55 protein-coding genes and 1 tRNA gene (2 of these 56 only partly in view) are annotated in these 56,570 nt (G+C 55.3%); 21 read left to right on the top strand and 35 right to left on the bottom strand.

All coding sequences use genetic code 11. From position 1 onward, the window contains the following. Positions 1-812, bottom strand: partial view of a DUF515 domain-containing protein gene (locus FPV09_RS09070; protein WP_246112258.1) — the 5' portion only. It extends 634 nt beyond the left edge of the window; the window shows 812 of its 1,446 coding nt (coding positions 1-812); the start codon lies at positions 810-812; the stop codon falls past the left edge of the window. 76 nt (positions 813-888) lie between these two features. Between FPV09_RS09070 and FPV09_RS09065 the strand changes: the two genes are divergently transcribed. Beyond that, positions 889-1,221 carry a TIGR04076 family protein gene (locus tag FPV09_RS09065; RefSeq protein WP_058939285.1) on the top strand — a complete coding sequence of 111 codons (333 nt, stop codon included), beginning with the start codon at positions 889-891 and terminating at the stop codon, positions 1,219-1,221. After that, positions 1,178-2,251, top strand: a complete 1,074-nt coding sequence (locus tag FPV09_RS09060; protein WP_148883156.1) for a GTPase — start codon at positions 1,178-1,180, stop codon at positions 2,249-2,251. The genes FPV09_RS09065 and FPV09_RS09060 overlap by 44 nt, the downstream gene beginning before the upstream one ends. Here the strand turns inward: FPV09_RS09060 and FPV09_RS09055 are convergent, their stop codons facing one another. The 4 genes from FPV09_RS09055 to FPV09_RS09045 are packed head-to-tail and all read right to left on the bottom strand — an operon-like array spanning position 2,252 to position 6,188. Then, positions 2,252-3,502, bottom strand: coding sequence for an ABC transporter permease (locus tag FPV09_RS09055; RefSeq protein ID WP_148883155.1), 1,251 nt, complete (start codon positions 3,500-3,502; stop codon positions 2,252-2,254). Position 3,503: 1 nt separating this feature from the next. After that, on the bottom strand, positions 3,504-4,535 hold the full coding sequence (locus FPV09_RS09050; protein WP_148883154.1) for an ABC transporter permease subunit: 1,032 nt from the start codon (positions 4,533-4,535) through the stop codon (positions 3,504-3,506). A 58-nt stretch (positions 4,536-4,593) separates the two neighbouring features. Continuing rightward, positions 4,594-4,725 carry a hypothetical protein gene (locus tag FPV09_RS12245; protein ID WP_281288759.1) on the bottom strand — a complete coding sequence of 44 codons (132 nt, stop codon included), beginning with the start codon at positions 4,723-4,725 and terminating at the stop codon, positions 4,594-4,596. After that, on the bottom strand, positions 4,722-6,188 hold the full coding sequence (locus FPV09_RS09045; protein WP_168194751.1) for a radical SAM/SPASM domain-containing protein: 1,467 nt from the start codon (positions 6,186-6,188) through the stop codon (positions 4,722-4,724). The genes FPV09_RS12245 and FPV09_RS09045 overlap by 4 nt, the downstream gene beginning before the upstream one ends. 217 nt (positions 6,189-6,405) lie before the next feature. Between FPV09_RS09045 and trm14 the strand changes: the two genes are divergently transcribed. Further along, the gene (trm14, locus tag FPV09_RS09040; protein WP_148883152.1) at positions 6,406-7,503 is read left to right on the top strand and encodes a tRNA (guanine(6)-N2)-methyltransferase; all 1,098 of its coding nucleotides are present in this window, start codon (positions 6,406-6,408) and stop codon (positions 7,501-7,503) included. Between the two features lie 26 nt (positions 7,504-7,529). Here the strand turns inward: trm14 and FPV09_RS09035 are convergent, their stop codons facing one another. From FPV09_RS09035 to FPV09_RS09020, 4 genes are all read right to left on the bottom strand, one after another. Next, positions 7,530-8,048, bottom strand: a complete 519-nt coding sequence (locus FPV09_RS09035; RefSeq protein ID WP_245610449.1) for a cell division protein — start codon at positions 8,046-8,048, stop codon at positions 7,530-7,532. Positions 8,049-8,052: 4 nt separating this feature from the next. Continuing rightward, positions 8,053-9,804, bottom strand: a complete 1,752-nt coding sequence (locus FPV09_RS09030) for an OPT family oligopeptide transporter (RefSeq protein ID WP_148883151.1) — start codon at positions 9,802-9,804, stop codon at positions 8,053-8,055. Positions 9,805-10,145: 341 nt separating this feature from the next. Next, the gene (locus tag FPV09_RS09025; protein WP_148883150.1) at positions 10,146-10,484 is read right to left on the bottom strand and encodes a hypothetical protein; all 339 of its coding nucleotides are present in this window, start codon (positions 10,482-10,484) and stop codon (positions 10,146-10,148) included. Between the two features lie 45 nt (positions 10,485-10,529). Next, on the bottom strand, positions 10,530-11,207 hold the full coding sequence (locus FPV09_RS09020) for a fumarylacetoacetate hydrolase family protein (protein WP_148883149.1): 678 nt from the start codon (positions 11,205-11,207) through the stop codon (positions 10,530-10,532). A 95-nt stretch (positions 11,208-11,302) separates the two neighbouring features. On the opposite strand from FPV09_RS09020, the gene FPV09_RS09015 reads away from it, so the two are divergent. Beyond that, on the top strand, positions 11,303-12,265 hold the full coding sequence (locus FPV09_RS09015) for a hypothetical protein (protein WP_148883802.1): 963 nt from the start codon (positions 11,303-11,305) through the stop codon (positions 12,263-12,265). Here FPV09_RS09015 and FPV09_RS09010 read toward each other — a convergent pair. The 3 genes from FPV09_RS09010 to FPV09_RS09000 all read right to left on the bottom strand — a co-directional run bounded on the left by FPV09_RS09010 (position 12,258) and on the right by FPV09_RS09000 (position 16,359). Beyond that, entirely contained in the window at positions 12,258-13,619 is a 1,362-nt protein-coding gene (locus FPV09_RS09010; RefSeq protein WP_148883148.1) for a hypothetical protein, read from the bottom strand. The two genes, FPV09_RS09015 and FPV09_RS09010, sit on opposite strands and share 8 nt — an antisense overlap. Before the next feature lie 55 nt (positions 13,620-13,674). Beyond that, on the bottom strand, positions 13,675-14,829 hold the full coding sequence (locus FPV09_RS09005) for a tryptophan--tRNA ligase (protein ID WP_148883147.1): 1,155 nt from the start codon (positions 14,827-14,829) through the stop codon (positions 13,675-13,677). 120 nt (positions 14,830-14,949) lie between these two features. Beyond that, positions 14,950-16,359, bottom strand: coding sequence for an acetate--CoA ligase family protein (locus FPV09_RS09000; RefSeq protein ID WP_148883801.1), 1,410 nt, complete (start codon positions 16,357-16,359; stop codon positions 14,950-14,952). Positions 16,360-16,562: 203 nt separating this feature from the next. Between FPV09_RS09000 and FPV09_RS08995 the strand changes: the two genes are divergently transcribed. The 4 genes from FPV09_RS08995 (at position 16,563) to FPV09_RS08980 (ending at position 19,606) form a co-directional block, all read left to right on the top strand. Then, on the top strand, positions 16,563-17,138 hold the full coding sequence (locus FPV09_RS08995; RefSeq protein ID WP_148883146.1) for a helix-turn-helix domain-containing protein: 576 nt from the start codon (positions 16,563-16,565) through the stop codon (positions 17,136-17,138). A gap of 26 nt (positions 17,139-17,164) precedes the next feature. Then, positions 17,165-17,470, top strand: a complete 306-nt coding sequence (locus tag FPV09_RS08990; protein ID WP_058939297.1) for a DUF211 domain-containing protein — start codon at positions 17,165-17,167, stop codon at positions 17,468-17,470. After that, entirely contained in the window at positions 17,471-18,031 is a 561-nt protein-coding gene (locus FPV09_RS08985) for a winged helix-turn-helix domain-containing protein (RefSeq protein WP_148883145.1), read from the top strand. 201 nt (positions 18,032-18,232) lie between these two features. Continuing rightward, entirely contained in the window at positions 18,233-19,606 is a 1,374-nt protein-coding gene (locus tag FPV09_RS08980) for an alpha-amylase (RefSeq protein ID WP_148883144.1), read from the top strand. Positions 19,607-19,646: 40 nt separating this feature from the next. Here the strand turns inward: FPV09_RS08980 and FPV09_RS08975 are convergent, their stop codons facing one another. The 6 genes from FPV09_RS08975 to FPV09_RS08950 form a co-directional block, all read right to left on the bottom strand. Next, complete coding sequence (locus FPV09_RS08975) at positions 19,647-20,021, bottom strand: hypothetical protein (protein WP_148883143.1); 375 nt, start codon at positions 20,019-20,021, stop codon at positions 19,647-19,649. 169 nt (positions 20,022-20,190) lie between these two features. Further along, a complete protein-coding gene (locus FPV09_RS08970) occupies positions 20,191-21,222 on the bottom strand; it encodes a hypothetical protein (protein ID WP_148883142.1) in 1,032 nt (343 codons plus the stop codon). A gap of 183 nt (positions 21,223-21,405) precedes the next feature. Continuing rightward, positions 21,406-22,050 (bottom strand): hypothetical protein, encoded by a 645-nt coding sequence (locus FPV09_RS08965; RefSeq protein ID WP_148883141.1) that lies wholly within the window; start codon positions 22,048-22,050, stop codon positions 21,406-21,408. 9 nt (positions 22,051-22,059) lie between these two features. Beyond that, the gene (locus FPV09_RS08960) at positions 22,060-23,502 is read right to left on the bottom strand and encodes an NAD(P)H-hydrate dehydratase (RefSeq protein WP_148883800.1); all 1,443 of its coding nucleotides are present in this window, start codon (positions 23,500-23,502) and stop codon (positions 22,060-22,062) included. Positions 23,503-23,544: 42 nt separating this feature from the next. Continuing rightward, positions 23,545-24,096, bottom strand: a complete 552-nt coding sequence (locus tag FPV09_RS08955) for a [protein ADP-ribosylglutamate] hydrolase (protein ID WP_148883799.1) — start codon at positions 24,094-24,096, stop codon at positions 23,545-23,547. Between the two features lie 55 nt (positions 24,097-24,151). Further along, entirely contained in the window at positions 24,152-25,108 is a 957-nt protein-coding gene (locus FPV09_RS08950; protein ID WP_148883140.1) for a DUF835 domain-containing protein, read from the bottom strand. Positions 25,109-25,578: 470 nt separating this feature from the next. Between FPV09_RS08950 and FPV09_RS08945 the strand changes: the two genes are divergently transcribed. Further along, positions 25,579-26,391, top strand: coding sequence for a hypothetical protein (locus tag FPV09_RS08945; RefSeq protein WP_148883139.1), 813 nt, complete (start codon positions 25,579-25,581; stop codon positions 26,389-26,391). A 1-nt stretch (position 26,392) separates the two neighbouring features. Here FPV09_RS08945 and FPV09_RS08940 read toward each other — a convergent pair whose 3' ends face one another. Next, complete coding sequence (locus tag FPV09_RS08940) at positions 26,393-27,667, bottom strand: amidohydrolase family protein (RefSeq protein ID WP_148883798.1); 1,275 nt, start codon at positions 27,665-27,667, stop codon at positions 26,393-26,395. Positions 27,668-27,734: 67 nt separating this feature from the next. Beyond that, the gene (locus tag FPV09_RS08935) at positions 27,735-28,508 is read right to left on the bottom strand and encodes an S-methyl-5'-thioadenosine phosphorylase (RefSeq protein ID WP_148883797.1); all 774 of its coding nucleotides are present in this window, start codon (positions 28,506-28,508) and stop codon (positions 27,735-27,737) included. 144 nt (positions 28,509-28,652) lie between these two features. On the opposite strand from FPV09_RS08935, the gene FPV09_RS08930 reads away from it, so the two are divergent. Together FPV09_RS08930 and FPV09_RS08925 are read left to right on the top strand one after the other, a co-directional pair. After that, a complete protein-coding gene (locus FPV09_RS08930) occupies positions 28,653-29,381 on the top strand; it encodes a proteasome assembly chaperone family protein (protein ID WP_148883138.1) in 729 nt (242 codons plus the stop codon). A gap of 9 nt (positions 29,382-29,390) precedes the next feature. Next, positions 29,391-29,771 (top strand): DUF473 domain-containing protein, encoded by a 381-nt coding sequence (locus FPV09_RS08925; protein ID WP_148883137.1) that lies wholly within the window; start codon positions 29,391-29,393, stop codon positions 29,769-29,771. Here the strand turns inward: FPV09_RS08925 and nucS are convergent. The 3 genes from nucS to FPV09_RS08910 all read right to left on the bottom strand — a co-directional run bounded on the left by nucS (position 29,768) and on the right by FPV09_RS08910 (position 32,824). After that, positions 29,768-30,520 (bottom strand): endonuclease NucS, encoded by a 753-nt coding sequence (nucS, locus tag FPV09_RS08920; RefSeq protein WP_083500634.1) that lies wholly within the window; start codon positions 30,518-30,520, stop codon positions 29,768-29,770. The genes FPV09_RS08925 and nucS overlap by 4 nt on opposite strands. Before the next feature lie 35 nt (positions 30,521-30,555). Further along, positions 30,556-31,620: a DNA repair and recombination protein RadA gene (gene radA / locus FPV09_RS08915; RefSeq protein WP_148883136.1), complete on the bottom strand. Its 1,065-nt coding sequence runs from the start codon at positions 31,618-31,620 to the stop codon at positions 30,556-30,558. A gap of 187 nt (positions 31,621-31,807) precedes the next feature. Then, positions 31,808-32,824 carry a potassium channel family protein gene (locus FPV09_RS08910; RefSeq protein WP_148883135.1) on the bottom strand — a complete coding sequence of 339 codons (1,017 nt, stop codon included), beginning with the start codon at positions 32,822-32,824 and terminating at the stop codon, positions 31,808-31,810. A 707-nt stretch (positions 32,825-33,531) separates the two neighbouring features. Here FPV09_RS08910 and FPV09_RS08905 point away from each other — a divergent pair. After that, complete coding sequence (locus tag FPV09_RS08905; protein ID WP_148883134.1) at positions 33,532-34,155, top strand: DNA-binding protein; 624 nt, start codon at positions 33,532-33,534, stop codon at positions 34,153-34,155. 241 nt (positions 34,156-34,396) lie between these two features. Then, complete coding sequence (locus FPV09_RS08900; RefSeq protein WP_148883133.1) at positions 34,397-35,008, top strand: DNA-binding protein; 612 nt, start codon at positions 34,397-34,399, stop codon at positions 35,006-35,008. 37 nt (positions 35,009-35,045) lie between these two features. On the opposite strand, the gene FPV09_RS12240 is transcribed toward FPV09_RS08900, so the two are convergent. After that, a complete protein-coding gene (locus FPV09_RS12240) occupies positions 35,046-35,168 on the bottom strand; it encodes a hypothetical protein (protein WP_255453645.1) in 123 nt (40 codons plus the stop codon). Positions 35,169-35,288: 120 nt separating this feature from the next. On the opposite strand from FPV09_RS12240, the gene FPV09_RS08895 reads away from it, so the two are divergent. From FPV09_RS08895 to FPV09_RS08880, 4 genes are read left to right on the top strand one after another with little or no spacing between them, the layout of a single operon-like run. Next, positions 35,289-36,536, top strand: a complete 1,248-nt coding sequence (locus tag FPV09_RS08895) for an ORC1-type DNA replication protein (RefSeq protein ID WP_058938970.1) — start codon at positions 35,289-35,291, stop codon at positions 36,534-36,536. Beyond that, on the top strand, positions 36,536-38,683 hold the full coding sequence (locus FPV09_RS08890) for a DNA-directed DNA polymerase II small subunit (RefSeq protein ID WP_148883132.1): 2,148 nt from the start codon (positions 36,536-36,538) through the stop codon (positions 38,681-38,683). Before FPV09_RS08895 ends, FPV09_RS08890 begins: the two co-directional genes overlap by 1 nt. Further along, positions 38,684-42,580 (top strand): DNA-directed DNA polymerase II large subunit, encoded by a 3,897-nt coding sequence (locus tag FPV09_RS08885; RefSeq protein ID WP_148883131.1) that lies wholly within the window; start codon positions 38,684-38,686, stop codon positions 42,578-42,580. Positions 42,581-42,629: 49 nt separating this feature from the next. Beyond that, positions 42,630-43,316 (top strand): eL43 family ribosomal protein, encoded by a 687-nt coding sequence (locus FPV09_RS08880; protein WP_148883796.1) that lies wholly within the window; start codon positions 42,630-42,632, stop codon positions 43,314-43,316. 304 nt (positions 43,317-43,620) lie between these two features. Here the strand turns inward: FPV09_RS08880 and FPV09_RS08875 are convergent. The 3 genes from FPV09_RS08875 to coaD form a co-directional block, all read right to left on the bottom strand. Next, positions 43,621-43,696: transfer RNA gene (locus FPV09_RS08875), tRNA-Gln, on the bottom strand. A gap of 73 nt (positions 43,697-43,769) precedes the next feature. Next, positions 43,770-44,450, bottom strand: a complete 681-nt coding sequence (tpiA, locus tag FPV09_RS08870) for a triose-phosphate isomerase (RefSeq protein ID WP_148883130.1) — start codon at positions 44,448-44,450, stop codon at positions 43,770-43,772. Positions 44,451-44,482: 32 nt separating this feature from the next. Beyond that, on the bottom strand, positions 44,483-44,986 hold the full coding sequence (coaD, locus tag FPV09_RS08865) for a phosphopantetheine adenylyltransferase (protein WP_148883129.1): 504 nt from the start codon (positions 44,984-44,986) through the stop codon (positions 44,483-44,485). A gap of 69 nt (positions 44,987-45,055) precedes the next feature. On the opposite strand from coaD, the gene FPV09_RS08860 reads away from it, so the two are divergent. The 4 genes from FPV09_RS08860 (at position 45,056) to FPV09_RS08845 (ending at position 48,252) form a co-directional block, all read left to right on the top strand. After that, complete coding sequence (locus FPV09_RS08860; protein ID WP_148883128.1) at positions 45,056-46,372, top strand: acetate--CoA ligase family protein; 1,317 nt, start codon at positions 45,056-45,058, stop codon at positions 46,370-46,372. A gap of 115 nt (positions 46,373-46,487) precedes the next feature. Beyond that, on the top strand, positions 46,488-47,465 hold the full coding sequence (locus tag FPV09_RS08855; protein WP_148883127.1) for a bifunctional N(6)-L-threonylcarbamoyladenine synthase/serine/threonine protein kinase: 978 nt from the start codon (positions 46,488-46,490) through the stop codon (positions 47,463-47,465). Beyond that, the gene (locus FPV09_RS08850; RefSeq protein WP_148883126.1) at positions 47,456-47,980 is read left to right on the top strand and encodes a hypothetical protein; all 525 of its coding nucleotides are present in this window, start codon (positions 47,456-47,458) and stop codon (positions 47,978-47,980) included. The genes FPV09_RS08855 and FPV09_RS08850 overlap by 10 nt, the downstream gene beginning before the upstream one ends. Beyond that, positions 47,908-48,252, top strand: coding sequence for a DUF835 domain-containing protein (locus FPV09_RS08845; RefSeq protein ID WP_148883125.1), 345 nt, complete (start codon positions 47,908-47,910; stop codon positions 48,250-48,252). Before FPV09_RS08850 ends, FPV09_RS08845 begins: the two co-directional genes overlap by 73 nt. Positions 48,253-48,306: 54 nt before the next feature. Here the strand turns inward: FPV09_RS08845 and FPV09_RS08840 are convergent, their stop codons facing one another. The 8 genes in view from FPV09_RS08840 to FPV09_RS08805 are tightly spaced (at most 51 nt apart) and all read right to left on the bottom strand, a layout consistent with a single transcriptional unit that may run on beyond the window. After that, positions 48,307-49,143 carry an NAD(+) kinase gene (locus FPV09_RS08840; RefSeq protein ID WP_148883124.1) on the bottom strand — a complete coding sequence of 279 codons (837 nt, stop codon included), beginning with the start codon at positions 49,141-49,143 and terminating at the stop codon, positions 48,307-48,309. Further along, positions 49,140-50,228 (bottom strand): lysylphosphatidylglycerol synthase transmembrane domain-containing protein, encoded by a 1,089-nt coding sequence (locus tag FPV09_RS08835; protein ID WP_148883123.1) that lies wholly within the window; start codon positions 50,226-50,228, stop codon positions 49,140-49,142. The genes FPV09_RS08840 and FPV09_RS08835 overlap by 4 nt, the downstream gene beginning before the upstream one ends. 11 nt (positions 50,229-50,239) lie before the next feature. Continuing rightward, positions 50,240-51,307: a lysylphosphatidylglycerol synthase transmembrane domain-containing protein gene (locus FPV09_RS08830; protein WP_148883122.1), complete on the bottom strand. Its 1,068-nt coding sequence runs from the start codon at positions 51,305-51,307 to the stop codon at positions 50,240-50,242. Positions 51,308-51,309: 2 nt separating this feature from the next. Further along, the gene (locus FPV09_RS08825; protein WP_148883121.1) at positions 51,310-52,461 is read right to left on the bottom strand and encodes an RsmB/NOP family class I SAM-dependent RNA methyltransferase; all 1,152 of its coding nucleotides are present in this window, start codon (positions 52,459-52,461) and stop codon (positions 51,310-51,312) included. A 9-nt stretch (positions 52,462-52,470) separates the two neighbouring features. Continuing rightward, positions 52,471-52,989, bottom strand: coding sequence for a DUF3201 domain-containing protein (locus FPV09_RS08820; protein WP_058939054.1), 519 nt, complete (start codon positions 52,987-52,989; stop codon positions 52,471-52,473). A 43-nt stretch (positions 52,990-53,032) separates the two neighbouring features. Next, complete coding sequence (locus tag FPV09_RS08815; RefSeq protein WP_148883120.1) at positions 53,033-53,938, bottom strand: LEA type 2 family protein; 906 nt, start codon at positions 53,936-53,938, stop codon at positions 53,033-53,035. A gap of 51 nt (positions 53,939-53,989) precedes the next feature. Then, a complete protein-coding gene (locus tag FPV09_RS08810) occupies positions 53,990-56,362 on the bottom strand; it encodes a COG1361 S-layer family protein (RefSeq protein ID WP_148883119.1) in 2,373 nt (790 codons plus the stop codon). Continuing rightward, positions 56,359-56,570, bottom strand: partial view of a hydrophobe/amphiphile efflux-3 (HAE3) family transporter gene (locus FPV09_RS08805; RefSeq protein WP_210411123.1) — the 3' portion only. The gene runs 2,056 nt beyond the window's last position; the window shows 212 of its 2,268 coding nt (coding positions 2,057-2,268); its start codon lies off the right edge, out of view; the stop codon is at positions 56,359-56,361. The genes FPV09_RS08810 and FPV09_RS08805 overlap by 4 nt, the downstream gene beginning before the upstream one ends.

Here is a 56,570-nt window from a genome sequence, read left to right as displayed (position 1 = left end):
AACACAGCTTTGGCATCAGCCTTAGTGACCATCTTCTTGGAGTCGCCGTACTCAAGTATCACATCCTGTCCGGGGAGGGCGTCAATACGCCAATAGTAGTAGTCCCTCCACACCTCCAAGAGGTACGGGTCGGCCTTTATGGAGTTGACCTCATCAACGCTGGTGGCGGACATGACGCGCTCCTTGAGGTCGTTCATGTACGTTACAGTTTTGGTGCGGATGTCATCCGGGAGGGGCATCGAGAGAAGCGGCTGGAACTCAAGCTCAAGGAGTTTTAATTTCTGCTCCTTTGTCCGGTTCAGCTGCTTCTCCAGCTCCACCCGATGGAGTTCATCGATACACGAATTGTACTCACGCAACGCAATGTCATAGCTCCCCTTAACATCAACGGCATTGAGTTCATCAACGGATTTGGCGTGAAGGATTTGGTCGAGCAGCTGGGATTTGATAGCGTTGGCTTTGGGGGAGCAGTTGGTATTGTTGAATATATCGGGCTTGAAGTAGAGGTTAACCTCGGCCAGTTTTTTGTTTCTGGCGTTGGTAAGTTCCTCGGCGGCACGGTTTTGGAGATAAATGTAGGCGCCAACTGATGTCAGAATTAGCACAATTATCACGATAGAAACTCCTATTAGGATCCTCTTCCTCCGCTCTTTCTCGCGGATACTACCAACCGAACGCGGTCTCCGGGAGGGTTTTTTAGCAGGGGCGGGTTTGGGGGCCACGGGGGGCTCTGGTTCGGCGCTGGCTTTACCCAGCTCCCTCAAACGGCGAATCTTCGCCTCGATATCCTCGGACACGTTGAGCACCACCATCAATCGTTATCATAACTGGCTTCTTATATCGAATAGTTTTTTGAACTTCAATCTTTATTTAGGTTTCGGTGAGTGTATGGAGCGGTTAGAGATTCGCGTAGTAGAAATCCGGGGAAAATGTCCCGTTTTTCATGTTGGAGACAGGATAGTGGTTGAGGGGCCCAGGGTGAACCTGGATGAAACGGACGCAATATGCACCCATGCATTCGCATCGCTGCTGCCGTACATAGTTGCGCTGCGAAAGGGTATTAAGCCGAGTGAACTAGGCCTAGGCAGGGGAGAGAAGGCATACGTTCAGTGCCTCGACCCGGGGCCGCCGTACACGGACGGCGGCACCGTAATCTTCGAGATAACGGTGGTGAGAGATGAAGGCGAGAAAGGCGTGGAGAGTGGTGAGGGAGGTAGTTGACGAGGCCGACGTTATCGTCGAGGTCGTCGATGCCCGTGACCCCATAGGAACAAGGAACCGAAAGCTTGAGAGGCTCATCCTGGAGGAGGAAAAACCGCTCCTCATAGTCATGAACAAGGCGGACCTGGTACCAAAAGAATGGGCCGAGGAGTACAAGAGAAAGAGCGAGATACCGGTGGTTTTCATCTCCGCCCGTGAGAGGAAGGGAACCGGAATACTGAGGAGGGAGATAAAGAGGCTCGCCAGGCCGCTTTTGGATGAGAGGGAAAAGGTCAAGGTGGCCCTCATCGGCTATCCCAACGTCGGCAAGAGCACCATAATCAACACCCTGAAGGGAAAGAAAGCAGTTGGAACCGCCCCGATTCCCGGCTACACAAAGGGTAAACAACTGATAAAGCTGAGCAAAAAGCTATGGCTCCTCGACAGCCCCGGCGTCATCCCGATAGACGACTTCGACGAGCTGGTCATCAAGGGGGGCTTCCCCGCGGACAAGATAGACGAGCCCGTCAAACCGGCGCTCAAACTCATCAGGCGTATTCTGGATACGAGGAAGGAGGCCCTCACCGAGAAATTCGGCATCGAGGAGTTTGAGGGCGAGGAGGAAATCCTCCGGAGGATAGGAGAAAGGAGGGGCCTCATAAAGGCCGGCGGTGAGGTCGATCTGGAGGAGACGGCGAGGTGGTTCCTCAGGGAGTGGCAGACTGGCAGATTCACCCTCTTCGGGAAGGAGAAACAGGAAAAAGAAGAGTTCACCCGGGACTTCGAGGATGTCCTTGAGGGAGTTGAAAGGGACCTCCTCCTGGACCCGAGGAGGATACTCTGGAAGTACGGCGACGAACTGAGGGAAAAGCTGGACGGCACAAAGCGCGTGGGGATACGGGAGATAGAGGGCTTTACAGTCGGGATAGCCACTGGCTTCAAGAAGTGCGACGGCGGAACAAAGCTCCTGGAGCGGCTGACAGGCAAGCACGTCCTGGCGAGCGAGTGCTTCGGAAAGAAGTGGAAGGGTGTGGTGGCGATACTGGAGTAGCTAACCGGAGCCAGAGGATACAAAGGCCAGACCGGCGCTCAGAACCGCCATGGCGAGGCCGGGAGCCACTATCCACCACCAGTAGCCCCCGTAGAGCGCCCCCTGGTTCATGGCCTCTATCATGAACGACCCCCAGTTTGTGCCCGGAATCAGGCCGAAGAACCCAAAAACCGAAACCAGCGCCACTATCCTGGCCAGGAGTATGGTGGAGTACCTGAGGGAGAACTCCCCGACCGGCGGGAGTATGTGCCTCCTCAGGACCCAGAGCGTGCCGGCGCCCATGCTCACCGCGGCTTTGACGTACTCGTTCACCTTCTCCCTTATCGTCATCATTCTGACCGTCTTGGCAAACTTCCCGAGGGTTAGGAGGGCGACGAAGAACATGAAGAGGACGGGGTTTATCCTGACCTGCTGGCCGTAGCCCTGGGTGGAGAAGAGCCAGACGAGGACAACGAGTATCGGGAGCATCGGCAAAGCGACGAGAACCTCCAGGAGGAACGTTATGAACTCACCCAGGGCACCGCCAACGTAGCCCGAAATGAGACCTATTAGAACCCCCAGGGCCACTATTATGACGGTGGTGAAGAAGGCCAGGTAGAGGGTGTTGTTCATTCCCTTGACGAAGCCCACCCACATGTCCCTGCCGTAGGAGTCCGTGCCGAGGAGACCGTAGCAGGTTCCGAGGATTTCAACGGAGGGTGTGGCGTTTCCCACTAAGCGAACCTCAAAGACGTACTCTCCGTTGAGAGTCGCCATACTTCCGTCGCGGGAGAACAGGAGTTCAGTGGCGGAGAAGAGAACGTATCCAGCTTCGCTGAGATTGAGAACGTCGGAAAGTGAGGAAACAACTCCCGTGCGCATGTTGGTGTTGAGGCTGAGGTTGCTCGAGGTCGCTATACCGCCGTAGAGGGGCACTCTAATCCCGTCCGGCCTCAGAACGCTTATCTCAACCTCCTCACCGTAGGGGAGGCCGTAGAACCTAACGTCGCTCGGTTTGTCGTGGTAGGCATGTTCGTAGGAAAACCTGTAAACTGAGGAACCGTTCTCCTCAACGAGCGACGGCTCCAGGAAGACCGTGGGAGTTCTGTCGCCGAATAGGGCGAACCACGAGGGATATGCCATTCGCGGGTTGTCCTTCCAGTAGTTGAGATTCTCCCAGTTGGCAATGTCCTCATCGCTCACGCCTGCGTTCGAGAAGGCCACGAAGAGCGCGAAGATTACCAGTATCGCCACTCCAGCTTTCCGTCCCATTTCAGCTCACCCTCGGATCGAGCAGTCCCTTGGTCAGTTCGAGCAGGAGGGAGAAGAGGAACGTTATGGTGGCTATCGACAGCGTTACGACGAAGAAGAGGCGGTAGTCGAAGCGCACCACCACGCCTATGGCCGGGACTATGGTCCTGACGAAGCTGGCCCTTAGGAGGGTTCCAAGACCGCCGAGGCCGAAGAGGACGTCGATGACTATGTAATCCGTGAACATCTCCACGAACTTCTGGACCGTGAAAGAACTCAGGACGATGGAAACGTTTCTGAGGACGTGCTTCCTGTATATCAGCCCCTCGGGAAGGCCCTTGGCCCTCTCGGTGAGGACGTAGGGCTTTCCAAGTTCGTTCCTCACCTCGTGGGCCACCGTGACCACGAACTCCCAGACGTAGACGAAGACCAGCGTGGAAACCGGGAGGACGAGGTGCCAGAGGACGTCCAGGAAACCCTCAAAGCCCTCCTTTGGTGGAGTGCTCCTCAGGCCGGCGATGGGAAGAACGCCCAGCTCAACGGCGAAGACCGCTATCAGAACCGCACCTATCCACCAGGAGGGCAGGCCGTTGAAGAAGCGCGCCAGGCCCTCAACCGTCCCAAGGAACCTACCGTTCGCCAGCCTAAAGCCAAGGAAGAGACCCAGGAGAAGGGTCAAGACCATGGCCAGCCCCATGACGGCGAGGGTCACCTTTATGACGTGGGCGAAGTCGTACTTGGGGTTCTCGCGGTAGTAGTCAAAGCTCTTCCTGAGGAGGTCTATCCCCATGAGGAGAAGGTTGTCGGTTTCGACTCCCTTTGCCTTAGTGAGTATTCGGTAGTAGTACTCATCGACTGTCAGGCCCTCCCTGGTGGCGTTCCTCTCAAGCTCGGCGTAAAAAGCCGGGTTGGATTCGCGGATATTAAGAACAGCCTCGTGGGCGTACTCCCAGGTCAGTTTGTTCGAGCTGGCGCCGGCTACCAGAACGATCACTAGGAGGACGCCAAGGTAAACCGCCACCAGCCGGGCGAGGGTCCTGATCGGGAGTCTCATTGCTTACCTCTCCTATGCCAAAAGTTCAAAGATAAAAAATTATTAAAGGAATAGCCCATCAGATTGGCTCGGGCCTGTAGCATATGTCCTCCGGCCACCAGCACTCCCAGTCCTCCGGGAACGGGCAGCCGCCCTGGTCGAGAGCTCCACAGGGCCCGATCCAGATCTTGGTCTTGTCTCCGGGGTTCACGACCTCGAACTCCATACTTCACCTACCTCCTTTTTAATTTTTGACTCATCGGCCGAAGCCTCGCTCACCCCGTAAGGGGGTGAGTAGTAATCAAGTGATTTCAACATCTTCTCGAAAATCACAGGGTGGTTTCGCTTAACCTTGACGTAAAGCCACATGGAAAGCCGTATCAGCTCTCTAATGAACTCGCAGTAATAGGGGTCAGGTTTGTGAATGTCCCTCGAATACATGTAGTTTATGTAGTAACAGCCCCCCCTGCACAAGGGATAGGCCCAGCAGTGGTTGCACGGTTCCCTCGGGGGATTGCGAAGTATCTTTTGTATCACCTCTGAATCAACATTGACACCCGATCTAACGTCCCCCACGACGAACTCGTCCATTCCCACGAACCTCTGACAAGGGTAAAGCTTTCCGTCCGAGGATACACCAAAAAGTTTCCTGCCAGCGCCGCAAGGATAGACAAGGGCACGCCTTGAGGCGAGGATCGTGAAGTACTTCCTGAAGTGGGAGTACCTAAACATCTCCGTCTCCTCGATGTGCTCGAGTTCGTACTCGGCAATGAGCTTCAGTTGTTCCTTCAGTGGTGAGACTATCTCGCGGAAACTATCTGAGCCGATAGATGCGGGCTCAATGTGAACACTCCTAACGCCGTTTTCCACAAAAAATCTAAAAATTTCAAAATACCTGTCAATCTGCTCCGGAAGTATCGTTGCCCTCACAGTCACAGGAACACCACTGGTAAGCAGGAGCCGGAGGTTTTTCATTACAACGTCAAACGTTGGATCCCCAGTTTTCGTGGGCCTGTTGTGATTCTGTATCTCCCTGGGTCCGTCCATGCTGAGAACGACGTTAAAGCGGAATCTTTTGAAGAAATCCACAACAGAAGGCGTTATCAAGTAACCGTTTGTGGTGATGCTGAAATTAACGGTCTTCCCCAGGGAGGCTGCCCTCCGCGAAAGAGTCTCGGCAATATATCTGAGCATGTGAAAGTTCAGGAGAGGCTCACCCCCGAAGAAACCAACTGACAGTTTGGAAGACCCCTTGGAAAGCAAAAACTCAATTATGTCATCTGCATCATTTTCATCACGTATCATAAACGGCAGAATCCCGTGCTGCTGCTCATAACAATACACGCATTTAAAGTTACACGCACTCGTCAGGTAGAGGGCAACGGAAGTTGGAACAACCTCGGACGATTTAGAGTCCACGCTCAAGTAAGGAGGAACCGCGCTTAAGGCCTTCAGGCCTTCTATCACCCGGTTCACATCTTGAGGGCTGATTTCAGGGTATTTTTTCAAGAACTCACTAACGCCCTCTTCGACTCCGCGCTTTCTGATGGAATCAAGCAGTTCATAGCTCTCAGCATCTAGCCGAATAAGGTGGAGCGTCTTTGGCGAGAACAGAATGTACTCATCGAGTACCTTGTCAAGATATAATGAACTAACAAATCCATCGCCACACATATACATTCACCGCGTATGGTTTTGTAACATCACAAACTTATAAGAATTACGTTGGTTGAAATTAACAGTTCGACAAATGAACTTTTGACGATAGATAAAATGTCATAACATACAATGGAATAAAATCATTTTGATATCCAATAACCAAGTTATACAAAAGTGCACGGAGGCATTAACCAAATAAAGCTTAAAAGAGGGGACCCAGACATTCGTTATCATGAGACTCCTGCTCACCACTTCACAGGGAATCGAGGACCTTGCAAAGGCCGAGGTCGAGAGCCTGCTCTCAGGCCTTGGAGTTCCGTTTCGTGTGGAAGAGAGGCCTCTCGGCGTTGAAGGGCGGGTTCTTGCCGAGGTCGGCGAGGCTTACTACACCGACGAAAAGGGAAGGAAGCGGGAACTGAGCGTCCCAACGTACCTGAACGAACGCTCCAGGCTCCTCCACAGGGTTATATTGGAGATAGCAATCGAGCGCTTTGAAGGGATAGGCGATGACGAGCCGGAAAAAGCACTCAAACGGATTGAGGACTTCGTTTCATCGCTCCCGATAGAGCACTTTGTAAAAGTCAGCGAGAGCTTCGCCGTGAGGAGCTTCCGGAAGGGTGAGCATAAGATAACGAGCCTTGACGTATCAAAGACCGTCGGCAAGGCGATATTCGAGCGTTTAGAACGCTTCGGAACTCCGAGGGTCAACCTCGACCACCCGGCTGTCATATTCCGGGCAGAGCTGGTTGGGGATGTTTTCTTCCTCGGAATAGACACAACCGGGGACAGCTCCCTCCACAAGAGGCCGTGGCGCGTTTACGACCACCCGGCGCACCTAAAGGCCAGCATAGCCAACGCACTGATTGAGCTGGCAAAACCGGACGGCGGCCCATTCATCGACCCATTCTGTGGTAGCGGTACGATTCCTATAGAGCTGGCCCTGAGGGGCTACGATGGACGGATAATCAGCCTGGAGAAGTATAGAAAACACCTGCGCGGGGCCGAGATTAATGCCCTCTCCGCAGGAGTCCTGGAGCGGATAGAGTTCCTCCTCGGAGATGCCACCAAGCTGAGCGAATACGTCGAGAGTGTGGACTTCGCGGTGAGCAACCTTCCCTACGGCCTTAAAATAGGCAGGAAGAGCATGATCCCCAAGCTTTACTCGGCTTTCTTCCAGGAACTCTCAAAGGTTCTTGAGAAGCGCGGCGTCTTCATAACCACCGAAAAGAGGGCGATAGAGAAGGCGATGACCGAGAACGGCTTCGAGATCAAGCACCACCGCCTCATCGGCCACGGCGGGCTCATGGTACACACCTACGTAATAGAATAGCCAGAGGAGAAGAAAAGAAAGAGAGCTCAGACCTTCAGCGCCTTGACCGCGCTGAGGGTCTCCTTGAGGTCGTCGTAGCCGTAGCGGAGGTATCTCCTTCCCTCGTTCTCATAGCCGTCCGCGAAGGCGCTCCAGGCCCTGTTGAGGGCCCTCTCGCCCCTGCTGAAGACGCTCATGATGGTTCCGTAGGTCATGAGGCCCTCTATCCTGAGGGGCTGCGCCTTCTCGGCGAACTCATCGAGCTCCTCGAGGATTCCGGTGAGTTCTTCAACGGCCTTCTCGCGCGGGGCGTCCATTATCCTCTCGATCCTGCCAAGGGCATCGGTGAGGAGCCTCTCAAGCTCCCTGACGCCTCCGGTTCCGCTCTGGGCCGCCCTGTGGAGCTCCTCCTTCGCACCCTGGCGCCTGAGGAAGATGCCCGCCCCCATGACGACCAGGGAAGCGGCTAAGCCGCCCCACATGGGCGGTATCCTGGCGGCGGTGATGGCTCCCGCAACGAGGCCTACCGTGAGCAGGACGTTTCCAACGAGCTTCTTCATTTCCATCACCTCACGGGTGGAGCACTCCCATAACGGTCAGGACCGCGAAGAGGAGCGTCATTGCCGCCTCTCCGACCATCAGTCCGGCCGCGACCGGGAGCACCTTCTCGGTTATGAACTCGTTGCCCTTCTTCCTCTTCGCCACCTCGTGAACGATACAGCCGAGTCCGTAGGGCAGGATGTAGAGCATCGGCAGGTACATCGACAGGCCGACGAGGACGCCAAGTCCCGGTATTCCGCTCATGGAGAGGGCGAAGCCGAGGATTCCTCCCGCGATGAACTTGTCCACCGGGACGTTGCCGCCGAGGATCGCATCGACCATGGACTTGAGGGCCATGGCCTGCGGCGCCGGGACCATCTCGTTTCCGATGCCGTAGGCCTTCCATATGAGGCCAACGACGGTGAGGGCTATTATCGGGCCTATCCAGGCGGTGAGGAGCTCAACCTTCTGCTGCCTGGAGGGAATACCGCCAACGAGGTGGCCGGTCTTGAGGTCCTGCATCATGTCAGCGGCGCCGGAGATGGCGACACCGACGGTGGCTCCGAGGAGTATGGTCAGCGGCACCTGCTTGCCGGTGAGGTAGAGGAGTATCATGACCGACACGAGGGAGAGGCCGGAGACAGGGCTCCAGTCGGTCATTCCGGTGGACATGGCAACGAGCAGCGCCGCCACGAATATCCAGGCGACACCGACGAGTGCCGTGAGCAGGCTCCTGCCGATGCCGAGGCCGCCGAGCTGGTAGGTGGTTATCAGCAGGAGGAGGAAGGCCAAGGCTATTCCGGCGTAGAGGTACTTTATCGGGAGCTCCTCGTTCCTGCCGGTTCCGAGCTTGCTCGCGTTGGCTATGCTCCTGAGGGCGACTATGATGACGGGCATCGAGAGTATGAGACCCGCTATCGAGCCGCCGAGGAGCATTCCGATACCGAGCGGCCTGGTCATGTTGGCGTAGACGAAGCCACTAATCGCTCCACCGGTGACGTCGCTCGGGAGCCAGCCGAGGGTCTTAACTATGGGCGTGATGATGTAGTATGAGAGTATTCCACCGGCGAGGACTATGAGACCGTTCCTTCCGGTGATGAGGCCCATTCCAAAGACCATCAGCGAGAGGGCCATGGCCAGGCTGACCCACTCGGGGAGGTGGAGTATGGCTCCAAGGTCAATGTACTCGGGGATTATCTCCGGAAGGCCGAGCACCGGGAACTGCTGGACTAGATAGACGGCCGCGCTGACGGCCATGCCGAGGAAGAGCAGTCTGGCCTTCTCGATTCCGCTTCCCGGGGTCTTGAGGACGGTAGCGACGGCCGTTCCGGTCGGGAAGCGAAGCCTGTCTATCTCGATCATCTGCTTCCTCAGCGGGATTATGAAGGTGATTCCCAGTATAGCTCCGGCCGCGGTGGCGAGGAAGAAGTACGTGGTGTTTATCTCCTCGTGGAGTCCCATGATGTAGAGCGCCGGGATGGTGAAGATGACTCCCGAAACGGAGATGTTGACGGCAGAGGCTATGGTCTGGACGATGTTGTTCTCAACGACGGTTCCCTTCTTGAGGATTCCCCTGAGGACTCCCCAGCCGACGATGGCAGCTATCGCCGAACCGCCGGAGGTGAAGCCCATTATCATTCCCGCGTAGGTGAAGCTGGCGGCCATGAAGGCGCCCCAGATGACACCCAGTATTATAGCAGCGGGCGTCACTTCGCGGTAGGTCTCGTCCGAATCCTTACGCTTCCAGCTCGCGTCTCCAACCTTCCAGTTGGCATCCGCCATCTCCCAACCTCCTGTACAGTTATGAGCATTCATGTCCACGTTCTTTAGGAATGTGCATTCCTTGGAGATTGGCCCGTTTGGTAATATAAAGTTTTTCAGACCTGTAAATGCCAAGAACGCGGATTTAAAACCAAAAACGAGTTAAAACAGACTTTTATGCCGTTTTTAGTCTCAGCATGAATAAAAATTCATCAGGAAGATGGACAATTGGACACCAACGCACATTACGACATTGAAGGCTCGAAGGGTGTTTAATGTGCCGTTTAATCCGCCGAACGATGGTTAGTTGAAACTTGAAAATGCTGAAGCGATTTAGGAAAAGTTCTGGGAAAAACGAAGGCTCAGGTCTTCAGGGTCACGTCAATGACCGCGGTCTCGTTGCCGGGGTTCCTCACCACAACCTTCCACCTGCCCTCCGGAAGCTCAACGACCGCATTTACTTCCCTGACGGTTCCAAAGTCCCTCAGCACGGTCCCGTCGGAGGAGACAACCTTCACCTCAATGGGAACGCTGGAGCTTATCTCAACCGTCAGATTCGCCGGACCCCTGAAGGGCCACTCTCTGCTCTCCCCGGCTGGAACGCTCTTTCCCCTGGCGTAGACGAAGTTGTTGTCGAGACAGCCCGCGATCAGGATTGAGAGGACAAGGACGACAACCACCAGCCAACGGACGGGCTTCATGACACCACCGAAGACAGTTAAAGATTAAAAACTTAAAAAAGTTTTTCAGCAGAGTATCGAACCCTCGGCCAGAACATCGAACTCGACCCTACCTATGCCCTCTATCCACGCCTCAACCCTGTCCCCGTGCCTGAGCGGGCCTACTCCAGCGGGAGTTCCGGTCGCTATTATGTCCCCGGGTTCGAGGGTCATCACCGAGCTTATGTACTCTATCAGCTCCGGGACCTTGAAGACCATCTCGCTCGTCCGTCCGAGCTGTCTGAGCTGGCCGTTCACCTTGAGACCTATCTCTAGGTCCTCGATGTTAAGCTCTCGCTTATCAACCACCCTCGGACCGACCGGGGCGAAGGTGTCGAATCCCTTAGCCATGCTCCAGGGGAGGCCCCTCTCCCTCGCCTCGGCCTGAAGGTCGCGAGCGGTTATGTCAAGGAGTATCGTGTAGCCGAGCACGTAGTCCATGGCCTTTTCCGTCGGCACGCGCTTCGCGCGCTTCCCGATTATCACCGCCAGCTCTACCTCGTGGTCAACCCGCTTGCTAATTCTCGGCAGTATTATCGGCTCGCCAGGACCGATGAGGGCGCTCGGAGGTTTGAGGAAGAACACCGGCCTCTCAGGAACGTCGCTCTCCATCTCCTTGGCATGCTCGGCGTAGTTCTTAGCCAGGGCCACTATCTTGCTCGGCCTGATTTCGTAGTATGTGTCACGGAAGGGAAGGCGCACCATGATGCAGCACCGGCATAAATTTCGGGAAGGGGGTTATAAACCGCTCGCGGGAAGGATAATAAACCACTTCACCCAAATCCTCACTGGTGAAACCCATGAAGCTCGTCGTCCTCAAGGAGAGGGGAAGCACGCTCGTCTTCATTTTCCTGGTGATTTTCATAGTGCTCTTCACGCTGCCGCTGATATACATGCTCATCAACGTTCCCGAAGGGAGGGTGTTCATCCTGGGCTTCTTCATCTTCTTCCTCCTGATAACGTCCCTTGGCGCTTACTCCCTGCTCAGAAAGCGGAGGGAGTACCGGCGCGCCGAGAACTTCGCGAGCCTGGCGGGCTTCTCGGACTCGGAGGTAACCTTTCCTGAGGAGCTTGAATTCGAGACGGGAACGCTTGAGCTGCGGGGCTACTGGGTCGGAAGTGGAAAGAACCGGAGCTACCACGTGGAGAGAAAGTTTATCCCGGGAGAGAAAAAGAGGGCCTCACGGGTTCCCTTCACAGACTCACCGTTCAAGGTGGCCGTTTCTCCCGACGGAACGGGCTTCGTAAAAGCTCCGGCGGTTAGGATAACCGATGAACTCTACAAAAACATCGTGGTGCTCTTCTTCACCGATGACGGGGACGTTAGAGGGAGTGGCACTGTAACCGTTGCCACTGAAAGCGATTCCGCCCAAATAAACTTCAGAGGAGACGGGAAGTTTATCATGGGAACGGTTTACTCGACGCTCACCAAGGCTAGGACCGTTAAGGTCGCCATAAGCGCCGAAGGATTTGAGTACGAAAAGATCGTCGGCAAGGGTCGAAGCTTCGAGTTCAGGGAGAGGATGCTCCCCGGGGAGAGGGTCATCATGGTCGGCTCCTACGGCACGATAACGCCGAAGATGGTGGCGGAGTCCCTCGGCGGCGGAACCGTCACCCTCGGGCACGGTGAGTTCATAATCCGGGGCGTTCTGGACATAAGGCTGAGGCCGGACGTGCGAGCTGAAGAGACCTTCAGGGTCGAGTTGAAGGGAGAGGAAATCGAGAAAGGAAGGGAGTTCGAGGAGGAGCGGGGGTTCACCTGAAGGCTGCGGATACCATCTGAAACGCCCTATACATGCCCAGCAGGAGGCCCAATAGGAACAAAGATGTCAGGAGAGACACAAAGAGCGTGAAGGCCCAGTATGATGAGGTTGCATAGCCAGCCAAGAGTGCCAGGGAGACAACCAATGAGGGCGGCAGAAACAGAAAGAGGAACCCCCACTTCAGGTTGAGACGTGAGAGGAGCAGAGCCACGGCCCACGTCAAGAGCACAAGCAGCGACGCCCCTACCGGAGGGTATCCCCAGAGGATGCCGAGGAACAGGAGGAGTATCGCTGAAGACGCAGCCACCCAGCAGGCTTCCTCCCGGTCGGGTTTTTTCTGTCGTAAGAGCAAGACAGCCCCCAATATGGGGATGATGGGGCCCACTCCCCCAAGCGTCACGACACTCTTCCAGAGGTCCAGGGGGTTAAATATATGCCCGTAGGCCCTGAACAGAGAAACGGGCAAAGAGCCGCCGGGCATGTAAACCTCCCCATTCACGGGAGGGAATATCATGGCATAAATACCTGATGCAGGCTTTTTGGAAACAGAGTACTCAGGGGAGCTCACCGGGAGCAGTGCCGGGTCTCCAAAGAGAACGGCCTTGGGGTGAATTCCAACCTTCCGGAAGTATGCATTGCTGATCTGGACGAGCTTTCCCAACGGATAACCTGAGGCCCAGAACCCGCTGGAGAGATAGGAGACGCCACCCATCTCCACCGATGCTACAACGGCCGGCGAGCCCCTCCGGAGAAGGGCAAGGACGAGGGAGGCATTGGACTTCCACACCTCCCCAACATCGCATGACTCAAAGACAAAAGCCCTTCCCACGGGCTCGCCCATGTGGTCCCTATCGAACCTCCACCATCCCATGTCCACCCCCGAAGGGCTCCCATGACCCCCAATCCATACCAGTGAGGCTTTCTCGGCAGCCCTCACGTACTCCCCGTATTCAAAGCTCCCCGCTTCTATGAAGAGTGCTTTTCCGGGCCTAAAACTCCGAAGAGCTCTTGCCCAGCCGGCAAAATCCTCCTCCCTCTCAACTGGATAAAACCCAACCGCCGGGTCGTAAATGCCGTCCCCATTGCGGTCAAGCCGGCGGTAGATTGAATATACGAAATTCCTCTCGAACCGGGAGGAATTCACGACAAAAAGGACGTAATCATTCGGTCCGAGAAAGCTGAAATTCGAGAAGTTGGAAATAACCACAGTCCCGTTGTGGAGATTTGCCACCTCACAGGCATACGGGTACAGACCCGCGAGCCTTTCATCGAGAACAACGTAGTAATGGGCCGAAACGGCAGGAACAAAGAGGAGGAACGCCAAAAGGACCTGAACCCACTTAACCCACCCCATTCCCAGCGCCCCAATATGAAGAAGTCCTCACATATAAAAAGGGTTGCGAAAGGGATCACTCCTTCAGCGGCTCCGGGATGCTCTTATCCCACTGCTCCCTCGCCAGCTCGCCGGTGTACTTGAACTTCTCGACTTTCTTCTCGGCCTCTTTCCTCTTCTTCTGGTGCTCCTTGAGGAACTCCTGAACCCTCTCAATCAGCTCGCGCTTGCACTGGCCGCAGAGGAGCTCGCCACTTTTGCACGCGTGATAGCGCTCCATGAGCTTCTTGTCGTCCGGCTCGAAGAATATCTCGAACCACTTGAAGACGACGCACTTCTCAGGTTCTCCTCCCTTCTCGCGCTGCTCCTTCGCTGTCGCTCTCCCACCGGTAAGGGCGTACTTCCATATCTTCTTGCCCGCCTCTTCGGGGTCATCCGTGAGGTAGACGGCCGTCTCTGGCTTGCTTGCACTCATCTTTCCGCCGAGGTCTATCAACCCCGGAACGAACTTAGAATGAATTGCAGCGGTCTTGTAGTAGCCTAGGCTCTCCGCGAAGTCCCTCTGGAGCCTCCAGTAGGGATCCTGGTCAATCGCAGCTGGGATTAAACAGCGCTTCTTCTCGAAGAAGGTCGGAGCGGCCTGTATGGCTGGGTAGAATATCATTCCAATCTTGCTCTGATCGGTGAAGCCGAAAACAGCCCTGGCCATCGAGTAGTTTATTTTCTTGGCTATAGGAATGGCCATCTCGTATATCTTGGTGAACTCGCTGTCCTGGAAGATGAATGTTTTATCCGGGTCAAAGCCGACCGCTATAATGTCAAGGATGTTGTCGTAGGCCCATCTCTTCGTATCGTCGAAGGTGAGCTTGTCCTTGAACAGGAACTTCTCGTCGTCCGTTATCTGGATGTAGAGATTGACGTCAAAGTTCTCCTGGAGCCATTTGGTGGCGTAGAACGGTATGATGTGGCCAATGTGCATCGGCCCGCTCGGCCCCCTGCCGGTATAGAGGAAGAAGCCCTTCCCCGTTTCGTAGTCGGCAAGAACCTTATCGTAGTCCCTATGGGAGAAGAAGAACTTCCTTCTGAAGAATATTGGAAGTTCGCTCTTCGTAAGCTCCGCGGTCTTCTCTATAAGCTCGTCCGTTAGCGGACTGGTTCCGAACTCGACTATAAGCTTCGCGTAGTCTACCACACCTTCAACGTCCCATGGAGTGACCTTAAAGTCGTCCATTCAAAGCACCTCCATCTCCAGTGGAAACGAAACTCCAGACTAAGACGGTCAAGAAGAGGTCGGCTTCACCAGGGCCAAAAGCAATCACCGGGCATGGGAAGAGAAAGGGAAGAAGGGGATTTAAAGTTTTCCATTCTCCCTCAGCCACTCGCCGTACTTGACGAGGGCGTAGACCGCATCGACGCCGTCCTCCACGGTCTCGTAGACGGGAACGCCCTTGAGCTCGATGTTCCTGGCCATTTTGTGCGGATAAGTCCCCCCGGGGGCGACGAAGACTATCGGCTTGCCGTACTCCTGCATCCTGGCCATCGCCTCGACGATTCCCTCGTCGAGGGCCGGGCTCTGGAAGAGCGCTATGACGACGAGGACGTCAACGTTTTCATCCTCCAGCGCGTAGCGCATAGCTATCTCGTACCTGCTCGATGGGGCGTCGCCGATGACGTCTATCGGGTTCCTGTAGCTCATGTGGTGCGGGAGCTTGCCTTCCTCGATGTCTTTCCTAAAGCGCTCATTAGTTTCTTCGCTCAGCTCCGCGAGCCTCATGCCCTTCTCAAGCAGACCGTCGCTCATCATGACACCAGCACCGCCGCCGTTGGTGACTATCGCAACCCTGTTGCCCTTCGCCGGCTTCTGCATCGCCAAGGCCTTGGCGTAGTTGAAGAGCTGGCGCATGCTCTTGGCGCTCAGAACGCCGGTCTGCTCAAAGGCGGCCTCGTATATCTTGTAGGAACCTGCGAGTGAACCGGTGTGGGAAGCTGCGGCCTTGGCGCCGGCCTCAGTTCTACCGCTCTTGAGTATGACGACGGGCTTCTTGAGGGTGACCTCCTTGGCGGTGTTGAAGAACTTCCTTCCGTCCTTGACGCCCTCTATGTAGCCGGTGATGACTCCGGTCTTCGGGTCGTCGCCGAGGTAGGCCATGAAGTCGCTCTCGTCGAGGTCGGCCATGTTTCCGAGGCTGATGAACTTGCTCATTCCTATCTTGTGGCTGGCGGCCCAGTCGAGGATTGCAGCACCGAAGGCACCGCTCTGGCTCATGAAGGCGACCTTTCCGAAGGGCGGCCTCGCCTGTCTCTCCGGCGGGTTGAAGTTGCAGTCGAAGCCGTTCTCGAGGTTCGTCACGCCGAGACAGTTCGGACCGACGAGCCTTATTCCCCACTTTCTGGCGCGCTTAACAAGCTCCTCCTCAAGCTCGGCCCTTCCGGCCTCCTTGAAACCGGCGGAGATGACGACGGCGCTCTTAACCCCCTTCTCGCCGCACTCGTCTATGACGTCGGGGACGAACTTCGCCGGAACCGCTATGACAGCGACGTCGACATCGTCGGGTATCTCCTTAATGCTCCTGTAAACCTGGAACTTCTTCCCGTTGACCTCGACCTCGCCGCCCTTGACGTTGACGGCGTAGACCTTTCCATCGAATTTGAGCGTTATCGAACGCATTATCGAGTTTCCTATCTTTCCGGGGACGTTTGACGCCCCGATGACCGCGACGCTCTTCGGATAAAACAGGAAATCGAGCTTTGGTGCCTCCATCTTGTCCACCTCCGAAGGTTTTTCGGGAGCCCATATTTAAGCCTTCCTCCCCAGATGGGTACATCCGGGAAGGTGGATATTTTGTCCAGCAGTGGCCCTAATGAACCAGGGCCTTTACGTATATAAAGCTACCGCAGAAAGCAAAAGGGTTATATGCCATAACGTTAAAAGAAGCATTAGAACGTTTAAATTGGGTGGTGGAAATGGCGAAAGTGAAGGTCATAACGGACCCGGAAGTTATAAAGCTGATGCTTGAGGACACGAGGAGAAGGATCCTCGGACTGCTCCGCAACAAGGAGATGACCATCTCCCAGCTGAGCGAGATACTGGGGAAGACGCCCCAGACGATATACCACCACATCGAGAAGCTCAAGGAGGCCGGCCTCGTCGAGGTCAAGAGGACTGAGATGAAGGGCAACCTGGTGGAGAAATACTACGGAAGAACGGCCGACGCATTTTACATCAACATGTACCTCGGAGACGAGGAGCTCCGCTACTTCGCCCGCTCAAGGCTCAAGATAAAGCTGGAGATATTCAAGGCCCTTGGCTATGAGTTCAATGACGAGGAGCTACTCAACACGATGGATGAGCTTCTCAAGAAGGAGCACGAGTGCAAGACGGAAATATCAAAGGAGATCGAGGCCAACGAGGAGGCCCTCAAGGACTTCTCCAACGAGGACATCATCCACGCCATCGAGTGGCTGGCCATGGCCAGGATGGGCCGCGACGAGGAGACCCTGGCGCTCTTGAAGAAGCTGGGAGAAATACTTAAAAAATAACTCCTAGAAAGGGGAAGCGATGGGATATGGCAAAGGGGATAAGGTTACTGGTTCTGGATGTGCTTAAACCGCACCAGCCGATGGTGACGGAGCTGGCGCTCGGACTCAGCGAGCTCGACGGGGTCGATGGGGTCAACATAACCCTCGTTGAGATAGACAAGGAGACGGAGAACGTCAAGATAACGATGGCCGGCGACAACCTCGACTACGACGAGATAGTCAGGACGATAGAGGAGTTCGGCGGCGTGGTGCACAGCATAGACATGGTTGCGGCGGGTAGGAAGATTGTTGAGGAGGGAGAAACCCCCCAGGACAAGCTGGAGGAGTACTGAGTGAGGGAAGTTTTGATAATCACAGAGCCCGAGAAGGTGAAGGTGCTCTCGGAAGGGACCAGACTCAAAATCCTACAACTCCTAAGGGATCGCCCAATGACCGTCAACGAACTCAGCGATATCCTCGGAAAGGACAGAACGACCATATACAGACACATAAAGATGCTGGAAAACGCAGGTCTCGTGGAGGAGCTTGAAGTCCAAGGAAACGAAAGGGTTTACTCCAGGACCGCGAGATTGTACCTCATCAAGGCAGACCCCGACGAGAGCGTAGAGAAGTTCAGACAGGCTTACCTCCAGGTCGAGGCGGAGAAGCTCGTCCAGATCCTCGAGAAGGCAGGGTTTAAGATAAAAAACAGAGAGAAGCTGGTAAAACTTGCCAAGGAGGTTCTGGACGAAATAGAGATTAATTCTCAGTCGATTCTTAAGAGAATATCCCAAGCCGACGTCGACTTAACGGAGATAGAGCTCTTCCACCTCCTCAACATGCTTGTCTTCATGCAGAGCTGCGAGCTGTGCGGAAAGGCCCAAGAGGCCCGACAGATGATTGAAGATGACTAAGCCTTGTTATCCTGCCCTTTCTCTTTCAACTGGCCCTCCCTAAAGGGCTAGCTCACGGAGAGAAAAACTCAATGTTGAAACGGGATGTTTCATTTCTGACCATCCACCCGGTGTTCTTTTACGTCCTACAATGAACAATAGTGGCAAAGTTTAAATATTTCACCATCGGTGATATATTCTGACCATCTGGTGGTGATTGCCATGGCCAGAAAGGTGTTGGTGGCAATTCTAGTACTTCTGGTCTTTCTCAGCGCCTCGGCAGTTCCGGCAAAGGCGGAAACCCTTGAAAACGGCGGCGTCATAATGCAGGCCTTCTACTGGGACGTCCCAGGTGGAGGAATCTGGTGGGACACCATAGCCCAGAAGATACCCGACTGGGCGAGTGCCGGGATTTCGGCAATATGGATTCCCCCCGCGAGCAAGGGCATGAGCGGCGGCTATTCCATGGGCTACGACCCCTACGACTTCTTCGACCTTGGTGAGTACTACCAGAAGGGAACGGTGGAAACGAGATTCGGCTCAAAGGGGGAGCTGGTGAACATGATAAACACCGCCCACGCCTACAACATGAAGGTCATAGCGGACATAGTCATCAACCACCGCGCCGGTGGCGACCTGGAGTGGAACCCCTTCGTAAACGACTACACCTGGACCGACTTCTCCAAGGTTGCCTCCGGCAAGTACACCGCCAACTACCTCGACTTCCACCCGAACGAGCTTCACGCGGGCGATTCCGGAACCTTTGGCGGCTATCCGGACATATGCCACGACAAGAGCTGGGACCAGTACTGGCTCTGGGCCAGCAACGAAAGCTATGCCGCCTACCTCCGGAGCATCGGCATCGACGCCTGGCGCTTCGACTACGTCAAGGGCTACGCCCCCTGGGTCGTCAAGGACTGGCTGAACTGGTGGGGAGGCTGGGCCGTAGGAGAATACTGGGATACCAACGTTGATGCCCTTCTCAACTGGGCCTACGACAGCGGCGCCAAGGTCTTTGACTTCGCCCTTTACTACAAGATGGACGAGGCCTTCGATAACAACAACATCCCCGCCCTCGTCGATGCCCTCAGGAACGGCCAGACCGTAGTCAGCCGCGACCCGTTCAAGGCGGTGACCTTCGTCGCCAACCACGACACGGACATAATCTGGAACAAGTACCCGGCCTACGCGTTCATTCTCACCTACGAGGGACAGCCGACAATATTCTACCGCGACTACGAGGAGTGGCTCAACAAGGACAGGCTCAAGAACCTCATCTGGATACACGACAACCTCGCGGGAGGAAGCACCGACATAGTCTACTACGACAGCGACGAGCTGATATTCGTCAGAAACGGCTACGGAAGCAAGCCGGGACTGATAACCTACATCAACCTCGGCTCAAGCAAAGCCGGAAGGTGGGTCTACGTTCCGAAGTTTGCCGGCTCGTGCATACACGAGTACACCGGCAACCTCGGCGGCTGGATTGACAAGTGGGTGGACTCAAGCGGCTGGGTCTACCTCGAGGCCCCAGCCCACGATCCGGCCAACGGCCAGTACGGCTACTCTGTCTGGAGCTACTGTGGGGTGGGCTGAAGTCTCCCACTCCAGTTGTTTCCATTCTTCTCGTTTCTGTTTACGACGACACTTGATTGGCTCCCTTTCTCGCGAATCCGGGCCAGAGAAACTCAAAAATCCCACTGAGAAGCCAGGCTGTGAAGAACATCATCATCTCCTTGGAGACCCCATAGACGCTCTCTTCAAGGAGCAGGTACTCCGCCCCAACGAGAACCACCAAAGCAGTATACAGAAGGACGTTCTGGAGTAAAAAGGCCCCCTCCAGTTTCCCGTTCCGGAACTCCCAGGCGCAGGGGAGGAGGGCACCCGCAACCCAGAGAAGGACCAGAACGAGCATTGTCTCAGGGGAGAATCCCCTGACCGCGAGGACAGCTACCGCAAGTATAACGACCGGAACCGACATGACCACCCGAACCGCGTTTTCGGACACCATTTTTCATCACCTGCAGTCACTCCAATCAGGACTGCCAACAAAGCTTCCACTTCATACAGGTTCACTCTTTCAAGTTTTTGCACCATCACAGGAACATTCACTATTGAGCAAAATCGTGATAAAAATAAGAATAGAAGCTCGTTGATTTATCTTATTCTCTCTAGAGATTTTAAGATTCCTTCACGCAGAGGGGACTAACCTCAACCTCGAATTTCAGTGTATCCGTTGGGATAATCATCCAGTTGGCAACGTTGAACTTCGCACGGGCCTCAAAGGATAGCCGGGCTGTGTTCGGCTTGGAGACAATGATAACGCTTGGGTTTGCCTCGAGGATTATTCCGTAGGCAGGTCTTGAGAGCCTTCCACTTCCAATCTTCTTTACAAAGTCATAGTGAATGAACTCAACGTTCCTTCCAATCTCGCGACTCTTAACCTTCCACCTGAACGTGACGCCGTCGTTGGTTTCCTCACTTGTTGATGCAGAGGCGGAATAACTGAGTAAGTTTCCACCCGCATTTATTGTTGAAGTGTATGAATAGTATTTTTTAGGTCCCCCATCCATTTTGGGTAGCCACTTGCTTATCCATATCTCCGAAAGGGGTATTCTGGTCGGAACACTTATGTCGACGGTCATCTCATCAACGGCTATGTCGCTCCTCTTGGGATTGCCCGACTGATGGATTTCCACAAGGTAGTATTTCATCCCCGATGTTGTGGAGACGTAGCTGAACTCTGCCGTTACCCACATCTCCATTGTGTTTCCAACGGAGGCCTTTTTCCATGTGACTGCCCCAATGTCGGTCCAATCTCGGGTTCGTCCCATTATCGATATCTTCCTGCGTGCCGGCCTCTGCGAGAAGTTCTTTGCTTTTTTAATGAAGTCCCTCAGGACGGTCTCCTTTTTTACGGGCCCTTCTACGATGTAGTAATATACTCTACCGCTGGTATCCCTATATACTCCCAAGAACGTTACTTGAGATAACTCACGACTGGGGACTATTCTGAGCATCAGATTTTTGTGATTCATCCCTACTAAGGCTTTCACTGCATCCTCCCCGTAAAAGTACATCATTTTGCCCGTTGGAGTTGGCAGGGGTTCAATGTCCAGCGTATCTTTGTCAGATTCCGTTGCCACCTCCGCGGATATATTTGTTCCAGCCGCTGTCACCCCTACCACCAGCAGTCCGAGGAGGACCGCCATCAACGGACGCCACTTCACGCAGTTCGCCTCCAAGAGTTTTCAACGGATATAAAATCCAAGTCCTTAAAAGTTTTTCTTTTTAGTAGTAATTTACAATCAAAACAGAAAAAAGATTTTAACTGTCTTCAAATGACCCCATTTGATGAAACAATATTGAGTTAAAAGAGAACCCAAATAAGTCCCTCAGCTCAACCCGCACCACTCTTCCTTTACCATAACAACCTCATCGGTGAGGTACGTCCCGTTAACGACTTCCAGGGTGCACAGGAGAGTCCCGTTTTTGCCCGTGATCTCCGCGAAAACCCCCCACGTTCTTCCAAGGACGTCAACACTCTCGTTCACACAGATCGTCTCGTTTGAAGCCTGGAAGAGAAAGTAAACGATGGAGTTCCTTTCAATTTTGTAGCCGAGGTAAGTGCCGTTGATGCAGGAATTCAGGGTTATCCTCCGCCGCAGGGCATCTTCAAGGGTTGGGAAGCAGTGCCCGTCGTCGATGACGAAGCGTCCGTCCTCAAAGACCGCCCTGCAGTAGAGCACATCCCCATCGCGTATCTCCGCCACCACGTAATCGACGGGAAGGTCAAAGGCCTTCACGAGCCGAAAGTCCCTTCTACCCCCACCGGAGCGCCTGAACTTGAAGAGCGCCACGTGGGTGACCTCGTTGGGATAGCCGGCCATAAGCTCCGCACCCTCAAACTCCACTGGAGAGCCGAAGTGGGTCTCGACCTCCAGCTGGTACTTCTCCCCTGAAAAGAAGATAAGAAAGGAAACCAGAGCCAGGGAGACAACGGCAAGAAAAAGGAAGGCCTTCAAAAGGCGGCCGGCCATCGTACCACCTCAGAACTCCATCACCCACCTAACCGCGTGCGGCACTTTCTTCGCAACCTCCAAAGCGGTGAAGTTCTCGCCGAGTTCCTCCTTCACCATGTCCCCGGCGAGGCCGTTGAGGAAGGCTCCAGCGGAAGCGGCCCTCAACGGTTCGTTGCCGAGTGCGAGCAGAGCGCCAACGAGACCGGCCAGGACATCGCCCGTTCCACCGGTGGTCATGCCTCTGTTCCCTGTTCTGTTGTACTTCCAGGTTTTTCCGTCGCTGATGACGTCGTAGGCCCCCTTGAGCAGGATAACGCCGCCAACCTCGCCGGCCTTCTCCCTCACAACCTCAGCCTTCTCTATGAACAAACTCTCGGGCTTCACGCCAAAGAGAACCCCGAATTCGCCGGCGTGGGGAGTTAAGACAAAGGTCTTTCCATTGAGAACGCTCAAATCCTCGGCCACCGCCTTTAGACCGTCGGCGTCTATGACCATCGGCTTTTCGCAGCGCTTTACAAATTCCCTCACGAATTCCTTCGTCTCCTCAGTGAGTCCGATTCCCGGGCCGATGACGACGGCGTCGGCCTTTTCAGCTATGCTCAGGAGTTCATGAACGTGTCCAGGCGAGAAGTTCCTTCCCCCAATAGGCCTGAGGATTAAATCGGGGTCGCTTATCCTCATTGCCGGTTCAGAGGGCATCGCCAGGTAAACGAGGTCAACGAGATAGCTCGCGGCCTTGGAAGCGAGGTAGGGGGCACCGTAGTAGTCTCCGCTGCCGCCGATAACGAGCAGTTTGCCGTTCTGGCCCTTGTGCTCGCCCTTCTTCCTGAGTGCGAACTTTGCATCACCGGGGCCAACGAGGTGGTAGAGCTCCTTTGGATAGCCGATTTTGACTATTACCCTCTCAAAGCCGTCGTACTCTTCCTTGTCCCACTGGAAGGTCACCGCGAAGTCCGCTTTAACGCGAACCCCGCTTGGGTAGCCGCTCGGAAGGTCAATGCTGACTACCTTGGCCTTTCCGGCGTATTCGTTAATCTTCTCTATCGCGGAGCGTATCGGTTCGCGCGGCTCGCCCCTTGTGCCGGCCCCAAGAAGGGCATCAACGATAACGTCGTAAGCGCTCAGGTCGAGGGACTTTATGTAGGCGGAATCCTTGAGAACCTTGATTTTCACGAAGTCGAGGCCCTTGAGTATCTCCCAGTTGTGCCTGGCTTCCTCGCTCCTTATCTTCGCCTCATCCCCCACGAGGAAGAGCGTGACATCGTTCTCGAAGCTGAGGTGTCTGGCCGCCACAAAGCCGTCGCCGCCGTTGTTCCCAGTCCCGGAGAAGACTGCAATTTTGAGCCCCTTTCCAAAGCGCTCTTCAATCGTCCTGGCAACGCCGGAGCCGGCGTTCTCCATGAGCTGGTAAGGAGTAATCCCGAGCCACTTGGCGTTTATGTCCCAGATGTAAACGTCCTCGATGCGCATGAGTATCACCAAGGAAGTAATTGAAAGCGAATGATAAAAACCTCACTCAAAGTCAAAGGCTTTCTTTGCAGCCCTGTAATCCCTCTCCGAATACAGCACCAGATAAACCCTCTCGACGCTCTCCGCTTCCTTCGAGAACTCCTCGACCGTCTCTTTGAACGTCCTCACTACCTCCTCCAGCGGGCAGCCGTAGATGCCTGCACTTATGGCCGGGAAAGCTATACTCCCCACGCCAAGCTCATCGGCCTTTTTCAGCGCGCCGAGTATTGCCTTCTTGAGCTTTTCTCTCCTGTCGTTATCCCAGACGCCACCGCAGTAGGGTCCGACCGTGTGGATGACGTACCTGATTCCGTGCCTTTCGAGCCTCATCGCAGGAGTCACAACGACCTCTCCATGCTCGATTGACTCCTTCCCGAGCTGCTCCCTCATCGCCTCCTTGCTTATCCTGATGTACTCGCGGGCGTTTCCAGCGGCGGCCTTCGCTATGGCGTAGGCGACGCCACCGCCGTGCTCGAGGTAGCGGTTGGCGGCGTTGACTATGACTTCAGCTGGAAAACGGGTTATGTCTCCACGGACAATCTCAAAGGAGACCATCGGGCCCACCGTTTCATCTAATCCCCTTCAGGACTTAAGAGCTTTGCCGGGCTGGCTAATCGAGGAGCTTGCGGAGTATCTTCCTCTCCCGCTCATCCAGAAAGGAATCGTCCCCCACTATAACGATGGTTGCATTGTGGAGCAGAGCGTAGTCCCTCATCGTTGCCAAGAATTTGATAACCGCGGAGAATCCATTCTCAAGGATTAGATACTCAAGGCCGTCGATAACGATGACCGGGCGCTTTCCGTGCTCGTTGGCCCTTTTCATGAATTTAACAGCGATGTCGAGTATCTTGGGAAGGTTGGTGGGCGAAATTCCCCCATCAGAAACCTTGGTTATCCAGAACCAGTTAGGGAACTCCCTCCTCTGCCTTGAAAATACCAGAGCACCCTCAAAGATATCCTCTGAAACGGACCCGAGCATGACCACCCCGGGCTTCAGCTCGGTCTTTACATCCATCACCTCAAACTCGCCGATGAATGAACTATCGAGGAAGGTCTTTATTGAAACGTAGGAGAGGACAAAGGCCAAGAGCGCCTCAACCAGGCCAACGTAGGAATTGGAAAAGTAGTAACCCCTGAGGAATGAAATGGCGGCAAAGAGAATTTCAAGGAGTCCCATTAGCCTCAAATCGCCGTTCCCAGTAAGGATTAAGTAAATCCCCGAGAACATTACACTCGCCGAGAGAACGGCGAAGGAAGCTATAGAATGTTCAGGAAATAGGAAGATCAACCCCGCTATAGGGATAACGGAGAAATACCTAAGCTCCCGGGAATATCTAAGAGGGCATAGGAGCTCGTCCGAGGCCCTTATGTTCCCAAGCCAGATAAAGAATGCGAAGAAGGCGAGGCCGACCGCGTATATGGATTCCCCGGGGACGAAGAAGTGTATCGAAAGACTGAACCACGCCAGTGCGTAGTAAACGAGCGCCTTCCGTCCCGTAAGGTGATAGTTATAGAAGAGTAAAACGTACGATACAAGGAACGCCGCGCCAAAAATCAGCTCGATCATCCCAGCTCACCGGTTATAGTTTCTATTCACATGCCTTTAGCTCGAAGTCAGTATTTTTCCTCAAGCATTAAAATCTTTCCGTTGTGACTCTTACCATTCAGCAACCCTCCGAAGGGGACATACTCTGATCCCTAGCCACCTTTGGAGCGGAAACAACACGTCAGCAATTACTTTACAAAAATGTTAGTTTCTGACCTCCATCCCGTCCCGAAGGGCAAGTTTTCAAGGAAAAAGATAACCACGCACAAACTCGAACGCGGTTTTTGAAAGGACGCAGGACAACATCATCCCCTCAAAGGCGAAAGAACACATGATACCTCTCCAAGTGGAACTATTTTTCAATCATCTTTTCAAGGCAGTATTAATCAGAAAGATATTTAAGGGTTTCGACTTTAAGGGGTCATTGGGAAGTTTGCCACATCCTCCACGAAGGATGAGAATTTCAAAAGGGAAGATGTAAGTGATGCCCCATGAAAGCGTTTGAAGCACTGGCGGAAGCCATTACATCCATTTCCGAGGACAAAAAGCTATGGAGGTATCCCGTTGCGGCGTCAGGGATAGCCGGTGCGCTCCTGGCCATCTCCGGGCTCGATACGGATATGAAGCCGGTAGCATACAATCCCAATTTCAGCATCGGCATCGCGGTTCTGCTCGCCCTTATAGCCCTGTTCATCAAACTCACAGTCCTCTACTACCCCACCAGGGCATTCTACCATCACAAAAAGGGCATACCCTTCGAGGAGCCAGCCCTCATAAAGGAGTCCGTGACAGGAGGGATAATGGCCCTCTTGGTGGGCATCGTTTATGGAATCGTCATCCTCATAGTCGGCGGCCTCATGCTCTTCCCCGCGATACTGGCGTACTACGCCCTCTCCGGAACAACGAAGTACGTGATAGCGGGACTGCTTGGATTGCCTCCTGCGATCTTCCTGATGGGGATAATCACCATGATGCTTCCGGCGTACATATGGACCAAGGATTTCGGGGAAGGGCTGGGAATAATCGGAACCGCACTGGACAACGCCAGGGAGGTTTTCGTCTTCGGGGCCCTGATGGGGGCCGTTATCGTTGGCATCGGGGCCGCGGCCGGAGGGCTTGTTTTCATGACCTCCCTCGTTGCCAAAGGCTTCACTGGAGCGCTGGTGGCGGGCCTGCTTGATGGCCTCATAACGGGCCTCGCGAGCGTTCTCTCAGCCATCGCTGGGGCGGCGATGTACAGAGCGCTCAGGGCATGGAGAGAAAAGAGGGTGAACATCAACCCCGACTGGCTGGCCAGCCTCTGAGCTAGGCCAGCTTTCCTATCGTTTTTTCGGCCTCGTCGAGGATTTTCTCCTCGTCGAGCGTGAGGACCTCGCGGTCGAGCATGAGGATTTTTCCGTCCACTATCGTCGTCTCGACGTCGTTGCCGTTGGCCGAGTAAACGAGGTGGCTTATCACGTTGTTCACTGGCCGGAGGTGGGGCCCGTTGAAGTCGATGATGGCTATATCCGCCAGGTAACCCTCCTTTATGACGCCCGCCTTGAGGCTCAAAGCTTTGGCACCGTTGAGCGTGGCCATCCTGAAGACTGTCCTAGCATCGGCCACGGTCGGGTCGAGGTTGTGAACCTTGTGAAGCAGAGCGGCCAGCTTCATCTCGTCGAGCATGTCGAGGTTGTTGTTGCTGGCACTTCCGTCCGTCCCGAGGCCGACGTTTACGCCGGCGTTGAGGAGCCTCTGAAGGGGCATAACACCGCTCGCGAGCTTCATATTGCTCGCGGGATTGTGGGCGACGGTGACGCCGTTCCTCGCGAGTATCTGTATGTCCCTGCTGTCGAGCCAGACGCCGTGGGCTATGATGACGTCGCTCCCGAGGAAGCCGATTTCATCGAGGAGAACCACCGGGCTCTTTCCATAGCGCTCGCTTATCTGGCCTATCTCCGCCATCGTCTCGCTCACGTGGATCGTTATGAGCTTCCCGTGCTCGTTCGCCAGCTTCCTGACCTCCTTGAGCAGAGCTATCGAGCAGGTGTAGGGGGCGTGGGGGCCAAAGACGAAGTGAACCCTGTCGGAGCCGAGCTTTTCTATGAACTCCATCGTGCGGAGAGCCTCTTTGAGTTCCTTCTCGGTCTTCTCGGGATCGCCGAGGTCTATCATTCCATAGGAAAGGTAGCCCCTAAGACCGGACTCCTCAACGACCTCTGCAACGGCGTCCATGAAGAAGTACATGTCGAGGAAGGCCGTTGTCCCGGTCTTTATCATCTCCAGCGCTCCGAGGTACGCGCCAACCTTGGTGTATTCTCTAGTGAGCTTCGCCTCCCTTGGCCATATGTGGTTCTGGAGCCAGTCCATGAGAGGCAGATCGTCGGCGAGGCCGCGGAAGAGACCCATCGGAGAGTGGGTGTGCAGGTTCACGAAGCCCGGAGAAACAACCTTTCCCTTTGCATCTATAACAGTGTCCGCGGCCTCGGTGATGTTTTTGGCCACCTTAACGATTCGATTTCCCTCAATGAGAACGTCACCCTCAACGACCTCAAAGCCCTCGCCGTAGATAACGCGGCCGTTTTTGATGAGAATGCTCATGACCACCACCCCTGTTTTAAAGGGGTGTGTTTCCGGTGGAAGTTAAAAAGGTGTCGGAGAAAAGGAATCAAACAAACATGCTCTTCAGCACATCGGCACAGCCGCACTTCCTCTCCTCTGGAATCCTCGGGATGGCCCTCTTGAGCAGTTCCTGGACCTTGTAGTTGTTCTCCGCCATGACCTTGAGAACTTCCTGGGCATCAACGGGCTCCTCGGCCCAGACGTCGTAGTCCGTAACCGTCGCTATGTTCGCGTAGCACATGCCCAGCTCGCGCGCGAGGTTTATCTCCGGGACGAGAGTCATGCCGATGATGTGGGCGTACTGCCTGAACATGAAGCTCTCAGCGCGCGTTGAGAACCTCGGCCCCTCGATGCAGACGTAGGTGCCCTTCTCGTGGACCGGGAAGCCGAGCTCCTTTGCCGTCTCGTAGAATATCTTCCTCATCTCCGGGCAGAAGGGGTCGGCCATCGAAACGTGGGCAACCCTCGGGCCGTTGTAGAAGGTGTAGTCCCTCTTCTTCGTGAAGTCGATGAACTGGTCGGTTATGACTATGTCGCCGGGCTTGTACTCCTCGCGGAGTGAGCCGACGGCGGTAACGCCGATAACCCTCTCGACACCGAGCTCCTTGAGGGCCCAGATGTTAGCGCGGTAGGGAACCTCGTGCGGTGGAAACTCGTGGTGCTTGCCGTGCCTCGGTATGAAAGCAACCTCAACGCCCTCGATTTCGCCTATTTCCACTGGAGCCGAAGGCCTGCCGTAGGGAGTGTGGACCTTCACGGTTTCCTTGGGCTCAAAAACGCCATAAACGCCCGAACCACCTATGATACCTATCCGCGGCATGGTCATCACCGTGTTAAATGCTCGCTTCCCTCATATAAGGATTGCTTTTCCAGTGGAAATGGAACTCGAATGAAGAGGAGCACCGCCGGGTAGAGACGAAAATTTAATAACCTTTTGAAACTAAATTTCTCCGGGGGTGGTACCGTGGAAAACGAGAGTCCGGTCAAGATAGTGCTCCCGGAGATAAAGAATCCGATACTGATAGAGGGCTATCCCGGAATAGGCCTGGTGGGCCACATAGCTGCCAACTTCCTGGCCAGGGAGCTGGAAATGGAGATGATAGGCTACGTGGAGAGCCCGTTCATCCCACCCATGGCGCTGATCCTCGATGGAAAGCCAAACCCCCCTCTCAGGTTCTATGGAAAGGACAACATAATACTCGCCGTGGCGGACATCTACGTCCCTCCCACCCTAGTGAGCGAAATAGCCCGGGAGCTCGTGAGGTACCCCAAGGACATGGGAGCAGACAAGATCGTATCCCTGGGCGGCATAGGCATAGGCCTCTTCAAGGAGAAGATGGACGTCTGGGGAGTTGGGGCCAAGGAAGAGTTGAACAGGGAGCTTGAGAACCTGGGGGTGAAAATCCTCCAGTACGGTTCGATAATGGGGATGAGCGGAAAGCTCCTCTGGGAGGCAAGTAAGGAAAAACTCGACGCCTACGTCCTCCTGGGGGAGACCTTCGGGGACAGACCCGACCCGAGGGCTGCTGCAAACGTCATAGAGGTTCTGAAGAAGCTGACGCCGATAGAGGTCTCAACGGAGCCCCTGCTCAAGGAGGCGGAGATGATAGAGGCCCAGCTGAGGAAGATGCACGAGCAGATGGAGCAGGCCAGGAGAAAGGCCGAGAAGCAGTACGAGAGCATCTACCTGTGAGGTGAGAGCATGGAGGCGATAACTCTCGCCGGAATCGCGAGACGGGTTCTCGATGAGCTTTTGAGGAGCCCGTACAAAACCCTTGAGATAAGGGGCGCGAGGAATGTTATCGCGCTCGAAAGGGCCCGCGAGCTCGGGAGGGTCTTCCTCACCTACGAGACTTTCCAGGATGTCACTGTAGGCACCGAGGGGCTCCTCGCGGAGATACTCCGCCTGGAGAGCATGGAGCAGCGGATCCCCTGGGAGGAGAGCGACGAGAGGGAAGTAACCGTGTGCCGGGCGCAGGTGAGGCTCCTCGGCCTCGGCAGAATAGTCGAAGTGAGGAAGAGGAACACTGTGCTTGTGGTCAGGGTTCGCGAGATGCTGCCACAGGAGATGGACATAGGCTAAAACAGGGTTTTCTGCCTGCCCTTTCCGAGCTTTTCCCTCTTCGGCGGCTGAACCTTTCTGAACTCAAGGCCTTCCTTTTCAAGGAGCCTCTTCGCGCCAGAGGTCAGAGATGGGGCAACGAGTATTCCCCTAACACCCTCATGCTCCTTGCTCAGGCCTTCAACGTAGCGCTTGAGCTGGCTGACCGCATGCAGGTCTGCCTTCCTGCGCTTCAGCTCAAGGACGACGAGGTTTCCGTTCTTATCGCGTCCGAGGATGTCCACTATGCCGTGGCCGATCTGCTTTTCCCTGAAAAGCGGCTTGAAGCCAGGCTCGATAAGCTCAGGGTTTCCGAATATCATCTCCGCCATCTCGGCCTCGCTGCCGGTGAGTGTCAGCTCCTCGTAGTCCTCGGCCTTGAACAGGGAGACGAGGTAAACCTCCTCAAGCTCGACCTCAAGTATCTCTTTCGGCTTCCTCCTCACGGAGCGAAGGATGATTATGCCATCGCGCTCCTCAACCGTCACGAAGCTCCCCGGCGGCTGCCAGTTAACGGGTTCCCTCTTCTTGCTCTGGTGGATGAGAAAGGCACCGTCGGGCTTGATTATTATCACCCTGTCGCCGGAACCGAGCTCGCTCTTCGCCCGGCCATCGTAGTGCACCTTGCAGCGGGCAAATATCGTCAGCATTGCCTCGGACGACAGGGCGGAATCGACTATCCTCAGGAGTTCCCCGCGAGGGGGATTCTGAACGGCCTCAACCTTTGACATGGAGTGAGGTAAAGAAGAGGGGTTAAAAAACTAACTCAGTCCTCGGCGCCCTTGTCGGTTATCCTAAAGATCGCCTCACCCTCGGGAAGGTGGGGGCTGTCTATGAGCCTGGCGACGCGCTTGCCGGCCTTGCCCTTCCTCAGGTAGATTCTCAGGGTCGCGCTGTGGGCGAGGATGTGGCCACCGACTGGCCTCGTCGGGTCGCCGAAGAAGGCATCCGGCTTCGCCTGCACCTGGTTGGTGACGAAGACCGCTATATCGTAGAGGTCTGCTATCCTGTGGAGATCGGCGAGGTGCTTGGCCAGCTTCTGCTGCCTCTCGGCGAGGGTTCCCCTGCCGACGTACTCGCTCCTGAAGTGAGCCATGAGTGAATCAACGACAAGGAGCTTTACCGGCCTGTCCGTCTCGGCCTTCTCCTTGATTATCTCCTCGGCCCTCTCGACGAGGAGCATCTGGTGGTTGCTGTTGAACGCCCTCGCAACGTAGATGTTCTTGAGCGTCTCGTCTGGGTCGAGGCCCCTAGCCTCGGCTATCTGTCTTATTCTCTCCGGCCTGAAGGTGTTCTCGGTGTCTATCCAAACGACAGAGCCGTGGAGGCCTCCCTCCTCCTCTGGGAGCTGAACCATCACCGCGAGGGTGTGCGCCAGCTGGGTCTTTCCGGAACCGAACTCACCGAAGACCTCGGTTATCGCCTGGGTCTCAACACCGCCGCCAACGAGCTTGTCGAGGCTCTTGCTTCCGGTGGAAATCCTGCCGATGGTGCTCCTCCGCTCCATGTACTCGTCGGCACGCATGAAGGTTCCAATGTTGGCGGCCTCTCTGGCGGCCTGGATTATCTTGAGAGCCGCACCCTCGCTGATTCCCGCTATCTCTTTGAGTTCCATTGGAGAGGCAACGGCTATGGCCTCGATGCTGTCGTAGCCAGCCTCGCGAAGCTTTTCGGCGGTTGCCGGACCGACACCGGGGAGGTCTTCAAGGGTCTTTATCTCCTTTTCCTTCTTTTTCTTGGTTGAGCTTGACGGGGACTCCTCAACGACATCGAGCTCCTCAAACTCTTCGAGCTCTTTTATTTCATCGTCAGCCTTCTTCTTCCTTGGCATCTCACTCACCCACTACAACTACCTTCCATAGGGGTAAAAAGCCGAAGGGTTATATACTTTTCTTTCCGGTGGAGCGAAAGATAAAAGTACCAAATATCCGGAGATATCGCAAATTCACGCCCTTGCTGGGCCGTTTTAGTAGGAATTGAATACACAATCCGACGGTAAGGGTAATGGAGCAACACTCTCACCTTTTTCCACTGGAAGAGCCGGGCTTTATGACGATCAGTTTGGACCCTTCAGGAATCTCCTCGTCCAGTGCGGGGCTGAGAACTGGCTTTTCCTTGTAGTATCCAAGAAGGAAGTAGCCCTCATCGTGGAGGCGCTTCATGGCCTCAACGTAGGGAATGCCCCACAGGTCTCTGCGCTTCAGAACGGAGATATCGTAGCCGCCGGCGGCTGTGGTCAGGTCGTCTATGACGTCCACCACCTCGGGCTCGAAAACAGAGCTGGCGAGAAGCCTCCCCGCGAGACTTCTGCTGAGTATCACCCTGTCGGCTCCAGCCCCCTTGAGCAGCTCCATGCTCTCCCCGCGGAGGGCCTCGACGAAGACTTTCGCTTTAGACATGCGCTTCACCATGAGGGTCGTGAAGACGGACTTCGAGTCGTCCTCAAGGGCAAGGATGACGTAGGAGGCCTCCCTCACGTGGGCGCGTTCAAGGGTCTCTGGATTCGTGGGGTCGCCGATGAGGACCTCCACTTCCTCTGGAAGCTCAACCTTCTTCCTCTCGCTCTCGTCTGGGAAGACCACCACTATCGGCCGCATCTCTATCTCTCCACTGGAAATCGCGGACATGAGTTCACCCACGCAGCTCGGGATGCTGCTCCCGCGGCCGATTATCACGTAGTGTCCAGAATACCTAACGCTGTGCATGCCCATCATCCTCCTCAGAGACGATGAAATGAAGTATTCCGCCAGAATTGAAACGAGGGCTGTAAAAGTCGAGATTCCGGCAACGGCAGCGACCATAGCCACGGCGCGGCCAGCCTCGGTCTGCGGCGTTATATCACCATACCCGATTGTGGCCATCGTTATGACGGCCCAGTAAAAAGCCGTGTAAAAACCCACATTCTCGAAATACATGAACAGGAACGCAAAAATACCAGCCAGCAGGAGTACAAGTGCCGCTATTTGAAGGAGCCGGTTCCTGCTGACCTTGACCTTCATCCTGAGAAGTCTTCGCACGAGTGGTACCGGAATCATGGTATAAGCTACAGGGGGAGGTTTTAAAAAACTATCATCACTGCCCTAGGAAGTCCACGGATGGAGTATTTTTTCCAGTGGAAACAAAGGTCTTTTTCGATGTCCATCTGAAAGACCCCCCAGAGTTCCATTTCCACTGGAACCCAGTTTTGGAGATGGACGGATTTTCGCGGCCGGAACAATGAAAGGAGTGTTTATAAACAATCTTTCGATCATCAAATATGCATGTTTAAAAACGAACTCTAGATTTTGTGGTCTTTCGTTCATTACTACCCATAGAACTGGGCTTTTTATGAACATTGTTCATGAAAATATATAAATATCAAAAGTTTAAAAAAAAGTGGGAGAGTTTCACTGGGAAACAAGAAAATTACTGGAGTAGCCAAAACCGTGCTCCACTGGAAACAAAACTCCCGGGGGGTATCGAAGTGTTTAACTTTTTTAAATAGCAAAATGCTTCTGTTTACCGTGAATGTCCAGAACAGTATATCGCTGTTCACATTTTGATGTCCTTTTATGTGCATTGACCTTTCAGTGGAAATGATCATTTGATTTCATCTGGGCATTTACAAATTTAAAATTCTGCCGTACCTCTGTGAGCACTTAACCCCTTCGCTTCCTGTGGAGAGTGTTGGCTCCAGTGGACCTCTTTAATTTCCATTGTAAGATTAATTAACCTAAGTCGCGTACTATATCCGGTGATCTCGATGGATAATATAGAGGCCCGGGTTCTCGGGTGGCTGAAAGCGGGTGATGATACCGCAGAGGACATAGTGGATCTGCCTTGGTCCGTTAAGGAGATTCAACCCAACACCTACGTGGCTGAACATCCCAGAATGCCTTTCTCGCTCCTGGTGGTCTTTTCCGAGGGTTTCATTCATCTCCTAGTTCCCCTGGGGCTGGAGACCTTCTCAATGACAAATGACGATAAGCTCAGGATTTACCACACCCTCCTCCGCCTCAACGACCAGGTGAACATGATGAAGTTCACCCTGTCGGGAATGAACGATGATGTGTACCTCCGCGTTGATCTGGACAGGAAGACTCTTGGCAAGGAAGAGTTCAACGACGCCCTCACCGCACTCCTCATTGGGCTTCTCTCCTCTGTCTCCGCGTTGGGTCTTGAGGAGGCATTCGCCCGCGAGATATTCGATCGTATAGTCGGCATGGTTGTGGACAGGGTGGATAAGGGTGCCAGCAGGGAGGAGCTGATGAAGTTTCTGACCGTTAAGGTCGGCATGACAGTGGAGGATGCGAAGAACCTTCTGGATGAGGTTTTCGTTGCGAAGCGCTCCCTCGAGGGCCATGAGAAGGACGTTGGGTACTTCTGAGGTATCGCCCGCTTTTACTTTTTTTCTGGAATCTTGTCCCTTTCTTATGACATGCGGGAAGGAATCAGTTCTTTTTCCCTCTGATGCCACCCTTAGGGTTGAGATGTTCGGATGGATTCTCCCTGGAATGTATCCATTTGTGTGTTTTTTGAACATTGTGGGTTCGACATTTTTATTTGGAAGTTCTGGATGGAAACCCTTATTAACACCTTTGGGGTTAATCCTACTGAGGTGATCTGTTATGGATGATATAGAAACCCAGGTTCTCGAGTGGCTTAGGTCCGGCAGTGAGGACGCCGCCGATATTGTGAACCTTCCGTGGAACGTCAGCGAGATTGGTGATGCCACCTACGTGGCGGAGCATCCCAAGATGCCGTTCACCATCGTGGTCGCGTTCTCGGATGAGTTCGTTCATCTCATGATCCCCACCAGCCTCGAGACGTACGGCATGGACGAGGCTGACAAGCTCTATGTGTACCACACCCTTCTGGAGCTTAACGACAGAATTCACATGATGAAGTTCAGCCTGGGAAGGCCCAATGACGTCGTCAACATCCGCGTTGACCTGGATAAGAAGACCCTTGGCAAGGAGGAGTTCAACGATGCCCTCACCGCCCTGGCGATAGGACTTCTGTCCGGCGTGGAGGCCCTGGGTCTTGAGGAGGAATTTGTGGAGAGGGTCTTCGACCGCATACTCTACATGCTCCTAGAGAGGGTGGAGAAGGGATACACCTACGAGCAGCTCATGGAGTTCCTGACCGTTAAAGTCGGACTCGACGAAGCGGAAGCAAGGAGGCTTCTGGATTCCGTTCTTGAGGTCACCCGGGAAAAATCTGGGCCGGAAGAGGCGTGACGCTGGCTGGTTCTCTTTGATCATCTCTTCTGTTTTCTCACCCTCTTTTTACATCCCCCTGTTCAACAACGCATATAAACCCATGACCTCGAATATCTATGCTTTCCTCTGCATCCAGTGCTTCCTCTGGAATATGTGTCTGATGTTCAAAATCTGGCAAATGACTATGGAAAATAGTCAATACTAAATGTCTTTAATCGCTCAATTGGCAAAATCAATCATTCGGGTTTGCACAATAATCAATAACCGGCCTGGATTTCTATTGGAATGGGTGGTGAGAATGGACGACAATTACATTGATTCAATCTTCGAGAAGTACCTTCACGCCAAGAAGATATTCAAGAATAAAGAGGTTCTCAGACACAGTTATACCCCTAAGGAGCTCCCCCACAGGCGCGAGCAGATTGAGGAGCTGGCTCATATTCTGGTTCCCGTCCTCCGTGGCGAGACGCCTTCGAATGTTTTTGTGTACGGGAAGACGGGAACGGGTAAGACGGTTACCATAAAATTCGTTACCGACGAGCTGAAGAGGATCTCCGATAAGTATGAGATCCCCGTGGACGTCATTTACATCAATTGCGAGATAGTGGACACTCAGTACCGTGTTCTGGCGAACATCGTGAACCACTTTAAGAACGAGAGCGGCGTTGAGGTCCCCCTTGTGGGCTGGCCCACCGATGAAGTTTACGCACGGCTTAAGGAGGTAATCGACGCCCGTGAGCGCTTCGTCATAATAGTCTTGGACGAGATTGACAAGCTAATCAAAAAGAGCGGCGATGACATCCTCTACTCCCTCACGAGGATAAACACCGAGCTGGGCCTTGCGAAGGTGAGCATCATAGGCATCTCAAACGACCTCAAATTCAAGGAGTACCTCGATGCGCGCGTCCTCTCGAGCCTGAGCGAGGAGGAGGTTGTCTTTCCCCCGTACGATGCCAACCAGCTCAGGGATATTCTGATGCAGCGTGCCAGCGACGCATTCAACGAGGGCGTTCTCGACGACGGCGTCGTCCCCCTGTGTGCCGCCCTGGCTGCGAGGGAGCACGGCGACGCGAGAAGGGCCCTTGACCTGCTCCGCGTTGCGGGTGAGATAGCGGAGCGCGAGGGCGCGAGCAAGGTCACGGAGAGGCACGTCTGGAAGGCCCAGGAGAAGATAGAACAGGACACCATGGAGGAGGTCATAAAGACCCTTCCGCTCCACTCGAAGGTTCTGCTCTACGCAATAGTCCTCCTGGACGAGAACGGCGAACTGCCCGCCAACACGGGCGACGTTTACTCGGTTTACATGTCCCTCTGCGACCACATCGACCTCGAACCCCTCACCCAGAGGCGCGTGAGCGACCTGATAAACGAGCTCGACATGCTCGGCATCATCAATGCCAAGGTCGTCAGCAAGGGCCGCTACGGCAGGACGAAGGAAATAAGGCTCAACGTAACACCTTATAAGGTCAAGAACATATACAGACACGATTCCCAGCTTCAGACCATGCTGACGGTGAGCATGTCCCGCCAGAGGAGGCTGCTCTGATGGGTTTGATCGAGGATTTAATGGCCAATCGCTATCTAATCACCCCTTCGGCTTACTACCTTCTCGTGGATAGCTACAAGAAGGACTTCACTCTCGCCGAGCTGATAAAGTTCGCCCGTGCCAGGGGCACGTTTGTCATAGACTCAGCCATTGCGAAGGAGTTCCTCAGCGGGAAGGGCCCTGCTCCACTGGAACCCCCCGCCGGCGAGGGTCCCCCCGAGCTCCAGGAGACTGTCGAAGAAATCCCCCTCGAATCTGGAGAATCTGATGAACTGCCGGAAGAATCTTCCGATTTTGCTGAGAGGGTCCCGGATGGGGTTCATGTTGCTGAACCCGGCGACGTGATGGGCTCTTCTGGAGGGGAACCGCCAACTTATATTTCCACTGGAAATCCTGGTGAATCCGCGGTGGAAACTGCGTCTTTTAGTGGATCTGGGCTAGGAGAACCCGAATATTCTGGGGGGGAGAGTTTCATTTCCACTGGAACTCTGCCTGCCGGTGGTGATGGGGAGGGACCCGTTGGGGAAAACGTGTCCGCTGGGACCCCCGGGGAGGATGCCCCCCTCGAGACGTTTCCGATGGAGAACGGTGCTGTGTTGCGGTCTGAACCCGCCGCAGGGGGCCAGGCCGTGGTTGCTGGCTCTGCCTTCCCCGAGAACGGAAACGGTTACACTGACGATGAATCCTACTACTCCGACGAGAACGGGAACGGTGTGAAGCCCAAGATAGTCTACGGTGACTACGGGGTGCCGATAGCCTACGTCGGCGAGGAGGTTCCCGAGGAGAAGAGCTACTCGACGTACGCGGATGTTGTTATAACGCCCAGGGAGGGCTTCCACTATCGTGCGAGGGAGATAGAGGATGACTGGGAGCTCGTCTTCGACGTCAAGAATGTGAAGTTCGAGGTTCCCAAGGTCAAGAGCGCCGCCAGCAAGGAGGGCGAGATAATCGTCAAGGTGTACTCGGACTACTTCAAGAGCCGGCTGAGAAAGATGCGCAGAATCCTCCGCGAGAACCCCGAGCTCGGCAGCGTCATAGACATAGGGAAGCTGGGCTACGTGGGAGGGGACGAGGAGGTAACCATCATTGGTCTCATCAACAGCAAGCGCGAGACGGCTAAGGGATTCATGTTTGAGGTCGAGGACAGCACTGGGATAATCAAGGTCTTCATAAACCGCAACAACGAGGAGAGCAAGAAGTTCTTCCAGATAATGCCCGACTCCGTTATAGCCTTCCGCGGCCGCTACTCGGGGAGGGGCATATTCTTCGCCAACAGGATCTACCTCCCGGACGTTCCAAAGTTCAAGCGCGACAAGCCTCCGCTCGAGGAGAAGGTTTACGCCATCCTCCTCAGCGACATCCACGTGGGAAGCAACAAGTTCTGCGAGAAGGCCTTTGAACGCTTCCTCGAGTGGCTCAACGGTGAGGTGAACAACCGCGCCGAGGAGGAGCTCGTGAGCAGGATAAAGTACATGATAATCGCCGGCGATGTCGTCGATGGAATCGGCATCTACCCCGGCCAGTACAACGAGCTGGAGATTCCGGACATCTTCGATCAGTACGAGGCCCTGGCGAACCTCCTCCGCAACGTGCCCGACCACATAACCATGTTCATCGGCCCGGGCAACCACGACGCCGCCAGAACCGCCCTCCCTCAGCCGGGGTTCTACGATGAGTACGCCAGACCCCTCAAAAAGCTCAAGAATGCCGTTATGATAAGCAACCCTGCCGTCGTGAGGCTTCACGGACGCGACTTTCTCATTGCCCACGGGCGCGGCATAGAGGACGTCGTCAGCTTCATCCCGAACAGGAGCCACCACAGGCCCGCCGAGGCCATGCTCGACCTGCTCAAACTCCGCCACCTTGCGCCGACCTTCGGGGAGAAGGTGCCCGTCGCACCGGATTCGGAGGATACCCTCGTTATAGAATCCGTTCCTGACCTCTTCCAGGCCGGTCACGTCCACGTCATGGAGTACAAGATGTACAACGGCGTTTTTCTGATAAACACCGGAACCTGGCAGGCCCAGACGGAGTTCCAGAAGATGGTGAACATCATGCCAACACCCGCCAGGGTGCCCATAATAGACGTCGAAACCGCCCGCTTGAGGGCCGTTGTGGGGTTTGATGAGTACTGTGAGGGGGTTTGAATGGGCGAGGAACTCTACTCATCCGAGATGAAATCCTACTTCGAATCGCTCCAGCGCGAGATAGACAGGGCCTACGAGGTGGCGAGAAAGGCCCGCGCTCAGGGAAAGGACCCCAGCCTTGAGGTTGAGGTCCCCCAGGCGACCGACATGGCCGGCCGTGTTGAGAGCCTCGTCGGTCCGAAGGGTGTGGCCGAGAGGATACGCGTTCTTGTTAAGGAGTACGGTAAAGAACTGGCCGCCCTAAAGGTCGTTGACGAGATTATAGACGGTAAGTTCGGTGACCTGGGGAGCAAGGAGCGCTATGCCGAGCAGGCCGTTAGAACCGCCCTTGCCATCCTCACCGAGGGAATCGTCTCCGCCCCCCTGGAGGGAATAGCCGACGTCAAGGTCAAGAGGAACGAGTGGGGCGACAATTCCGAGTACCTGGCCCTTTACTACGCGGGCCCCATCAGGAGCTCCGGAGGAACCGCACAGGCCCTCAGCGTCCTCGTCGGCGACTACGTCAGGAAGAAGCTCGGCCTCGACCGCTTCAAGCCGAGCGAGAAGCACATAGAGAGGATGGTGGAGGAAATAGACCTCTACCACCGCGCCGTCACGCGCCTGCAGTACCATCCGGAAGCGGATGAAGTAAGGCTCGCCATGAAGAACATCCCCATCGAGATAACCGGCGAAGAGACCGACAAGGTTGAAGTCAGCCACCGCGACGTTCCCGGCGTTGAGACCAACCACCTGCGCGGCGGTGCGATTCTCGTCTTGGCCGAGGGCGTCCTCCAGAAGGCGAAGAAGCTCGTCAAGTACATAGACAAGATGGGAGTTGACGGCTGGGGCTGGATAAAGGAGTTCGTCGATGCCAAAGAAAAGGGCAAGAAGGCGGATGATTCCAAATCTTCCGAATCCAAAGCCGAGGATTCCGGCGCCGGAGAGGAAGTTGTCGAAAAAGTTGAGAGAGGCTTCTACTACGAGCTCTACGAGCGCTTTAAGGCCAACATCGCCCCCAACAAGAAGTACACGAAGGAGATAATAGGAGGAAGGCCGCTCTTCGCCGAGCCCTCCGAGAACGGCGGCTTCCGTCTGCGCTACGGCCGCTCCCGCGTCAGCGGATTCGCCACCTGGAGCGTCAACCCCGCCACCATGCTCCTCCTCGACGAGTTCATAGCGATTGGAACCCAGATGAAGACGGAAAGGCCCGGCAAGGGCTGTATCGTAACCCCCGCAACGACGGTCGAGGGGCCGATAGTCAAGCTCAAGGACGGGAGCGTTATACGCGTGGACGACTACGAGACCGCCCTCAAGGTCCGCGACCAGCTGGAGGAGATACTCTACGTCGGCGATGCGCTGGTTAACTTCGGAGACTTCGTGGAGAACAACCAGACCCTTCTTCCCGCCAACTACTCGGAGGAATGGTGGATTCAGGAGTTCGTCAAAGCTATAGCCGAGACCTACGAGGTCGAGCTTAGGCCGTTCTCCGACAATTCACGCGAGGCCATCGAGGAGGCGGCGGAGTACATTGAACTCGACCCGGACTTTCTCGAAAACCTGTTGAAAGACCCCCTCCGCGTGAGACCTGACGTTGAGGTTGCTATACACATCTCAAACGTTCTTGACATCCCGCTCCACCCATACTACACCCTCTACTGGAATACACTCAAACCTGAGGAAGTTGAGGAACTCCAGCGGGCGCTGCTGGGTGCTCAAATCGAGTGGAACGAGCATATGAAGAACAAGTTCGCGAGAAGAGTCGTTTTGGACAACGACCCCAAAATCAAACGCTACCTTGAACTCCTCGGCCTCCCCCACAGGCTTGAGCGCACTGGGGAGAGGAAAAAGGTCATAGTCATCGATTACCCCTGGAGTGCAGCTCTGCTCACACCCCTGGGCAACCTCGAATGGGAGTTCAAGGCAAAGCCTTTCCACACCACCATAGACATCATCAACGAAAACAACAGGATAAAGCTCCGCGATAGAGGAATAAGCTGGATTGGGGCGAGAATGGGAAGGCCGGAGAAGGCCAAGGAGAGGAAGATGAAGCCGCCGGTGCAGGTTCTCTTCCCAATCGGCCTCGCTGGCGGCTCGAGCAGGGACATCAAGAAGGCCGCCGAGGAAGGAAAGGTAACGAGCGTGGAGATAGCCTTCTTCCGCTGTCCGGAATGCGGTCACGTCGACCCGGAGCACGTCTGCCCGCGTTGCGGAACGAGGAAGGAACTCCTCTGGCACTGCGCCAAGTGCAACGTTGATTACTCGCAGAGCGAGGCCGAGAACTTCGACTTCCGCTGTCCCAAATGCGGGACCGAGCTGAAGCCCTACGCGAGGAGGACCATAAAGCCCTCCGAGCTTCTTCGCGTCGCCATGGAGAACGTCAAGGTCTACGGCATCGACAAGCTCAAGGGCGTCCAGGGTATGACCTCCGGCTACAAGATGGCCGAGCCCCTGGAGAAGGGTCTTCTGAGGGCTAAAAACGACGTCTACGTCTTTAAAGATGGTACCATTCGTTTCGACGCCACCGACGCCCCGATAACCCACTTCAAGCCGAGGGAAATAGGTACGAGCGTTGAAAAGTTGAGGGAGCTCGGCTACACCCACGACTTCGAGGGCAAGCCCCTGGAGCGGGACGACCAGATACTCGAGCTCCGCGTGCAGGACGTCATACTGCCCTACGAGGCTGGAAGGTACCTCCTCAAGGTGGCCCGCTTCATAGACGACCTCCTCGAGAAGTTCTACGGTCTTCCGCGCTTCTACAACGCAGAGAAGATGGAGGACCTCGTTGGGCACCTCGTGATAGGCCTCGCCCCGCACACTTCAGCGGGAATTATAGGCAGGATAATAGGCTTCTCCGACGTCCTTGTGGGCTATGCGCACCCGTATTACCATGCCGCGAAGAGGAGGAACTGCGACGGGGATGAGGATAGTGTAATGTTACTTATGGACGCATTGTTAAACTTCTCTCGTTACTATTTGCCCGAGAAGCGCGGCGGCAAGATGGACGCCCCGCTGGTCGTTACCACGCGCCTCGACCCGCGCGAGGTTGACAGCGAGGTCCACAACATGGACGTCGTCCGCTACTACCCGCTGGAATTCTACAGCGCCACCTACGAGATGAAGTCTCCGAAGGAGATTAAGTTCATCGAGCGCGTTGAGGACCGGCTCGGCAAACCGGAGATGTACGAGGGCCTGAAGTTCACCCACGACACCGATGATATAGGCCTCGGCCCGAAGATGAGCCTGTACAAACAGCTCGGCGACATGGTCGAGAAGGTGGAGCGCCAGCTGGCCCTGGCGGAGCTCATAAGGGCGGTTGATGAGCACCACGTGGCTGAAACGATAATCAACTCCCACCTCGTTCCGGATTTGAGGGGCAACCTGAGGAGCTTCACGAGGCAGGAGTTCCGGTGTGTGAAGTGCAATACGAAGTACAGAAGGCCTCCGCTGGCCGGCAAGTGCCCCAAGTGCGGCGGAAAGATCGTTTTGACCGTCAGCAAGGGAGCTATAGAAAAGTACCTCCCCACGGCAAAGATGCTCGTTACGAAGTACAACGTGCTCGACTACACGAGGCAGAGGATATGCCTGACCGAGAAGGACATAAAGACACTCTTCGAGAACGTCTTTCCCGAGAGGCAGAGAACGCTGATGGGCTTCTCGGCCGACGTCTGCGAGAAGATGATAAAGGCCCGTACCGGAAAGTCCAACGGCAAAAACGGCTACCTCGACGAGCTGAAGGCGAACGGAAAGCTCAAGAAGAAGTCCAATGCCGAGAAAAAGAAGGAATCCAAAAAGGCCTCCAAGCGCTCTGAGAAGAAGATAAAGCCATCGCAGGGGTTCGAAAAGGCGGTCAAGAAGGAAAAGGCCGCCATGAAGAAGAAAAAGAAGGGCATAAGCCTCGACGAGTTCTTCGGTTCCTAGCCTTTCCGTTAATCATATATATCATTATGCCGCTCTTTCTTTGATGGGAATGAACCCAGGGTTCAAATTGCTCCCCAGCGTGGCCTACCTGCGGGTTCAGAGGCAGGTGTTCATAGGCTATTCTATGCCCCTCGCGGGATGGATAGGGGAGTATCTGATCAACTATCGGAAGCTCCCCCGGCCGAACTTCCTTGGAAGGGCGATGGGCAAGCTGGGTTTTCACCTAGCCGGCGAAGAGAGGGACGACCGCTACATCACCCAGTTCTTCACGAAGGGGAGCGTCTCTGTAAGCGCCAGTTGGGACGTTGAGAGGGAAAGCCTTTTCCTTCAGGTGATCCCCCTCCGTTCAAGGCTCTCCCACGGCTTGACGGTTCGCGCCGAGAACATCGAGTTCTACGACCAGTACGTGGTGAGCATAGAGCCGACCGGCAAGCTACCGCCTGGAATCAGGGGCATCGGAATAAACGCCCTGATCCTTGAGGATTTTTATCCCCTTGAGACTCCCTACTGGGGAATGCTCCACGAGGACTGGGAGGTCGAGCTCAACCTGCTCGTCATGAAGGACGAGGTTTACGAGGGGCTGAGCCGCGAGGAGTACCGCTGTCCCGTCTGCTTCTCACCTCTGAGCGAGGAGAACGGCGTCCTTAAGTGCACCACGTGCGGCTTTACCTACGCTCCGGAGACGGACTTCGAGAGGGTCGTGGAGAGCTTTGGCGTGGAGGAGTTTGCGTTTTGAAGCTTTTGGGAAAAGCTTCACCAAAAGTTAGTAGCTCACCACAAAGAACTTCCAAATAGTGAAGGATTTTGCGTTTTCATTGCCATTTTTCAAGCGAGAACACTTTAAAGAACCCATTAAAATGGGGTTTACTTCCCCTTGACGCCCTACGGGCGTCTATTTTGAAGTTAAACCCTCGCACAGAGAGCAATTTGGCAAGCCCTCGCCCTTAAAACAGCAGTTTTGGAGAGAAAATCACCGAGAACTTAACTCTTCAAAAAGGAGCTACGAACTTTGATGAAACTTTGCGAAGGCAAAGTTTCTATGGTAGCCCCGCCGGGATTCGAACCCGGGTCGCGGGATCCAAAGTCCCGCATGCTTGGCCGCTACACCACGGGGCTGCCCGATAGAAAAAGCAGAGTCTCCACTTATAAATCTTAAGCCCATTCTGCTCCAGAAAAAGTTGAAAAGGGCTCAGAGAATCAGCGACACCAGATCCCTTATCGCCTTCTCCGGGTCTTTGGCCTTGGTTACACCGCTCGCGAGGAGCACTCCGACGCTCCCGAGCTCAAGGGCCTTCTTGACGTCCTCGCCGGTGCTTATTCCCGCGCCCGTGAGAACCTTGACGTCCGGATTGACCCTCTTGACCAGCTCAACGGTGTCGGTGATGACCTCCGGCTTGGCCTTGCTGACCGGAATGCCAGTACCTATGAGTTCCGGGGGCTCGACTGCAACGTAGTCCGGCCCGAGTGCCGCCACAGCCGCGCTAACGGCCGGGTTGTTGGAGCAGACCATCGTCATCAGTCCGACTTCCTCGGCGCGCCTTATGCTGGCCTCCAGATCCGCCAGAACCATTCTGTTCTCGGAGTGGTTGAGCAGCGTTCCCACCGCTCCGGCCTCCTTCACGGCCTCCGGCAGAACGTGGCCGGTGTGGCTGCCCGGCGTTATCGGGTCAATGTGCTGGGCGAAGACGGGAATCTCGACCTCCTGGGCTATTCTGTAGAGGTCGGCCAGCTGTGGCGCAACAACGATGGTTATCCCAGTCTCCTTCCAAACCTTCTCGGCGGCCTTGGCTATCCTCAGGGCGCCCTCGCCCGTGGCCTGGGCGTAGGTCTTGAAGTTAATCGCTATAATCGGCTCCTTCAGCTTCGACATTGGTATCACCGTAGGTGTTATTACCCGAGGGCTTAAACGTCTTTCCGTCGGGGAGTTTCGTTTCCACTGGAAACCGGCCTCCCAAACGGGTCTATGAGGCCTGCCCTTATGAGGGAGGAGCTGATTTTGGAGCCGAGGGAACTCCTCACGAGGCCGATGGTTACTATCTCAAGCGGTCTCAGCCCGTTTTCCTCACGCGCCCGGTTGACCACCAGGGCACCCTTGTAGGTCTCCTCACTCACGACTATGGCTTCGAGGCCCCTCATTTCCCCTGCGAAGCCTATCGCCGTGTGAATTTTGATAATGCGGTAGCCGGAGTAGCCGTGGACCTCGAAGAACTTGATTAAATCCCTGAGGCGCAGCTCGTATGGGAGTATCTTTTCCGCGTGGGGCTTGTCCCTGATCATCTCGTCAGATGTCAGCCCTATGTAAACGTATTCCCCCACCTCGAAGGCCTTCCTCAGCAGGGTCTTGTGCCCCAGGTGAAGCCTGTCGAAGGTTCCGCCGACGACGACTTTTCTGTACTTCTTCCTCATGGGGGTACCTTGGGCGACGAACCAATAAGCTTTTTTATTGCCTGTGGAGATTCTTTCGGAGGTGGTGATGTGGATTACTTCTTTTACCCTTCAAGCGTCGCGGTGTTCGGCTCGTTCAAAAAGGGGGCCATAGCCTACGAAATTCTCCGAAACATCGTGGAGGGCGGCTTTGAGGGTGAAATAATCCCAGTCAACCCGAAGGGTGGAACCGTTGAGGTCGCCGGGAGGACCCTCCAAATCCGTGAGAGGCTTGACGAGGCCGTTGACACAGCCATAATCGCGATTCCGGCAAAGTTCGTTCCGGAACTCATGGACGAAATCGGCCCCCTGATCACGGGCGCCGTCGTCATAAGCGCCGGCTTCTCCGAGGTTGGGAACGAGGAGCTTGAGCGTGAGTTGGTTGAAAAAGCGAAAAAACATGGCATCAGACTCATCGGACCCAACTGCGCTGGAATATTCGGCGTCCACGGGAAGTTCTTCGGCTCCTTTGAGGTTCGCGTTAGGCCCGGGGGATTAGCGCTGATCAGCCAGAGCGGTGCCTTCGGAGGGGCGGCTTTAGCTATGGGCAACGACGAGGGAATCGGTTTTTCCGCCTTCGTTTCCTATGGAAACGCATCCGACTTGAACGAGAGCGACTTTTTGGAGTACTTCGCGGACGACGAGAACACAAAGGTCATCGCTCTCTACATCGAGGGCGTTAGAGACGGCAGGCGGTTTTTGAAGGCCCTCCGCTACGCGACGGCTAGAAAGCCTGTCATAATCCTCAAGGCCGGCAAGAGCGCGGGTGGGGCCAGAGCTGCGGCTTCCCACACCGGTTCGCTCGCGGGGAGCTATGAGATTTACAGAGCGGCCTTCAGGCAGGCCGGTGCCATCGAGGTCGAGGAGATGGAGGAGCTCTTCGATGCTGCCAAGGCCTTCGAGATGTACACCAAAGCCGGAAAGCGAGTCGCGGTAATCACTAACTCGGGTGGACCGGGTGTTCTCGCAACGGATAAGCTCGAAAGGCTGGGCCTTGAGATGGCTAAGCTGGGCGATGAAACCCTCGACGAACTCCGCTCATTCCTTCCTCCCCAGTGCTCCACGAGGAATCCGATAGACCTGATAGCCGACGCCGACTACGAGAGGTATAGGAGAACCATTGAGGTCGTTTGCAGGGATGAGAACGTGGATTCGCTCCTCGTCATCTGCGTGCCGCCCATCTTCCTGCCCAGCGAGGAGATAGCTAAAGCCATCATCGAGGCCGAATGCGATAAGCCGGTCATCGTTAACTTCATGGCGGGGGAGCTTGTACGGGAGGGTGTTGAGCTCTTGGAAGAGCACGGAATCAAGAACTTTTCGACCCCGGAGAGGGCCGCCAAAGCCCTCGCCTGGCTAGCGAGGGGATAACGTTTTGACTTTTTTCTTCCACAAGCCTCGCCCTTTAGGGCGGGGAGGAGGTCACTCCGGTACATGTTTCAATTCCGGTAGCCTTTTATACCCTTCAGGTTCATTTGAGAACGCTATGATCGCGCTCGGTATAGAAGGTACCGCCCACACTCTCGGCATAGGCATCGTTACCGAGAGAGAGGTTCTGGCCAACGTATTCCACACTCTCACGACCGAGAAGGGCGGAATACACCCCAAGGAGGCGGCTGAACATCACTCGAAGCTTCTAAAGCCCCTTCTCAGAAAGGCCCTTGAAGAGGCTGAAATAGACATGGAGGACGTTGACGTTATAGCGTTCTCCCAGGGGCCGGGGCTGGGACCGTGTCTCCGCGTCGTTGCCACGGCGGCGAGGGCGCTGGCGATAAAATACCGGAAGCCCATAATCGGCGTCAACCACTGCATCGCCCACGTGGAGATAACCAAGATGTTCGGCGTTAGGGACCCCGTCGGCCTCTACGTCAGCGGCGGGAACACGCAGGTTCTTGCTCTTGAAGGCGGCCGCTACCGCGTCTTCGGCGAGACCCTCGACATAGGCATAGGCAACGCGATAGACACCTTCGCGAGAGAGCTGGGCATAGGCTTTCCAGGTGGGCCGAAGATTGAGAAGCTCGCCCTCAGGGGAGAGAGGTACATAGAGCTCCCCTACGCGGTTAAGGGGATGGATTTGAGCTTCTCGGGGATACTCACGGAGGCCGTTAGGAAGTACAGAACCGGGAAGTACCGCGTGGAGGACCTGGCGTACTCCTTCCAGGAAACGGCCTTTTCGGCGCTCGTCGAGGTGACTGAGAGGGCCGTGGCTCACACCGGCAAGGATGAGGTCGTCCTAGTCGGCGGCGTCGCCGCCAACAACCGCCTCCGCGAGATGCTGAAAGCGATGACGGAGGACAGGGGTATCGACTTCTTCGTTCCGCCCTACGACCTCTGCAGGGACAACGGGGCGATGATCGCCTACACCGGATTGAGAATGTACCGCGGGGGGGTGCGCTTCTCGCTGGAGGACACCGTGGTGCATCAGAAGTTCCGCACCGATGAGGTGGAGGTAGTATGGGGCTGATAGTTCCGTGGTACACGTTGGGTATGGACCTCGTCCTTCTGCTCGCGATTGGTTACGTTGTGATCTTTCTGTATCGCCGTATGGGTAAGTATGACTCGGAGCTTAATATTCTGATAAAATATTCCTTTGTGTTTCTTTTGCTTGCTGAGGTCGGGAGGCTCCTTGATGTTATCGATGATTTCTGCTGTGGGGATACTTTTTATGCCATTGAATGGGCCCTCTATTTCGTTTCCATACTCGGTGTTATCTACTCGGTGGTGCATTACATTACACTGGTTGAGAGAAGGTACATGCCGTCCATTGCCGTGGAGGTTGGCTCAAAGCCGAAAGTTCGGGTTCGCAGTTCCCCGGGTAAGTCCCCACTATCGATGAGTGCTTACGTTATCTTCTCCAAATATAGGCTTGCGGATATCATAGAGCTTCTCAAAGTGCCGATTTTCCGATTTTTGCTGTTACCCGCGCCCCTGACCTGTACGAAGGTTTCAACAGGGGCCACGTTGAGGCGGTCTGGATAACTCAGGTTTCCGGGGGTATCCCCCCCACAGCCCTCCACCTCCTTCAGGACAGCATACTCCAGTTCGTTCAGCGGAATCCCGGATCCGTCGTCGTTATAGACTCTGTGGAATATCTCCTGCTCTACAACGACTTCAGGACGGTCTTCAAGTTTCTGGTGAACGTCAAGGACTACCTGATGGCGTTCAACGCTACGCTCATGGTGTTCGTGGACGACGCGGTTATCTCGCCCCGCGAAAAATCGTTTTTACTCAAAGAATTCGAACCCCTGTGATTTTTTCCCCGATGGCTGTGTTGAAGGGATTTGGGGAGTTGCCTGCCCGAAGGGTTAAAACCTGTTTTTCAGCCTTGCGGTGTACTTTGGATAGACCTCGTCCGTGAAGCGCACGAACTTTGTCCTCCTGGGTGAGAGCTTTATCGTTATCTCTGTCTCGGGTTTCAGGTAGGTGTAAAACTGGCCGTCTATGGCGAGTATTATCTCCCTCTCGAGGGCGAGGTTCCTCACGTCTATCGTGCTGTAGGATGGGATTATCATCGGTCGGGAGCTAAGCGCTATGGGGGCGAGGGGGGCTATAACGACCACGTCCAGGCGGGGGTCAACGAAGGGACCGCCAGCGCTCATTGAGTAGCCTGTCGAGCCCGTCGGCGTCGAGACTATCAGGCCGTCGGCCCGGATTTCGTCCGCCAGCCCGCCCTCGATGTAGTACCTGAGGTGGATTATCTTTCCCGGGATTCCCGTCAGAATCGCCACCTCGTTGAGGGCGTCTGGAACAGTGTTCTCCCCGTTGAGGTAGGTTCTCAGCTTTATGCGTTCGTCTATATGGTAGTCCCCCTCTATGAGCTTGCTGAGGGCGAAAAAGGCCTCGTGGGGCTCGACCTCCGTGAGGAATCCCAGCGTGCCCATGTTTATTCCGAGGATCGGTATCTCTCTTTTTGTCCTGTGCTCGACCCGCAGTATGGTCCCGTCGCCGCCGATAACGATGATGAAGTCCACGTCGAAGTCCTCGAGTGGGCAGACGTCCGCCTCCTGGAATTCCGGCAGGTGTCTGTGGGTGTCGCTGTCCACGCAGACGTCGTACCCGCTGACCTTGAGGAAGTCGTAGACGCGGTAGGCGAGCTTGAGTGCCGCCTTCTTGTCCCTTCTGGCCACTATCCCGAACTTCATGACCCATCCCTTTCCCCTTTCTTTTCCTCTCCCATTTTCTTCTTCAGTGTTTCTTCATCCGGGGCGGGGAGCGGAAGCTCCTCCTCGGGAACCTCGGCCTCGTAGCCAGCGGTCACGAAGGAGCCTACAACTGTCGGCCCCCAGTAGGATACCAGCCTCTCTAGGAGAACCCCCGTGACCGCGTACTCCGGGTTTATTCCCAGGGCGATGAACACCGCTGAGTTGACGGCCTCTATTATTCCTGCCCCTCCCGGCACTATTGCGAACATCCCGACGGCCATGGACACTACCAGAACGACGGTTATGTCCATCGGGGCTATCGGATAGCGTATTGCAAGAAAGACGAGGTGGTAGCGGAGTATCGTCAGACCCCAGTAAACGAAGGAGTGGAAGAGTGCCACGGCGGTTGCTATCTTGTCCTGTGAGAGAATCCTGAAGTCTGACTGGAGCCTGGGAATTGTCACCTCCGCAATGTTCCGGAAGGAATCCTTGCGTTTCTCGGCCCTTCCCGCGGATATCCTGTGGTAGAGCCGGTAAATCCACCATACTGCCCATGGGGCCCTGGTCTCGCTCATGAGGAGCCATATCACGAGGGCGGAGAAGGCCATGAGAACCACATCGAGAATTATTATGGGGATTGTAAGGCCGGTTTCGCCGAGCCAGTAGACGTGGAGGGTCGCCACAACCATCATCACCGCGATGGGGACCAGGTCGAGAATCCTGTCCATCATAACGCTCGCGGTCATCGGCCCGTAGGGACTCTTCACCCTCTTGGCGAGGTAGTAGACCCTTATGAACTCCCCCAGCCCCTTGGCACCGGGGCTGATGTTGTTGAAGAACATTCCGACGAATATGGCCGAGAAAACTGCCCTGAACGAGACCTTTATCCCGAGCCCCTTGAGAAGAACCTTCCAGCGGAGCGCCCAGGCGACCAGGGTGAGAACGTAAACGAGGATGGCGAGGAGGAAGTACTTAACGTCCGAATCCCGGAGGATTTCGGCTATTCCCTGGGCTCCGGCCCAGTTAATGAGGGCGCCTATGACTATAAGGGCCCCAATGAAAAAAACACCTTTTTTCCAGTCCATGATGTACACCGTCAAACTCGTTGTTGGGGTTCATCGTTTATATCATTGTCGTCCTCCGCTTCAAGCTTCTTCTTGTCTTGGCTCACCTTGATGCCGAAGTGGGTCATTATACCGCCTCCTATCGCCGTCGGCGCCCAGTAGGATATCAGCCTCTCCAGCAACGTTGCGGTCACCGCTATCTCCTTGTTTATGCCCAGAAGAACGTAAACGGCCGAGTTTATGGCCTCTGTTATTCCCGCTCCGCCGGGGATTATCATGAACATTCCCACCACTATGCCTATCATCTGGACGACCATGACGTCGAGGAGCTTTATCGGGCTGTTTATGCTGATGAAGATGAAGTAGGAGCGGAGCAGGACGAGGAACCAGAAGGCGAATGAGTAAATCAGCGACAGCGTGAAGGCCACCTTGTGCCTCATCAGGAGTTTGAAGTTCTCCTGGAACTGGGGAACGCTCACCTCGACGGCGTGGACGAACTTCTCCTCGTACTTGGCTGCCTTCTTGGGCATTATTTTCCCGAAGAGGCGGTAGAACCAGTAAAGGATTCTCTTCGTCTTCCTCTCGCTCAGGAGTATTCCAACGGTGGCGAGGGTTATTATGGCGAAGAATACGTCGAGGAGGAGCAGCGTCAGCGTGAGCGAGAACGAACCGAGGTTGTAGACGTAGATTGTCGCCAGGAGGAGCATGACGACGACCGGAATGACGTCCATTATCCTGTCCATCATTATGGTCGCAAAGACGTGGCCGTAGGGCTGCTTCGTGTGCTTGGAGATGTAGTACATCCTGACGGGCTCGCCGCCGCCCCTGGCGCCGGGGGTTACGTTGTTTATGAAGACCCCGACGAAGAGACCAGCCACTATGGTTCTGAACGGGGCGTCTATGCCGAGGCTCTTTAGCAGGACGCGCCAACGCAGCGCCCACATGATGACGGCCGCGACGTAGGCCAGAACCGCCAGGGCGAAGTACTCCAACCTCGCGCCCTTCAGTATCTCGATAACGTCCTTTAGGCCGGCCCACCAGACCAGGAGGATTATTATGAGCAGACCGAGGCCCAGGAGGGAGTACTTCTTCCAGTCCATGCCTACACCTTCCTGAACCTGGCTATGAAGAAGCCCTGGGTCAGGTGCCTGTTCGGATAGAACCTCTGAACCTCATCTATGCCCATACCACTCGAACCTATAAAGATGCTCTGCTCTTCGAGCTTTAAACCTTTGCCGAGAATGTACTTCACGTTGGCCTCGTTTTCCTCGTAGCTGAGCGTGCAGGTCGAATAAACGAGAACGCCGCCCTTCCTGAGGGATTTTATGGCGGCGTTGATGAAGTGCCTCTGGTAGCGTGCGGTGGCCTCAATGTCCTTTGGCGTCCTGCTCTCCCACAGCTTCGGTCTTATTCCTAAGGCGGTGCACGGTGCGTCGAGCAGTATCTTGTCCGCCTCGATTCCCAGCTCCGGGAGCTTCCGTGAGTCCATGTGGATCAGCTTAACGTTCTTTACGCCGAGCCTTTTGAGTTCCTCCTCCATCTTCCCCAGCCTGTTCCTGGACTTGTCCATCGCTATTATCTCGCCCCTGTTCTGCATGAGCTGGGCTATATGGCTTGTCTTTCCTCCGGGCGCTGCGGCCATGTCCACTATCAGCTCCTCCTCGCTCGGCTCAAGAACGTGAGCCACAACCATCGAGGGCAGGCTCTGGGCGTAGAAGAGGCCCTCCCTGAAGCTCTGGAGCCCACTCAAACTCGGCAGCTTAAACTTCGGCAGGGTAACCTCGACGGCCAGTCCCCTTGTCGAGACTATCATCTCCTTGGCGCTCATTCTGGCGATGCCTATTCCGACGAGAAGTCCCCTCGGGTCGCGTATCTCGACCTCGTCACCGGGCTTGATTTTTTTGTCCGCCTGCAGAACCCCTGGTGCGTAGAGCATCGCCCCCTGATAGACGCTCTCGCTCGCGAACTTGTTGGCGCGGACGACGGGGAGACCGGGCTCGTAGTCGTCCGGGAAGTTTGGGCCTTCGCGCTCGAAGTATATCCCCTCCTTGAGGTAGGGACTTCGCTTTGGCTTGAGGCCCTCCTTCCTGAGTATCCCCATGAGCTTCTGCCTGCTCGTCTTCAGGGTGTTCACTCGGATGTAGTACTTCTCCACCGGCGTTCTGAGGGATGCCATTATATCCTCCGCTTCCTCCCCAAAAAGGCCGCGGTAGTACTCCCTGAGCTCCTCAGGAAATGCTTCCTCCGGTTTCATGGCGACACCTCAGAGGTCGAAGATTTCAAAGCGCTTTCCGAGGTCTATCAGCCTCAGAATCCCCTGCTTCAGTGCCCCGGCGCTCCCGAAGTTCGCCTCGAACTGGAAGAGGTTTTCACTGCTCCCTTCGATTTTCTCAAGTATCTCGGTCGGGGAGACCCTTCCATCGCGCCTCCAGTTGTATACGTCGCTGAGGAAGTCCTGGGCGCCGTATATGAAGCTCCTTGGGAATATCTCAACGAACAGGCCCACGAAGTTCTCGCTTATCCTTTCCTTTGGAACGGCGACGACGAAGTAGTAGCTCTCCGGCGTCGCGCCAACCTCAATCTGGGGTTTTATCTCGAAGGCCGGGTGCGGGTACTTCATGAGCCTCCACTCGCCGTCCAGGAAGAGGTATGCACCGAAGGCCTCCTCAACGTCCTCTACCCTGAAGCCCTCCCTCGGGAGCTCGAGCTTAAGCTCCTCGTTGAGGGTGAATATGCTCTCCCACATCTCGTTGAGGAACTCGTGAATCTCTCTCACGTTCATTTTTCCCACCAGAGAGGGAAAAAGAAAGGCCCCTTAAAAACTTTCATCCGAGCATATCCCCGAGCATCCTGTTGAGCTCGCCCATTATGTCTGTTTGGATGGTTTCTTCGTAGCTGGCGAGTTTCACGCTGTAGTGCTGGTCCATAACGTTCAGGTCGAAGAATATATCCGCCCTGACCTTGCTGACCTCGCCGCTCTTGATGTGTATCTCCCAGACCTTCGGCAGGGAGTCCTCTTCGATGTAGGTTTCGACGTCGATGGTTGCGTAGCCGTTGGCCGGTATGATTGCCCCTTTGATGGTCTTCCCGTAGCCGATTTTGATACCGCTGGCGTAGGCGTCGAAGCTCACGTTGCTCACGGGGATTGGAAACCTGTTGGGGTTGTAGAACTTCATGTGGGCTATGATAACGGCCTTTCCGTCCCGCTCGCCGGCCCAGTCGAAGGTCGTCTCAACCAGCGCAGGGCTCTTGACCAGTCCCCCCGCGAGCTCCTTGCTCTCCGCGGTGAAGTTGAGGTACGCCAGCACGTTCTCACTTATCTCCTGCTGAATGTCCGCATCGACGGGTATCACCTTCAGGAGCTTCCCGTGGAGGGTTATGAGAACCGTGCCCCGCTGTCCATCATCGAGGTACCTGGCGAGGGAGCGAACGAGGTTGTGGTTGTCGATCGCCATAACCATGCTCACGTCGCTGCCGGTTGCGCTGTAGTCGAACCTCTCGACCCGTGCAATGGGTATCCCGGTGAACTCTATGGTCATGTTCTCTATCGAGGCGGGGATGAGGAGGGGCCTGTTGAGCTTTGCGTCTATCCATATCTCGGTTGTTTCCTCGTCCACGTAGCCCCACTGGGCGTTGATCGACGGGCTCAGCGTCGAGGCGGCGTAGGCAACGTACCCGGCCCATACGATGAAGACCAGTGCCAGTCCGAGGATTATGTATTTTGGGTTCATTTCTCCCACCGTGTTCTTTCTTCCGTCGAAGATCGTTTAAATGTTTCCCGCTCACTTTTTCCGGCCCCTCATGTACGTGTAGAGCACCACTACAACCACCAGGGCCCCGATGGCGATCGCCAGGTTTCTGAGGTTGCTCTCGGTCTTCGTGTTCTCCCCCACGGTCATGACGACGGTTCTCTCGAAGACGTAGACGTTGTCGTCCCCCTGGTTGGGGTCACCGACGGCCCTTATCCGCAGTCCTATGCTGTAGTCCTTGGGTATCGCGTTCTTGTCTATCTTGAGGACTATCACGCCTTCCCCGACCGCCCCAGGGGCAAGGTCCCCGATGTAATCCGTTCTCTTGTCCAGGCTGAAGGGCTGATCCGCCTTCACGACGCCCTCGATGAGAACGCTCGTGGCCTTCTCGCCGCCGGTGTTCTTCAGTTTGATGTAGACGTTGACGGCCTCCCCCTGGAGGGGTTCGGGGTCGAAGCGTACCCCGACCACCTCGATGTTCGGCTTCGCGCCGATTATGACCGGAACCTTGAGCGTGACGTTCTTCGTTATACCAAGGTCGTTGGTGTAGGTCACGAGCAGAGGTATCTCGTAGGTTCCCGAACTGGCGTTATTGGCGACGTTTATCTTGAAGGATGACTGTGCGGAGTCACCCTTTCCCAGGCTTCCGAGGCCAAGCATCTGCTCGCTGCTCTCGCTGAGTGAGAAGGGCCACTCCGGCATTGGTTTCACTATCACTGTCCTTGCAGTCCCGGTCCCGACGTTGTCCACCTGGAAATCAACCTCGATGTTGTCGGTTCCAGGGATTATCTTGCCCGGGGACGTTGAGACCTTTGAGAGTATCAGTTGCGCCCTTCCGGTTACGTCTATTCCAACCAGCCTTTCGTCGGTTATCTCCTCCTCGCTCGGTTCGGTGAGGTACTTCAGCTCTATCCTGAGCGGGTATATGCCGTTCTCCAGCCTGTCGTTGGCCTTGATTCTGAACTCGAGGGTTGTTTTATCTCCCGGCTGAAGTTCCGCCACGTACTTCACGTTGTCCTCTCCAATGGGCAGGAATGCCTCTATGTTCTGCTTGGCGAGCTGGGCCATTATCTGATTGAGCGCGTCCTGAAGGCTTCCGCTGAGCTGCTCGCTCCCCTGCAGCGGAAGCTGCGAGAGTGCCGAGAGGTCAACGTTCTTTATCTCTCCCTGGACGGGCACTTTGTATGAGCTTATCTTCAGGCTGAGGGCCTTAACCGGCTCGGCACCGGGGTTCTCAAGGGTGAAGCGCACGGTGAATGTGTCCCCAGGGCTTATCTCCATCGGTTCCGTCTCGACCCGGGTTATCTCAACGAACGCACTGCGCTTCTGGTATATCCTCAGCGCGACCACGTTGTATGACTGAACCATACGCATGTTTTCTCCCACGCCGGTGAAGTAGATGATGCCCACGTACACGGGGTATATCCCGATGTCTGCGTTGGGGTTTACCCTAATCTTGAAGGTCAGCGTGGTGCTTCCCTTGGGTTCGATGTACTCTACGTACTGGACCGAGCTCCACTTTGGATAGAAGACCTCCTGAGAGAACTTGCCCTGGGAGAGAACTGCGGAGAGACCGCTGGCGAGGGAAGGCGTGTTGTTGAACGCTATCGGTTCGGGGGATACGAAGACGTTAACGTATCTGGCCTTCGTGGCACCCTCGTTCTTCAGCGTCACCTCCACCGTCGCTGTGTCCCCGGGATATACGTATTCCGTGATCCTGACGGTTGATACGATGTTTCCGGGGGCCGTGGCTCCCTTCCACTGGGAAGGTCCGTTCACAATCACCCTGGCGACGTTGGGGTAGACCTCAGGAACGCTCAGCGTGACCGTTCTGTTGTCCACCATGAACTCCACGGTATCGCCCTCTTTGATCGGCATCGATTCGGGGTATGTTATCGGTTTGGTAACGTCCTCCTTCGTTATTCCGAGCTCCGGATGTTCGTCTATGGTCTGCATAACCGCCTTTGCTATTTCCTCGGGGGACGCGTGGTTGAGCCACTGGTAAAAGCCGTAGGCGTTGGCCAGCAGGCAGGCGTTGAACTCCGCGGTGTCGTTCACGTATCCCGCGCACTCCTCCACGTCATAGCCCTGGGTTTCGGCCAGGGCCACCAGGAACTCTGGATTTGCCAAAAGACGTGCCATCTTTTCTGGATCAGGGACGTATATGGTGACGTACTTTCCTCCGATTAGCTGACCGTCCTTTGTTATTATGAACAGTGCGTATTCATCCCCCGTGGTGTAGTTGACCGTCGTGTCCACTAGGGTTATCACGAGGGGCCCCACCAGGATCGATTCCCCTTTATCCATGTATCCGTCGAAGAGGAGGGCCTCGTACGTTGCAAGGGCAAGCTTTCCTCCCAGAGGGAGAATGAGCATTAAAATGACCATGAACGCGGCCTTTTTCATTCCCTATCACCTCCGATATTCCGTCCGTAGAAGACCTGCAGCAGCGCGGGCGTGACGAGGTACGCGGCCATCATCGAGGCGAATATTCCAAAGGCCAGGGTGACCCCGAAGTCGTGTATCGTTGGAAGCTCGCCCGCGAGGAGCGCCAGAAATCCTCCCGCGGTCGTCAGTGCGCCGGCGAGTATGCCCGGCCCGACGCTCCCTACGG

This window comes from Thermococcus aciditolerans (assembly GCF_008152015.1).
GTDB lineage: Archaea > Methanobacteriota_B > Thermococci > Thermococcales > Thermococcaceae > Thermococcus > Thermococcus celericrescens.
The sequence above is the reverse complement of the archived record's forward strand: the minus strand, read 5'-3'. Positions and strand labels throughout refer to the sequence as shown.

Coding starts and splice junctions, on each gene's coding strand:
- FPV09_RS09065 (WP_058939285.1), top strand. CDS start 889: ATGGAGCGGTTAGAGATTCGCGTAGTAGAAATCCGGGGAAAATGTCCC.
- FPV09_RS09060 (WP_148883156.1), top strand. CDS start 1,178: ATGAAGGCGAGAAAGGCGTGGAGAGTGGTGAGGGAGGTAGTTGACGAG.
- FPV09_RS09055 (WP_148883155.1), bottom strand. CDS start 3,502: ATGGGACGGAAAGCTGGAGTGGCGATACTGGTAATCTTCGCGCTCTTC.
- FPV09_RS09050 (WP_148883154.1), bottom strand. CDS start 4,535: ATGAGACTCCCGATCAGGACCCTCGCCCGGCTGGTGGCGGTTTACCTT.
- FPV09_RS09045 (WP_168194751.1), bottom strand. CDS start 6,188: ATGTGTGGCGATGGATTTGTTAGTTCATTATATCTTGACAAGGTACTC.
- trm14 (WP_148883152.1), top strand. CDS start 6,406: ATGAGACTCCTGCTCACCACTTCACAGGGAATCGAGGACCTTGCAAAG.
- FPV09_RS09035 (WP_245610449.1), bottom strand. CDS start 8,048: ATGGAAATGAAGAAGCTCGTTGGAAACGTCCTGCTCACGGTAGGCCTC.
- FPV09_RS09030 (WP_148883151.1), bottom strand. CDS start 9,804: ATGGCGGATGCCAACTGGAAGGTTGGAGACGCGAGCTGGAAGCGTAAG.
- FPV09_RS09025 (WP_148883150.1), bottom strand. CDS start 10,484: ATGAAGCCCGTCCGTTGGCTGGTGGTTGTCGTCCTTGTCCTCTCAATC.
- FPV09_RS09020 (WP_148883149.1), bottom strand. CDS start 11,207: ATGGTGCGCCTTCCCTTCCGTGACACATACTACGAAATCAGGCCGAGC.
- FPV09_RS09015 (WP_148883802.1), top strand. CDS start 11,303: ATGAAGCTCGTCGTCCTCAAGGAGAGGGGAAGCACGCTCGTCTTCATT.
- FPV09_RS09010 (WP_148883148.1), bottom strand. CDS start 13,619: ATGGGGTGGGTTAAGTGGGTTCAGGTCCTTTTGGCGTTCCTCCTCTTT.
- FPV09_RS09005 (WP_148883147.1), bottom strand. CDS start 14,829: ATGGACGACTTTAAGGTCACTCCATGGGACGTTGAAGGTGTGGTAGAC.
- FPV09_RS09000 (WP_148883801.1), bottom strand. CDS start 16,359: ATGGAGGCACCAAAGCTCGATTTCCTGTTTTATCCGAAGAGCGTCGCG.
- FPV09_RS08995 (WP_148883146.1), top strand. CDS start 16,563: ATGGCGAAAGTGAAGGTCATAACGGACCCGGAAGTTATAAAGCTGATG.
- FPV09_RS08990 (WP_058939297.1), top strand. CDS start 17,165: ATGGCAAAGGGGATAAGGTTACTGGTTCTGGATGTGCTTAAACCGCAC.
- FPV09_RS08980 (WP_148883144.1), top strand. CDS start 18,233: ATGGCCAGAAAGGTGTTGGTGGCAATTCTAGTACTTCTGGTCTTTCTC.
- FPV09_RS08975 (WP_148883143.1), bottom strand. CDS start 20,021: ATGGTGTCCGAAAACGCGGTTCGGGTGGTCATGTCGGTTCCGGTCGTT.
- FPV09_RS08970 (WP_148883142.1), bottom strand. CDS start 21,222: ATGGCGGTCCTCCTCGGACTGCTGGTGGTAGGGGTGACAGCGGCTGGA.
- FPV09_RS08965 (WP_148883141.1), bottom strand. CDS start 22,050: ATGGCCGGCCGCCTTTTGAAGGCCTTCCTTTTTCTTGCCGTTGTCTCC.
- FPV09_RS08960 (WP_148883800.1), bottom strand. CDS start 23,502: ATGCGCATCGAGGACGTTTACATCTGGGACATAAACGCCAAGTGGCTC.
- FPV09_RS08955 (WP_148883799.1), bottom strand. CDS start 24,096: ATGGTCTCCTTTGAGATTGTCCGTGGAGACATAACCCGTTTTCCAGCT.
- FPV09_RS08950 (WP_148883140.1), bottom strand. CDS start 25,108: ATGATCGAGCTGATTTTTGGCGCGGCGTTCCTTGTATCGTACGTTTTA.
- FPV09_RS08945 (WP_148883139.1), top strand. CDS start 25,579: ATGAAAGCGTTTGAAGCACTGGCGGAAGCCATTACATCCATTTCCGAG.
- FPV09_RS08940 (WP_148883798.1), bottom strand. CDS start 27,667: ATGAGCATTCTCATCAAAAACGGCCGCGTTATCTACGGCGAGGGCTTT.
- FPV09_RS08935 (WP_148883797.1), bottom strand. CDS start 28,508: ATGCCGCGGATAGGTATCATAGGTGGTTCGGGCGTTTATGGCGTTTTT.
- FPV09_RS08925 (WP_148883137.1), top strand. CDS start 29,391: ATGGAGGCGATAACTCTCGCCGGAATCGCGAGACGGGTTCTCGATGAG.
- nucS (WP_083500634.1), bottom strand. CDS start 30,520: ATGTCAAAGGTTGAGGCCGTTCAGAATCCCCCTCGCGGGGAACTCCTG.
- radA (WP_148883136.1), bottom strand. CDS start 31,620: ATGCCAAGGAAGAAGAAGGCTGACGATGAAATAAAAGAGCTCGAAGAG.
- FPV09_RS08910 (WP_148883135.1), bottom strand. CDS start 32,824: ATGATTCCGGTACCACTCGTGCGAAGACTTCTCAGGATGAAGGTCAAG.
- FPV09_RS08905 (WP_148883134.1), top strand. CDS start 33,532: ATGGATAATATAGAGGCCCGGGTTCTCGGGTGGCTGAAAGCGGGTGAT.
- FPV09_RS08900 (WP_148883133.1), top strand. CDS start 34,397: ATGGATGATATAGAAACCCAGGTTCTCGAGTGGCTTAGGTCCGGCAGT.
- FPV09_RS08895 (WP_058938970.1), top strand. CDS start 35,289: ATGGACGACAATTACATTGATTCAATCTTCGAGAAGTACCTTCACGCC.
- FPV09_RS08890 (WP_148883132.1), top strand. CDS start 36,536: ATGGGTTTGATCGAGGATTTAATGGCCAATCGCTATCTAATCACCCCT.
- FPV09_RS08885 (WP_148883131.1), top strand. CDS start 38,684: ATGGGCGAGGAACTCTACTCATCCGAGATGAAATCCTACTTCGAATCG.
- FPV09_RS08880 (WP_148883796.1), top strand. CDS start 42,630: ATGAACCCAGGGTTCAAATTGCTCCCCAGCGTGGCCTACCTGCGGGTT.
- tpiA (WP_148883130.1), bottom strand. CDS start 44,450: ATGTCGAAGCTGAAGGAGCCGATTATAGCGATTAACTTCAAGACCTAC.
- coaD (WP_148883129.1), bottom strand. CDS start 44,986: ATGAGGAAGAAGTACAGAAAAGTCGTCGTCGGCGGAACCTTCGACAGG.
- FPV09_RS08855 (WP_148883127.1), top strand. CDS start 46,488: ATGATCGCGCTCGGTATAGAAGGTACCGCCCACACTCTCGGCATAGGC.
- FPV09_RS08850 (WP_148883126.1), top strand. CDS start 47,456: ATGGGGCTGATAGTTCCGTGGTACACGTTGGGTATGGACCTCGTCCTT.
- FPV09_RS08840 (WP_148883124.1), bottom strand. CDS start 49,143: ATGAAGTTCGGGATAGTGGCCAGAAGGGACAAGAAGGCGGCACTCAAG.
- FPV09_RS08835 (WP_148883123.1), bottom strand. CDS start 50,228: ATGGACTGGAAAAAAGGTGTTTTTTTCATTGGGGCCCTTATAGTCATA.
- FPV09_RS08830 (WP_148883122.1), bottom strand. CDS start 51,307: ATGGACTGGAAGAAGTACTCCCTCCTGGGCCTCGGTCTGCTCATAATA.
- FPV09_RS08825 (WP_148883121.1), bottom strand. CDS start 52,461: ATGAAACCGGAGGAAGCATTTCCTGAGGAGCTCAGGGAGTACTACCGC.
- FPV09_RS08820 (WP_058939054.1), bottom strand. CDS start 52,989: ATGAACGTGAGAGAGATTCACGAGTTCCTCAACGAGATGTGGGAGAGC.
- FPV09_RS08815 (WP_148883120.1), bottom strand. CDS start 53,938: ATGAACCCAAAATACATAATCCTCGGACTGGCACTGGTCTTCATCGTA.
- FPV09_RS08810 (WP_148883119.1), bottom strand. CDS start 56,362: ATGAAAAAGGCCGCGTTCATGGTCATTTTAATGCTCATTCTCCCTCTG.